At 69.1% G+C, this 57671-nt stretch carries 50 protein-coding genes and 2 pseudogenes (1 of these 52 cut by a window edge); 20 read left to right on the plus strand and 32 right to left on the minus strand.

All coding sequences use genetic code 11. From position 1 onward, the window contains the following. Positions 1-52: 52 nt before the first annotated feature. From GC106_RS23645 to GC106_RS23660, 5 genes and pseudogenes are all read right to left on the minus strand, one after another. Complete coding sequence (locus GC106_RS23645) at positions 53-1612, minus strand: long-chain-fatty-acid--CoA ligase (RefSeq protein ID WP_173134658.1); 1560 nt, start codon at positions 1610-1612, stop codon at positions 53-55. Between the two features lie 111 nt (positions 1613-1723). Beyond that, positions 1724-3715, minus strand: a complete 1992-nt coding sequence (gene ligA, locus GC106_RS23650; protein WP_173134661.1) for an NAD-dependent DNA ligase LigA — start codon at positions 3713-3715, stop codon at positions 1724-1726. Between the two features lie 65 nt (positions 3716-3780). Further along, positions 3781-4156: pseudogene (locus GC106_RS49405) on the minus strand (MmyB family transcriptional regulator). Further along, complete coding sequence (locus GC106_RS48025) at positions 4060-4512, minus strand: MmyB family transcriptional regulator (RefSeq protein ID WP_312872805.1); 453 nt, start codon at positions 4510-4512, stop codon at positions 4060-4062. Before GC106_RS48025 ends, GC106_RS49405 begins: the two are co-directional and overlap by 97 nt. 176 nt (positions 4513-4688) lie before the next feature. Beyond that, complete coding sequence (locus GC106_RS23660; protein ID WP_173134664.1) at positions 4689-5696, minus strand: helix-turn-helix domain-containing protein; 1008 nt, start codon at positions 5694-5696, stop codon at positions 4689-4691. A gap of 281 nt (positions 5697-5977) precedes the next feature. On the opposite strand from GC106_RS23660, the gene GC106_RS23665 reads away from it, so the two are divergent. Beyond that, positions 5978-6457, plus strand: a complete 480-nt coding sequence (locus GC106_RS23665) for a hypothetical protein (RefSeq protein ID WP_173134667.1) — start codon at positions 5978-5980, stop codon at positions 6455-6457. 20 nt (positions 6458-6477) lie between these two features. Here the strand turns inward: GC106_RS23665 and rox are convergent, their stop codons facing one another. Together rox and GC106_RS23675 are read right to left on the minus strand one after the other, a co-directional pair. Further along, positions 6478-7932, minus strand: coding sequence for a rifampin monooxygenase (gene rox, locus GC106_RS23670; protein WP_217280888.1), 1455 nt, complete (start codon positions 7930-7932; stop codon positions 6478-6480). 278 nt (positions 7933-8210) lie between these two features. Then, positions 8211-9335 carry an RNA ligase RtcB family protein gene (locus tag GC106_RS23675; protein ID WP_173134672.1) on the minus strand — a complete coding sequence of 375 codons (1125 nt, stop codon included), beginning with the start codon at positions 9333-9335 and terminating at the stop codon, positions 8211-8213. A 191-nt stretch (positions 9336-9526) separates the two neighbouring features. Here GC106_RS23675 and GC106_RS23680 point away from each other — a divergent pair, with 191 nt between their 5' ends. Together GC106_RS23680 and GC106_RS23685 are read left to right on the plus strand one after the other, a co-directional pair. After that, positions 9527-11275, plus strand: coding sequence for an ABC transporter ATP-binding protein (locus GC106_RS23680; RefSeq protein ID WP_246366635.1), 1749 nt, complete (start codon positions 9527-9529; stop codon positions 11273-11275). Next, complete coding sequence (locus GC106_RS23685; RefSeq protein WP_173134678.1) at positions 11275-12987, plus strand: ABC transporter ATP-binding protein; 1713 nt, start codon at positions 11275-11277, stop codon at positions 12985-12987. Before GC106_RS23680 ends, GC106_RS23685 begins: the two co-directional genes overlap by 1 nt. Here GC106_RS23685 and GC106_RS23690 read toward each other — a convergent pair. The 5 genes from GC106_RS23690 to GC106_RS23710 all read right to left on the minus strand — a co-directional run bounded on the left by GC106_RS23690 (position 12942) and on the right by GC106_RS23710 (position 18905). Continuing rightward, on the minus strand, positions 12942-14291 hold the full coding sequence (locus GC106_RS23690) for a mannitol dehydrogenase family protein (RefSeq protein ID WP_173134681.1): 1350 nt from the start codon (positions 14289-14291) through the stop codon (positions 12942-12944). The two genes, GC106_RS23685 and GC106_RS23690, sit on opposite strands and share 46 nt — an antisense overlap. Next, complete coding sequence (locus tag GC106_RS23695) at positions 14288-15607, minus strand: MFS transporter (RefSeq protein ID WP_173134683.1); 1320 nt, start codon at positions 15605-15607, stop codon at positions 14288-14290. The genes GC106_RS23690 and GC106_RS23695 overlap by 4 nt, the downstream gene beginning before the upstream one ends. A 1-nt stretch (position 15608) precedes the next feature. Continuing rightward, positions 15609-16613, minus strand: coding sequence for an Ldh family oxidoreductase (locus GC106_RS23700; RefSeq protein WP_173134686.1), 1005 nt, complete (start codon positions 16611-16613; stop codon positions 15609-15611). Between the two features lie 84 nt (positions 16614-16697). After that, positions 16698-17444, minus strand: coding sequence for an IclR family transcriptional regulator (locus tag GC106_RS23705; RefSeq protein ID WP_173134689.1), 747 nt, complete (start codon positions 17442-17444; stop codon positions 16698-16700). A gap of 27 nt (positions 17445-17471) precedes the next feature. Beyond that, complete coding sequence (locus GC106_RS23710) at positions 17472-18905, minus strand: Nramp family divalent metal transporter (RefSeq protein WP_173134691.1); 1434 nt, start codon at positions 18903-18905, stop codon at positions 17472-17474. Between the two features lie 83 nt (positions 18906-18988). Between GC106_RS23710 and GC106_RS23715 the strand changes: the two genes are divergently transcribed. Continuing rightward, positions 18989-20290, plus strand: a complete 1302-nt coding sequence (locus tag GC106_RS23715; protein ID WP_173134701.1) for a cytochrome P450 — start codon at positions 18989-18991, stop codon at positions 20288-20290. Positions 20291-20293: 3 nt separating this feature from the next. On the opposite strand, the gene GC106_RS23720 is transcribed toward GC106_RS23715, so the two are convergent. Together GC106_RS23720 and GC106_RS23725 are read right to left on the minus strand one after the other, a co-directional pair. After that, the gene (locus GC106_RS23720; protein ID WP_173134706.1) at positions 20294-20773 is read right to left on the minus strand and encodes a hypothetical protein; all 480 of its coding nucleotides are present in this window, start codon (positions 20771-20773) and stop codon (positions 20294-20296) included. A gap of 135 nt (positions 20774-20908) precedes the next feature. Next, a complete protein-coding gene (locus GC106_RS23725) occupies positions 20909-21628 on the minus strand; it encodes an SDR family oxidoreductase (RefSeq protein WP_173134709.1) in 720 nt (239 codons plus the stop codon). A gap of 70 nt (positions 21629-21698) precedes the next feature. On the opposite strand from GC106_RS23725, the gene GC106_RS23730 reads away from it, so the two are divergent. Beyond that, positions 21699-22562: a LysR family transcriptional regulator gene (locus GC106_RS23730; RefSeq protein WP_173134712.1), complete on the plus strand. Its 864-nt coding sequence runs from the start codon at positions 21699-21701 to the stop codon at positions 22560-22562. Between the two features lie 18 nt (positions 22563-22580). On the opposite strand, the gene GC106_RS23735 is transcribed toward GC106_RS23730, so the two are convergent. Beyond that, complete coding sequence (locus GC106_RS23735) at positions 22581-22775, minus strand: hypothetical protein (protein ID WP_173134715.1); 195 nt, start codon at positions 22773-22775, stop codon at positions 22581-22583. A gap of 166 nt (positions 22776-22941) precedes the next feature. Here GC106_RS23735 and GC106_RS23740 point away from each other — a divergent pair, with 166 nt between their 5' ends. Genes GC106_RS23740 through GC106_RS23750 form a run of 3 tightly spaced genes read left to right on the plus strand, consistent with a single transcriptional unit; the run spans position 22942 to position 25457 of the window. Beyond that, on the plus strand, positions 22942-23562 hold the full coding sequence (locus tag GC106_RS23740; protein WP_173134717.1) for a response regulator transcription factor: 621 nt from the start codon (positions 22942-22944) through the stop codon (positions 23560-23562). A 9-nt stretch (positions 23563-23571) separates the two neighbouring features. Beyond that, the gene (locus GC106_RS23745; protein WP_173134720.1) at positions 23572-24810 is read left to right on the plus strand and encodes a sensor histidine kinase; all 1239 of its coding nucleotides are present in this window, start codon (positions 23572-23574) and stop codon (positions 24808-24810) included. Next, a complete protein-coding gene (locus tag GC106_RS23750) occupies positions 24798-25457 on the plus strand; it encodes a response regulator transcription factor (RefSeq protein ID WP_173134723.1) in 660 nt (219 codons plus the stop codon). The genes GC106_RS23745 and GC106_RS23750 overlap by 13 nt, the downstream gene beginning before the upstream one ends. Here the strand turns inward: GC106_RS23750 and GC106_RS23755 are convergent, their stop codons facing one another. Then, on the minus strand, positions 25458-26318 hold the full coding sequence (locus tag GC106_RS23755) for a LysR family transcriptional regulator (protein WP_173134726.1): 861 nt from the start codon (positions 26316-26318) through the stop codon (positions 25458-25460). Positions 26319-26388: 70 nt separating this feature from the next. On the opposite strand from GC106_RS23755, the gene GC106_RS23760 reads away from it, so the two are divergent. From GC106_RS23760 to GC106_RS23780, 5 genes are all read left to right on the plus strand, one after another. Next, the gene (locus GC106_RS23760) at positions 26389-27261 is read left to right on the plus strand and encodes an NAD(P)H-binding protein (RefSeq protein WP_173134729.1); all 873 of its coding nucleotides are present in this window, start codon (positions 26389-26391) and stop codon (positions 27259-27261) included. 69 nt (positions 27262-27330) lie between these two features. Beyond that, entirely contained in the window at positions 27331-28098 is a 768-nt protein-coding gene (locus GC106_RS23765; RefSeq protein ID WP_173134732.1) for an ABC transporter ATP-binding protein, read from the plus strand. Between the two features lie 4 nt (positions 28099-28102). Next, the gene (locus GC106_RS23770; RefSeq protein WP_173134735.1) at positions 28103-30571 is read left to right on the plus strand and encodes an FtsX-like permease family protein; all 2469 of its coding nucleotides are present in this window, start codon (positions 28103-28105) and stop codon (positions 30569-30571) included. Positions 30572-30828: 257 nt separating this feature from the next. Next, on the plus strand, positions 30829-31257 hold the full coding sequence (locus GC106_RS23775; RefSeq protein ID WP_173134737.1) for an RICIN domain-containing protein: 429 nt from the start codon (positions 30829-30831) through the stop codon (positions 31255-31257). 21 nt (positions 31258-31278) lie between these two features. After that, the gene (locus tag GC106_RS23780) at positions 31279-31731 is read left to right on the plus strand and encodes an RICIN domain-containing protein (RefSeq protein WP_173134740.1); all 453 of its coding nucleotides are present in this window, start codon (positions 31279-31281) and stop codon (positions 31729-31731) included. Between the two features lie 84 nt (positions 31732-31815). On the opposite strand, the pseudogene GC106_RS23785 reads toward GC106_RS23780, so the two are convergent. Both GC106_RS23785 and GC106_RS23790 read right to left on the minus strand, forming a co-directional pair. After that, positions 31816-32058, minus strand: a pseudogene (locus GC106_RS23785) (IS256 family transposase); the annotation flags it as partial. Between the two features lie 62 nt (positions 32059-32120). Further along, complete coding sequence (locus GC106_RS23790; RefSeq protein WP_173134743.1) at positions 32121-32870, minus strand: helix-turn-helix transcriptional regulator; 750 nt, start codon at positions 32868-32870, stop codon at positions 32121-32123. A gap of 23 nt (positions 32871-32893) precedes the next feature. On the opposite strand from GC106_RS23790, the gene GC106_RS23795 reads away from it, so the two are divergent. Further along, the gene (locus tag GC106_RS23795) at positions 32894-33895 is read left to right on the plus strand and encodes a pyridoxamine 5'-phosphate oxidase family protein (RefSeq protein ID WP_173134746.1); all 1002 of its coding nucleotides are present in this window, start codon (positions 32894-32896) and stop codon (positions 33893-33895) included. Here the strand turns inward: GC106_RS23795 and GC106_RS23800 are convergent. From GC106_RS23800 to GC106_RS23850, 11 genes are read right to left on the minus strand one after another with little or no spacing between them, the layout of a single operon-like run. Continuing rightward, a complete protein-coding gene (locus tag GC106_RS23800) occupies positions 33889-34698 on the minus strand; it encodes an MBL fold metallo-hydrolase (RefSeq protein ID WP_173134749.1) in 810 nt (269 codons plus the stop codon). The genes GC106_RS23795 and GC106_RS23800 overlap by 7 nt on opposite strands. A gap of 6 nt (positions 34699-34704) precedes the next feature. Then, positions 34705-35508 carry a siderophore-interacting protein gene (locus tag GC106_RS23805; RefSeq protein WP_173134752.1) on the minus strand — a complete coding sequence of 268 codons (804 nt, stop codon included), beginning with the start codon at positions 35506-35508 and terminating at the stop codon, positions 34705-34707. Between the two features lie 9 nt (positions 35509-35517). Beyond that, positions 35518-37131 (minus strand): PucR family transcriptional regulator, encoded by a 1614-nt coding sequence (locus GC106_RS23810; RefSeq protein WP_173134754.1) that lies wholly within the window; start codon positions 37129-37131, stop codon positions 35518-35520. Between the two features lie 13 nt (positions 37132-37144). Further along, a complete protein-coding gene (menC, locus tag GC106_RS23815) occupies positions 37145-38251 on the minus strand; it encodes an o-succinylbenzoate synthase (RefSeq protein WP_173134756.1) in 1107 nt (368 codons plus the stop codon). Continuing rightward, on the minus strand, positions 38248-39081 hold the full coding sequence (locus GC106_RS23820) for a GNAT family N-acetyltransferase (RefSeq protein ID WP_173134873.1): 834 nt from the start codon (positions 39079-39081) through the stop codon (positions 38248-38250). Before GC106_RS23820 ends, menC begins: the two co-directional genes overlap by 4 nt. Positions 39082-39104: 23 nt before the next feature. Continuing rightward, positions 39105-40235, minus strand: a complete 1131-nt coding sequence (locus GC106_RS23825) for a M20 family metallopeptidase (RefSeq protein ID WP_173134757.1) — start codon at positions 40233-40235, stop codon at positions 39105-39107. Position 40236: 1 nt separating this feature from the next. Next, a complete protein-coding gene (locus GC106_RS23830) occupies positions 40237-43554 on the minus strand; it encodes a serine hydrolase (RefSeq protein WP_173134759.1) in 3318 nt (1105 codons plus the stop codon). Beyond that, positions 43529-44305 (minus strand): ABC transporter ATP-binding protein, encoded by a 777-nt coding sequence (locus GC106_RS23835; RefSeq protein WP_173134761.1) that lies wholly within the window; start codon positions 44303-44305, stop codon positions 43529-43531. Before GC106_RS23835 ends, GC106_RS23830 begins: the two co-directional genes overlap by 26 nt. Beyond that, positions 44298-46139 (minus strand): dipeptide/oligopeptide/nickel ABC transporter permease/ATP-binding protein, encoded by a 1842-nt coding sequence (locus tag GC106_RS23840; protein WP_312872806.1) that lies wholly within the window; start codon positions 46137-46139, stop codon positions 44298-44300. The genes GC106_RS23835 and GC106_RS23840 overlap by 8 nt, the downstream gene beginning before the upstream one ends. A gap of 3 nt (positions 46140-46142) precedes the next feature. Then, positions 46143-47120 (minus strand): ABC transporter permease, encoded by a 978-nt coding sequence (locus GC106_RS23845; RefSeq protein WP_173134763.1) that lies wholly within the window; start codon positions 47118-47120, stop codon positions 46143-46145. Beyond that, positions 47117-48706, minus strand: coding sequence for an ABC transporter substrate-binding protein (locus GC106_RS23850; protein WP_173134766.1), 1590 nt, complete (start codon positions 48704-48706; stop codon positions 47117-47119). Before GC106_RS23850 ends, GC106_RS23845 begins: the two co-directional genes overlap by 4 nt. A gap of 160 nt (positions 48707-48866) precedes the next feature. Between GC106_RS23850 and GC106_RS23855 the strand changes: the two genes are divergently transcribed. From GC106_RS23855 to GC106_RS23865, 3 genes are all read left to right on the plus strand, one after another. Next, on the plus strand, positions 48867-49436 hold the full coding sequence (locus tag GC106_RS23855; RefSeq protein ID WP_217280862.1) for a lipoprotein: 570 nt from the start codon (positions 48867-48869) through the stop codon (positions 49434-49436). Between the two features lie 72 nt (positions 49437-49508). Then, positions 49509-50054, plus strand: a complete 546-nt coding sequence (locus GC106_RS23860; RefSeq protein WP_173134769.1) for a GNAT family N-acetyltransferase — start codon at positions 49509-49511, stop codon at positions 50052-50054. 76 nt (positions 50055-50130) lie between these two features. Beyond that, on the plus strand, positions 50131-50958 hold the full coding sequence (locus GC106_RS23865; RefSeq protein WP_173134772.1) for an SAM-dependent methyltransferase: 828 nt from the start codon (positions 50131-50133) through the stop codon (positions 50956-50958). A gap of 116 nt (positions 50959-51074) precedes the next feature. On the opposite strand, the gene GC106_RS23870 is transcribed toward GC106_RS23865, so the two are convergent. Then, entirely contained in the window at positions 51075-54731 is a 3657-nt protein-coding gene (locus tag GC106_RS23870) for a WD40 repeat domain-containing protein (protein ID WP_173134775.1), read from the minus strand. Between the two features lie 197 nt (positions 54732-54928). Between GC106_RS23870 and GC106_RS48905 the strand changes: the two genes are divergently transcribed. After that, a complete protein-coding gene (locus GC106_RS48905; protein WP_281368589.1) occupies positions 54929-55063 on the plus strand; it encodes a hypothetical protein in 135 nt (44 codons plus the stop codon). A 16-nt stretch (positions 55064-55079) separates the two neighbouring features. After that, the gene (locus GC106_RS23875) at positions 55080-55478 is read left to right on the plus strand and encodes a hypothetical protein (RefSeq protein ID WP_173134777.1); all 399 of its coding nucleotides are present in this window, start codon (positions 55080-55082) and stop codon (positions 55476-55478) included. A 125-nt stretch (positions 55479-55603) separates the two neighbouring features. Here the strand turns inward: GC106_RS23875 and GC106_RS23880 are convergent, their stop codons facing one another. After that, the gene (locus tag GC106_RS23880; protein ID WP_173134780.1) at positions 55604-55864 is read right to left on the minus strand and encodes a hypothetical protein; all 261 of its coding nucleotides are present in this window, start codon (positions 55862-55864) and stop codon (positions 55604-55606) included. A 188-nt stretch (positions 55865-56052) separates the two neighbouring features. Continuing rightward, on the minus strand, positions 56053-56598 hold the full coding sequence (locus GC106_RS23885; RefSeq protein WP_173134783.1) for a hypothetical protein: 546 nt from the start codon (positions 56596-56598) through the stop codon (positions 56053-56055). Between the two features lie 92 nt (positions 56599-56690). On the opposite strand from GC106_RS23885, the gene GC106_RS49410 reads away from it, so the two are divergent. Further along, positions 56691-57671: the 5' portion of a sensor histidine kinase gene (locus GC106_RS49410; protein ID WP_312872807.1), read on the plus strand. The gene runs 270 nt beyond the window's last position; 981 of the gene's 1251 nt are visible here — the first part of the coding sequence; the start codon lies at positions 56691-56693; its stop codon lies beyond the right edge, outside the window.

Genomic DNA, 57671 nt, shown 5'->3' on the forward strand with positions numbered 1-57671 from the left:
CCGGAGCGACACCCGTGGGTGCCGGTCCTTGTGCCGTCGGGGTCGTCCGTGTTCAGTGCCCGCGTCCGGCGGTGTAGCCGAGGTCCCGCCCGCACCGCGTCCAGATCACGTCCGGGCAGTCCAGGCCTTCGGCCGCGAGCTGCCGCTTGATGACCTTGAAGGTCGACGTCCGCGGCAGTTCGCGGACCGTGCGCACGTACTTCGGCACCTGTTTGGGCCCGAGGTCCGGCTGGGCGGCGAGAAACCGGCCGAATTCGGCGGGGTCCAGCGGTGTGCCGTCGGTGACGATGGCGGCCATCACCTGGTCTCCGGTCACCGGGTCGGGCACCGCGTAGACGGCGGTGTCGGTGATCGCGGGGTGCCGCAACAGGATTCGTTCGATCGGTGCGGTGCCGAGGTTCTCCCCGTCGACGCGAAGCCAGTCACCGAGCCGTCCGGCGAAGTAGACGAACCCGTCGGCGTCGGCGTAGGCGAGGTCACCGGTGTGGTACCGGCCGCCGCGCAACCGGTCCGCGTCGGCTTCGGGGTCGCGGTAGTACCCGGCGAACCAGCCCGCGCCCGAGGTGTTGACGAGCTCGCCGACGGCCTCCTCGGCGTTGGTCAGCCGGCCGGCCGCGTCGAACTCGGCAGGCGGGCAGGGGCGGCCGGTGTCCGGGTGCACGATGGCCACGTCCCCGGTGGGCCTGCCGAGCGATGCCGGCGGGGTGTCGTCCGTGCGGGAGAAGCCCACTCCGCCCTCGGTCGAGCCGAACGCGTCGATCACCTTGCAGCCGAAGCGTTCCGCGAACGCGGTCAGGTCGGCGCCGGCGCCTTCGTTGCCGTAGACGAGCCGTAACGGGTTGTCCGCGTCGTCCGGGCGCGGCGCGGTGGCGACCACATAGGACAGAGGCTTGCCGACGTAGTTGGCGTAGGTCACGCCGAACTTGCGTACGTCGGGCAGGAACCCGGATGCCGAGAACTTCCGGCGCAGGGCGATGCCCGCCCCTGCCGCGAGCCCGACAGCCCATCCGGCCATGATGGCGTTGGAGTGGAACATCGGCATGGAGACGTACACGGTGTCCTGATTCGACAGCCCGAAGCGGTCGGCGAGCATCCGGCCAGGGAACGCGATCTTGCCGTGCGTGCAGCGCACGGCCTTCGGGTCGCCGCTGGTGCCGGACGTGAAGATGAGCATGAGCAGGTCGTCCGCTGACGCGGGAACGGGATCGAGTGGCGCGTCCTGCGGTGTCGTCCAGGATTCGAGGTCTCGCACGTCCACGTCGAGCCCGTCCAGCAGCGGCTGGTACTTCCGCTCGGCGAGCACGAACTGGCAGTCCGTCAGCCGGGCGTCGCGCGCGAGCGCCTCGCCCCGCCTGGTGGGATTGAGCCCGACCAGCACCGCCCCGGAGAACGCGCAGGCGCCCAGCAGGAACGAGAAGACCGGCACGTTGTCGGCCAGAATGCCGACGTGGGGCGGTATGTCCCACCGCAGGGCCGCCCGGAGCGCGGCCGCATGCCGGGCCGACGCCCTGACGTGCTCGGCCCAGGAATACGTCTCATCCTCGAACCGCAGACCACGCAGTTCGTCCCCAGCCCGGGCCAGCAGCAGGTCGGTGACCGACGGGACGTCCATCCCACCACCTCCACGCGGACTAGAACGTGTTCTATTCCTACCATCGTGGCGGCAAGGCCGGAAGACGACGGCGTTGGAGTACAGTGGTACGTCACCCCTGCCGAGGCGGGCTTACGTGACTCCTGCCGCGATCAGCTGCTGCCAGACATCGCCCTGGTCGACGACCTCGACACCCAGCTTCTCGGCTTTGGTCAGTTTGCTGGCGCCGACGTCGGCGCCGGTGATGAGCATGTCGGTGTTCGCCGAGACGGAGGACGCGATCGTCGCGCCTGCCTTCTCGCACAGCCGCTGAAAGGTGGGGCGGGGGACCTTCTCGCCGGAGCGGGGGTCGTTGATCGCGCCGGTGATGACCACTGTCTTGCCCGCGAGCGGGGCGTCGGACGCGACGGCGGGCGGGAGGTCCTCGTCACGCACGTCCAAGGAGACACCGCGTTCGCGCAGCCGTTCGAGCTCGGGCCGCAGCCGGGTGAGGTGCATGGTCAGCGAGGCGGCGACCTTCGGGCCGATGTCCTCCACGGCCACGAGCCGGTCCTCACCGGCGTCGGCGACCTGTTCGAGGGACGTGAACCCCGCGCGGCACAGCCGGGCCGCGGTGCCCTCGGAGGCCATCGGGATCGCCAGGCCGATCAGCGCCCGGCGCAGGCCGACCTGGCGGCCTGCGTCGATCGACTCGATCATGCGGGTGGCCGAGACGTCGCCGATCCGGTCGAACTCGAGCAACTGCTGTTTGGTCAGCCGGTAGAAGTCCGACGGGTGCTCGAGCAGCCCGGCCTCGGCCAGCCGCTCGATCCACATCGGACCGACGGCCTCGATGTCGGCCGCGGCGCGCGACGCCCAGTGCACCAGCCGCCGGACGGTCTGCGCGGGGCAGGCGACGTTGGTGCAGAACAGTTCCCGGCTGTTTCCCTGTTCGGTCACCGGTTGCCCGCAGGACGGGCACGCGGTGGGCGGCACGATGTCCCGTTCGGCTCCCGTGCGTTTCGAGGCGTCGAGCACGCCCGCGACGAACGGGATCACGTCGCCCGCGCGCCGGACCAGCACCGTGTCACCGATCTTGATGTCGCGGGCGCGGATGACCTCCTGGTTGGCCAGCGTCGCCCGCATGACCGTCGTTCCGCCGACGAACACCGGCTCCAGCTGGGCGACCGGGGCGATCTTCCCGGTCTTGCCGACATCCCAGAGCACATCCGACAGCACCGTCGTCTTCTCTTCGGCGGCGAACTTGTACGCCAGCGCTCCGCGCGGCGAGCTCGACCGCGTCCCGGCGGCCGCGTAGGCGTCCCGGTTGGCCAGCCGCAGCACGGCGCCGTCCAGGTCGTAGTCCAGCTCGTTGCGCTGCTGCTCGATTTCGGCGATCACCGCCTGCGCCGCCTGCGCGTCGTCGCAGTGCCGCATGTCGGCGGCGTCGAATCCGAGCGCACGCAGCCCCTCGTGCAGGTCGGTCGCGGCGCTGTCGGTGGAGGTGTCCAGGTCGAAGGCGAAGAACCGCAGCCGCCGTTCGGCCACGGTGGCCGGGTCCTTCGCGCGCAGCGTGCCGGCCGCGGCGCCCCGCGGGTTGATCAGCGGCCGGTCCGGATGCGCGGTGTTGTACGCGGTGAACGTGGAACGCAGCATCACGGCCTCACCGCGCACCTCGACCCGGCCGTCCGCGGGAATACGGTCCGGTACGCCGTCGACCAGCGCACGCACCAGGACAGTCACATCGTCGCCGGTCGTGCCGTCTCCTCGGGTGATCGCCCGCGACAGCCGCCCGTCCTGATAGACCAGGGCCAGCGACAACCCGTCCAGCTTCGGCATCACGACCACCGGCTGGCCACCGAAGCGGTCGAAGAACGCCACGACCTGCTCAGGCCGCGTCGCCTTCTCCAGCGACAGCATCGGGCGTGAGTGCCGGATCGGCGCGTGCAGCACCGCGGGCGCGCCCACCTGCTCCAGCGGGTTCGGATCGGGCGCCAACTCCGGGTTGGCCTCGATCAACGTCCGCAGCTCGTCCTCGATCGCGTCGTACTCGGCGTCCGCCACCAGCGGCGAGCCCCGGTAGTACGCGTCGCGCAGCACCATCACCCGGTCGGCGAGTTCCTGGATCCGTTCCCCAGCGTTCACAGCGCACAACGTACCCGTGCCCACCGACATTCAGCGTTGCCGGCGAGCCTCCCGACTCGGACCGGTCAGTCGACGGTGTCCGGCGAGGGCTGGTCCTGGTGGCCCATCGCCCACGAAGCGAGGAAGCGCAGTCCTTCGTACGATCGCGAGCCGGGTTCGGCGATCCAGATGACGAGCTCCTGCTCGGGGTCGGCGCTGCAGGTGAGGGCGTCCCAGTCGAGGGTGAGCTCGCCGGCGACCGGGTGGTTGATGACCTTGAGGCCGCCGGTGCGGGGGCGACGTAACGGTCTGCCACCATTGGCGGAACTGGTCGTCGTGGACGGACAGTTCACCGACGAGGGCGGTCAGTCTGGGGTCGTCGGGACGGGCCGCGGCCCGGCGGCGCAGCCCGGCGACGGTGTTGTGGGCCGAGGCCTCCCAGTCCGGGTACAGCGACCGCATGGCGGGTCGGTGAAGATGTGCCGGACGTAGTTGCGTTTCTTCTCGGGGATGGTCGAGAAGTCGGTGTTCAGCAGGGCGGCGGCCATCGGGTTCCACGCCAGGATGTCCAGGTAACGCCCGAGGATCATGCCGGGCGTCACGCTGAGCTCGGTCAGCACGGCGAGCAGCTGCCGCTGTACTTTTTGGACAGTCCGCCGTGGCCGGTTGACCTGGCGTCCGGCCAGCTCGTACAGGTAGTCGCGCTGGGCGTCGTTGAGGTGCAGGACGCGGACCAGAGCGGCCAGCACGGACGTCGACGGAGTGATGCGGTCCTGCTCAGGGCGCGTGTAGTAGTCGGTGCTGATGGCGGCGAGCACAGCCACCTCTTCCCGCCGCAGGCCGGTAACGCGCCGGCGCCGGTGGGTTCAGGCAGGCCGACGGCGCGGGGGCTGAGATCGGCCCGGCGGGCCTTGAGGAACTGATGAGCCGCGATCATGCACGCAGATGGTGGACCGCTGCTTCGCCGACCGATGTGGGCAGGGTGTTGCTGGCCTTACCGCGGTGCAGGTTCAGGGTGTGAACCATCGGCCCGCGCCTGATGTCGGTAGTCCTTGGGGGCGATGCCGTAGGCGGTGCGGAAGGCACGGCTGAACGCGGCGGGATGGGTGAATCCGTACTGGGCGGCGATGTGGCTGATGGAGGCGGTGGTCAGGGCGGGGTCGGTGAGGTCGCGGCGGGCGCGTTTGAGACGTTGCTCGCGGATCCATGCGGCGACCGTGGTGCCGTCGCGTTGGAAGAGCCGGTGCAGGTAACTGGTGGAGATGTGGTGCGCGGCGGCGACCATGCCCGGGGTCAGCCGCGGGTCGTGCAGGTGCTGCTGGATGAAGGTGCGGATGCGCAGGATCAGGGTGCGCTGGCGGCTGTCCGGCGCCAGGGTGCTGTCCGTTTCAAGGGTGTGTGCGAACAGTGCCGAGGTCAGGTCGGTCAGCACGGTGCCCAGTCGTGGGCCGTCGGAGGGCCGGTAGGCGCTGGTGTTCGTGGTCAGTTGGACGAGGAATCCGCCCAGCAGGGCAGCGATTCCCTGGCTGGGCAGCCGTTTTCCGACCAGGTGGTCGATCTCGGTGACAGGCAGCGAGAGCAGCTTCTTGGGTATCTCGACGCCTATGCACGTGACCAGTCCTTGGGTGCTGTGCGCTCGCAGTACGTAGGGCTGTGACGAGTCGTTGACGTGCAGATCATGGGGACCGTAGGTGGCTTCGTGCCGGCTCCAGGTGCGGCCGATCGTGCCGTGCTGGACCAGGACGAGGTTGTAGGTCTCGGGATCGGCCTGCCGGATCAGTCGTGCGGTGCGGCGCAGGGTGATCGGTTGCACGGCCATGGTCCACACCCAGATCAAGTCCAGGTTCAGTTTACGCTGGTGCAGCCGGAAACCGTCGATGTGGTCAGTGCTGGCGTCGTGGGGCGCCGGCAAGTCGGACATCGCCGCGCGTACGTAGTCGAACTGATCCGGCGCAGGCAGATCCTCGGTGGTGAACTCGAACTCGAGCACCTTGACCCCCATCAAGGTCTTTGTCCGGGCGGAACGCTGTGCTCGTTTCGAGCATTCACGTGGAGCTGTTCCCTGCCGCCAGCATACCGCCGGTTGCCGGCGAGCGTCTTCGGCGACCAGTCCACCGTCACCAGATCCACGTTCGGCTGCCGTGGTGGACTCTCCGTCAAGAAACTGTGGACTCTCCGCCAACAACTCTTCAGGGATGTCGCGGCATCGTGGAGGACATCCCCGCTCGATCCGAGAATGGGGTTCGCGTGAACTGGGGAGATCAAATGCGAAAGACACGATCAATGGTGCTCGCGGCAGCCGCGAGCGTGGCGACGATCGGGCTGACGCCGATGACGGCGTCAGCCGGCAACCATGTCGGCGCCGGGAGTGCCGAAGCGGGCTACTGCGCCGTCCACCTGGACAGTGGGCAGATCGCGTGTGCCGCCGACGCCGGGCAGGCCGCGGCGCAACTCCCGGCACAAGCGTTGCTCGTGGCCGAAGGTTTCGACAAGACCAACTTCGAGGGGGAGAACTATATCGGCTTCTACAAGGAAAAGGAGTGCACCCCGGCGTACGACAACGAGAGGGACGTCAACTACGAGAGCCTTGGCGCGATGAACAACCGGATCAGCTCCATTCGCACCGCTCACAGGTGTGATGTCAAGTTGTTCAATGGGGAGAACTTCACGGGGGCCTCCTCGGTGTGGATCGACGAGGCGCGCAATCTCGCCAATATCGGAGATGGGTGGAGCAACCGGGCGAGCTCGATCAGGATCTCCTGACCAAACCCCCTCGTGAGTGTTCAGCCGTGTTCTAACCCTGATAAACACTCACGAGGGGTGGGCTGGCCGAACCAGCGGGCGAGGTGATCGTCCAGGTCCTGCTGGTCGTCGCCGATCCAGGCGACGTGGCCGTCGGGGCGTAGCAGAATGGCCGGAACGTCCAGTGCCGCGGCGGGATCGGCGACGAGGTCGGCTCGGTCCCGCCAGCCCTCGACGGTCAGCCGTTCGGTGCGGTCGAGGACCAGGCCACGGCCCCGACGGAGATGGTCGTAGAGGCGGCCCTGTTTCAGGTCGATGTCGCGCAGGCGGCGGCCGAGCAGGTCCGGGCCTGTGCCGAAGTCGTAGCGGACATCGATCGCGGTGATCTTCCCGATCAGGTAGCGGTTCACCTCGTCGAAGTCCATCAGTTCGGTGAGCAGCCTGCGCACGGCCCGCGGGCCCGGTCCGCCGGACAACAGTTCCGTCTGGGCGCGGGTGTTGTCCAGCACGTCCTCGGCGACCGGACGACGTTCGGCCTGGTAGGTGTCCAGCAGTGGTTCCGGTGCCCAGCCGCGGATCTGTCCGGCCAGTTTCCAGCCGAGGTTGACCGCGTCCTGCACGCCCAGGTTCAGCCCCTGCCCACCGATGGGTGGATGGATGTGTGCCGCGTCCCCGGCCAGCAGCACCCGCCCGGCCCGATAACGCTCGGCCAGCCGGGTGGCGTCCCCGAAGCGGGACAACCAGCGCGGGGAGTGCACGCCGAAGTCGGTTCCGGCGATGGCACGCAACTGGTGCCGGAAGTCCTCAAGGGTAGGCGGTTCCGTGCGGTCGCTGACTTCCGCGGCGGGGACGACGACACTGTAGACACCTCTGCCGAAGGGCCTGAGCCAGAACTGCTTGTGGGTCGCGTGGATTTCGGTCACCTTGGCCGTGATCTCCTCCTGCGGCACACCCACTTCCATCTCGCCCATCAGCGTGTACGTCCGCGAAGGCTCGCCGGGGAAGCCGACGCCGAGCAGTTTGCGCACCGTGCTGCGCCCGCCGTCACAGCCGACGAGATAGCGCGCACGCAGCTGTTCGCCGTCGGCCAGCTCGACGGTCACGCCCTCGTCGTCCTGCTCGAAACCGGCCACCGCACAACCACGCCGGATCTGCGCGCCCAGTTCGATCGCGTGTTCTTCGAGCAGGCGTTCGATGACCGGCTGCGGGATGCCCACCAGATAGGCGTGCGCGGAATCCAGGCCCGGGGGCGCGGGTTTGGCGATGGCGGCGAAGAATCCGCCGGCCGGACGCCGTCTGCCGTGTTCGAGGACGCGATCCAGCAGCCCGCGCATCGCCATCAGCTCGATACTGCGAACATGCAGGCCGACTATGCGGACGAACGACTTGGGCTCGGTTTCCTGCTCCAGAACGAGTACCCGCACGTCGTGCAGCCGTAGTTCGGCGGCCAGCATCGCGCCGGTCGGCCCGCACCCGGCGATGATCACGTCGACCATGAGGGGCTGGACCGGATCGTTCGACGACGGCCCGGTGGTGAACTGCGGAGAGTGCATAGGTGGTGCCTTTCGGGAGTGCCTTGTCGAGGCGCTCCCGGCGACACCTACGTCAGTCGCCGGCCGTGACGGGAAGGGGGAGCACCCACGTCGATACAGCGTTCATGGGTCTCACCTCCTCGGGCGGTGTCACGGTCGACGGCAAGCTACAAGCCCGGGCATCGCCACGTCCAATCCTTTTTCCCAGCCACGTGATCACGCCGGTGGCGGACACCGCGTGCTTACGGCCGGCCTCGTTTGCCGCGCTTGGACCCGAGGTCCGCCGTCTTGTAGGTGACGAGCGGGACCGTGGTCGCCACCGGCGTCGCCAGGTCGTGGTCGACGAGGTCACCGATCACCTGCTCGATGCGCTTGTAGGCAGTGGGTGCCTCTTCGAACAGCAGCTGACGATCGCCGCACACCACCACCGATCCCACCGGTGTCCTGCGCAGCTGGTCCACTGTGTGCTTGACCTTGCCGCGGCGCAGGGCGTCGGCACGTGACATCTTGCGGCCCGCGCCGTGCGCCACCGAATGGTTCGCCTCTGGTCCGGCGTGCGCGGCCACGAGGTAGGAATGGGTTCCTCGCGTACCGGCGATGAGCACGTCGCGGCCGTCTCCTGGCGCCGCGCCCTTGCGGTGCAGGTACACCCCGTCACGGATTTCGACCAGGTTGTGGCACTGGTCCACGATGGGCTCGGTGAACTCGGCGCCCAGGGCATCGGCGACGCGGGCGGCCAGCAGCCTGCGGTTGAGTGCTCCCCAGCGGACGGCTTCGTCGTGCGCCGCCAGGTAGGCATCGGCGTCGGCAGCCGGTCCCGCACCGTGGACCTCGGTGTGCGCCCGCAGGATTCGCTCGCCCAGCCCGCGCGATCCCGTGTGGACGATCAGGACGAGGTCGTCGGCGGCGAACCCGAGCCGGGTCGCGTGGCCCGGCTCGAAGACGGTGCCGATCCGCGCCAGTTCGACGAAGTGGTTGCCGCGGCCGACCGTCCCGAGACCTTCGGTATGGCCGGCGGGAATGTCACTGTCCACAAGCGGATCGCCCGGGTCCAGCGGCTGGTCGAGATCCGGGAACCTGGCGGCCAGCTTCTCGGGCACGGCACGTTTGAGCTTGATGGGGAAAACGGCGATGCCGCACCCGATGTCGGACCCCACGAGGAACGGGTACAACACGGTCGACGCCATGGCGGCGCCGATCGGCGCGCCCTTGCCGGGATGCAGGTCCGGCATGGCGGCGACGTGGATCATGCCGTCGAAGGCCGCCACCTGGTGGCACTGCGCGACGGCGTCGGACTCGATCCAACTCGACGGGGACGCGAAGACTGTGACCGTGGCCGAACGCACGGCCGGGTTGTGCTGGGACAAGACGCTCTCTTCACTGGGAGTGGATGATGGCGCGGTGGTGTCCGTCAGAACGTCATGGGCCCACGGTCTCTCAACTCACCGCACGCGGCAAGCGACTTTTGATCGTCTGCGCCGTTCGGTGCGTGATCGGCCCGGGATGCGCGACGGCCGGCGGACGACGCCGGGCACCGCCCACCGGAAGGATGACCGGCATGGAACCCGTTGTGGAGCAGGGCATCTCCAGCCTGCTGCGGCCGTATCTGAGGAGTTTCGCCGCTGTTGTCGTCCTCCAGGTCATCGGCGCCGTCGCGGGGTTGGCGCCGCTGCTGGCGGTCGTCGAACTGGGCCGGACGCTGCTGTCTCCCGGGCCTGTCGATCACGACCATGTCTGGATGGTCGTGATCGCGGGCGCGGCCGGTCTGTTCGTACGGCTGCTGTTCACGGCCGCGTCCTCCGGAATCGGCCACGTGCTCGACAGCCGGGTGCAACTGGCGTTCCGGCGGCAACTGGCCGCGCACCTGGGGCGCGTACCGATCGGCTGGTTCTCCCGTCGCCGGACCGGTGAGCTGGCGAAGGTCGTGGGGGAGGACGTGAGTGCGGTGCACCCGTTCATCGCCCACACTCCCGGCGAACTGGTCGCCGCGTTCGTCGTGCCGCTGGTGTCGTTGCTCTACCTGGTCACCGTCGACTGGCGGCTCACGCTGATCACGGTGGTACCTGTGCTGCTGGCGGTGGCTGTGGTCCCGTTCATGATGACCTCGGCCCGGCTGCGGGAGCAGGAGGACCTCGACGCGGCCATGGGGCGGATCTCCAGTTCCGTGGTCGAGTTCGTCCAGGGCATCGCGGTGGTCAAGGCGTTCGGCGGAGGCGGCCGGGCCCACCGGAAGTTCCGCACGGCCGTTGACGACTTCGTCGAGAACTTCAACCGGTGGGTGCGCGGCATGTCCGTGCTCGCCGCGGCGATGCAGCTGGCGCTGTCGCCGCCGTTCGTGCTGCTGGTCGTGCTGATCGGTGGTGCTTGCCTGATCACGTCCGGTGGTATGGCGCCGGCCGACCTGCTGCCGTTCCTGTTGCTGGGACTGGGCTTGACCGCTCCGGTGGCGGCTCTGGGCCATGGCTTCGACGAAATGCAGGCCGCGCGCCGGGCGGTCGGCCGGATCCGGGACGTGCTCGCGGTTCCGCCGCTCCCCGAGCCCGCGAATCCCGTTGTGCCCAAGGGCCATCGGGTGGAGCTGCGGGACGTCCGGTTCGGTTACGAGGACGATCACGAGGTGCTGCACGGGATCGACCTGGTGCTGGAACCGGGGACGGTCACCGCGATCGTCGGACCGTCCGGCAGCGGGAAGTCCACAGTGGTCCAGCTGTTGCCCCGGTTCTTCGATCCGACCGCGGGTTCGGTCGTCCTCGGCGGCGCCGACCTGCGTGAGCTCGGCAGCCGTGCGCTCTACCGGACGGTCTCCTTCGTCTTCCAGGACGTCCGTCTGCTGCGGGCGCCGATCGTGGACAACATCGCACTGGCGGTGCCGCACGCCGACATCGAGGACGTGGTCCGGGTCGCCAAGCTGGCGAACATCCACGACCGGATCCTGGAGCTGCCACGCGGATACGCGTCGGTGATCGGGGATGACGTCACGTTGTCGGGCGGCGAGGCACAGCGGATCTCGATCGCCCGCGCCCTGCTCGCCGACACGCCCGTCCTGGTGCTCGACGAAGCGACCGCCTTCGCCGACCCGCCGACCGAACAGGCTGTGCGCCAAGCGCTGGCGACGCTGGCGGGCGATCGGACCATTCTGATCATCGCGCATCGCCTCGAAACGGTCGTCGACGCCGACACCGTCGTGATGCTGGAGAACGGGTCGATCGTCGAGCGCGGCAAACCAGCTGATCTGCTGGCCCGGAACGGGAAGTTCGCCGCGTTCTGGCGATCCCACGGTGGCACACGGCAAGGAGACGAGCCCTGATGATCCGAACACTGCTCCGCGTCCTGGGACACGAGTACGCCCAGCCGGTACGACGCACGGTGACCCTGATGACGATCACCGCGATAGCCGAGGGCCTGTCCTACGCCCTGCTTGTGCCAGTTCTCCAGACGCTGTTCGGAAGCACGCCAGGGGATTGCTTACCCTGGCTGGTCGCGTTCGGCGCGGCGGTCGCGGTCTACGCGGTGCTGCGTTACGGCAGCGACCTGTCCGGTTTCCGCGTCGGCACCACGATGTTGCGCGGCATGTACTACCGGCTGGGTGATCACCTGGCGCGCCTGCCGATCGGCTGGTACAGCGCCGGCCGTGTCGGGCAGGTCTCCGTCCTGGCCGGTCAAGGCGTTCTTCAGGCGATGGGTGTGATCGCTCACCTGTTGGCACCGTTCATCTCCGCGTGTGTGACGCCGCTGACGATCGTTGCCGTGATGCTTTCGTTCAACTGGCACATGGGACTGGCGGCGTTGATCGCGGTGCCTGTCGTGGCCGTGATCCAGGTCCGGACGGGACGCGCGCTGGCCGCCGCGGACGCGGAGAGCGCCGGACGCGGCCAGGAGGCCAGCGCACGAGTCATCGAATATCTTCAGGCCCAGCCGGTGCTGCGAGCCGGTGGCCGGACGGTCGAGCGCTTCCGGTTGCTCGACGACTCGCTGCGCGACGTCCAACGGGCGTCCCGCCGTACCCTGGTGTCGGTGCTGCCCGGCGTCGTGGGTTTGACGCTCGTGGTGCAGGCGATGTTCACCGTGTTGCTGGTACTCGGTGCCTCCCTCGCGCTCGGCGGGGACATCGGTGCGGCCGAGGTGTTGACGATCCTGGTGCTGGCCGCTCGCTGCGCCGATCCGTTGCTGTCGTTGTCGGACATCGGCGGCAAACTGCGCGGCGCCCGTTCGGAACTGGCGAGGCTCGAAGCGTTGTTGCGGACCGAGCCGCTGCCGCAGGCCGCCGAACCGGTCCAGCCGATCCGCCATGACCTGGAGTTCGACTCTGTCACGTTCCGGCACGGCAACCGCACGGTGATGGACGACGTGTCGTTGTCCGTGCCGCAGGGACAACGGCTTGCCGTTGTCGGGCCGTCAGGAGCGGGCAAGAGCACCCTGCTGCAGTTGCTCGCGCGGTTCTACGACGTGGACGCGGGCGCCGTGCGGGTAGGCGGAGTGGACGTGCGCATGATCGACGCCGAACTGTTGATGGCGCAGACAGCGTTCGTCTTCCAGGACGTCTACCTCTTCGACGGCACGATCGAGGAGAACGTGCGGCTCGGCCGTCCGGACGCCTCCGATGCCGAGGTGCGGGCGGCGGCGACCGCGGCGCGTTTGGACGAAGTCATCGAACGGCTTCCCGGCGGCTGGCAGGCGAATGTCGGCGAGGGCGGTGCGTCGCTGTCCGGTGGGGAACGCCAGCGCGTCTCGATCGCACGAGCACTGCTGAAGGACGCGCCCGTCGTGCTGCTCGATGAGGTGACCTCCGCGCTGGACCCGGTCAACGAGGCGGCGGTCCACGAAGGCATCGAGCGCCTGATGGCGGGCCGGACCGTGGTGATGGTGGCGCATCGGCTGCGGACGGTCCAACGTGCCGATCGCATCGTGTTCCTGGACGGCGGCAGGATCGTGGAGGAAGGCAGTCATGAGCAGTTGTTGCGGCGTGGCGGCCGCTACGCCGGCTTCTGGAACGTCGCCATGACACCGGGGACGCCGTGACGGGCGATCTGGGCATCGGCCTCGGCGATCATCCGGCGGAAATCGGGGAAGTCCCGTAACGCGGGCCGCGTGCCGAGCAACGATTCCACGGTCTGGCCCTGGCAGCGCAGAAAACCAGCGAGGGCAAGGCAGATCATCCGCGGTGCCGTGCCCTGCCCGAGCAGCTCGGCGGCGGGGTCGAGCAGGCGTTGCGGGAGTTTGCGCAGGCCGTCCGCGGCGATCTGCGGCAGCTGATGGGTGATCCGCGGATTGGCCAGGCGGTGCAGCAACGCTTCGATCTCGGCGTCGCCGACGGTCTGGCCGAAGCGGACCAGCGACGCGCCGGTTTCGTTCCGCAGCAGGCGTTCGGCGTACGCGACGAACTCCGGGCGGGCCGCCACCTCGGCGGTCGTCCGACAGCCCGCGAGCGTTCCGAGGTAGGCGAACGCCGAGTGGGTGCCGTTCACCAGTCGCAGTTTGGCGGCCTGATGGGCGGCGATGTCCGGGACCAGGCGGACACCCACCCGGTCCCAGGCCGGCCGTCCGGCGGCGAAGTCGTCCTCGATCACCCAGTTCCGGTACGTCTCGCCGACCACCGCGCCCCGGTCGAGCAGGCCGAGCCGGGACGTGACCCTGGCGATGTCGTCCTCGGTGGTGGCAGGCACGATCTGATCCACCACTGTGGACGGGAACCGCACGTTCCCGGCGATCCAGCCGGCCAGGCCGGATTCGCCGGACAACGCGCAGAAGTCCAGCACCAGCCTGGCCACCAGAGGACCGTTGTCGGGAAGGTTGTCGCACGACAGCACGGTCAGCCCCGCCACCCCGGCGGCCCGTCGAGTCCGCAGACCACGGATCAGCTGGCCCGCCAGGGTGTGCGGGGGACGACCGGCCAGATCCGCGGCGACCTCAGGATCGTCGGCACGCAGGTGCCCGGTGACCAAGTCGTGGCGGTAACCGGACTCGGTGACGGTGATCGTCACGACATGAGTGTCCGGACTGGCCAGAACAGTCGTCAGCCGATCAGGTTCCGCGGGGGCCAGCAGCACTTCGCGCACACTGTCCACCACTCGCACATGATCAGTGTCGGCGTCTCGCTCGGTCACAGTGAACAGGCAGTCCTGCGCGGCCAGTGCGTCTCGAACCGCCGGGCTGCGTTGGCTGACCGCGCAGATTCCCCAGTCCCCGGGCTCGGCACGCATCGCCTCCTGTGTGAACACCGCCTGATGCGCACGGTGGAACGCACCCAGTCCCAGGTGGACGATGCCGATCCCGCCAGCCGGGCCAGCTCCGGTCCACGCGGACCTGGACAGTCGCTGGGTCATCGCTGGGTCACGGGCATGGCGGCGGCGGTGATGTCGACGTCCTTGCTTTCCTTGGACAGCCAGAACGCCACGAACGAGATCACCGCCGTGAAGATCATCCACACGGCGACAAGCCAGCCCTTCCCGCCCGCCTGTGCCACCAGGGCGGCCGCGATGAGCGGGGAGAACCCGCCGAGCGCGGCGCCGATCTCCCTGGATGCCGCGAATCCGGTGTAACGGACCCGTGCGCCGAACAGTTCGGCGTAGAACGCCGGTTGCACCGCGATCATCGGTGCGAACCCGAGCGTGGTGGCCAGGACCAGCGCGATCCAGATCAGCACGGGCTCTCTGGTGTCGAGCAACAGGAAGAACGGGAACGCGAACGCCGCCGTGAAGACCACGCTGAACAGGTTCAGCGGCCGCCGGCCGATCCGGTCGGACAGCGCGCCGTACACCGGTTGCAGCGCGATGACGATGACGCTGAAGATGATCACGCCGGTCAGGCCGACCCAGCGCGGTAACGCCAACGTCTTGGTGATGTAGGTCAGGCTGTAGGTGGCGTAGATGTAGACGACCGCGGTGTCGCAGATGTGCGCGCCGATGCCGATCAGGAAGTTGCGCGGGTAGTGGCGGATCGCGTCCAGCACAGGCAACTTCACCGTGGTCTGGTCCGCGGACATCCGGCGGAACACCGGCGACTCGGCCACGCGCAGCCGGACGTACAGGGCGACCGCGATCAGCACGAAGCTGAACAGGAACGGGATCCGCCACGCCCAGGCGAGCACGGTCGCCCGGGAAAGCAGTTCCACCAGCAGGAACACCGCGGTGCCGGACAGGAGTCCGATTTGGACGCCGGTTTGCGCGAACGACGTGAAGAACCCGCGTCTCCCGGCGGGCGCGTGCTCGGCCAGCAACGTGGACGCGCCGCCGAATTCCGCCCCGGCGCCGAGCCCTTGGCACATCCGCAGCACGGTCAGGATGATGGGTGCCGCCACGCCGATGGTGTCGTACGTCGGCAGCAGGCCGATCAGTCCGGTGGACACGCCCATGACGAGCGTGGTGAGCACCAGAGTGGCCCGGCGGCCGATCCGGTCACCGAGGTGGCCGAAGAAGAACCCGCCGAGCGGCCGGACGGCGAAACCCACGCCGAACGTGGCGAAGCCGATGATGATGCCCATCGCGGGATCACCGGTCTTGAAGAACAACTCGTTGAACACCAGCGTCACAGCGAAGCCGTAGATGAAGAAGTCGTACCACTCCAACGCGGTTCCGACGACCGACGCGCTCACGACCCGGCGTAACTCGGCTGGCGTGGTTCCCCGGTCGGTACTGTGCATGTCAACTCCTCAGGAGAGCGTTGAGCTCATGCCAGGTGTTGTTGGTGACGGGAATGCCGTCATGCAGCCGTTCCGCCAGGATCCGCTGCTCCGGATCGCCCGGGACCAGCACTTCACGGAACCCCGCGGCGGGCGCGGTCTCGGTGAGCGAGACGCAGAACCGCTCGGTCTGCTCCCGGAATTCCCGCACCGGGAGGAACGCGGCGATGTCGAAGGCGACGAAGACCGTGCCCCAGCCCTCGCCGAAGCCGGGCATGCTGCCGATCCCCATGCCCGTCACCAGACCGGCGACGATCTCGATGAGCACGCTCAGGCCGTATCCCTTGTGCCCGCCGAACGGCAGCAACGCGCCGCCCTGGTAGAAGTCGGCGGGCTTCGTGGTGGACAGGCCGGCGGCGTCCAGGACCAGTCCTTCGGGCACGTGCTCGCCCTTGTCCCTGGCGACCCGGAGCTTGCCCTCGGCGATCCCGGACGTGGCCCAGTCCATCACGACCGGTGGCCGGTCCGCCGCCCTCGGCACGGCCCAGGCCAGCGGGTTCGTGCCCATCCGGCGTTCCCGCCCGCCGTACGGGGCGACCGTGGGATCGCCGTTGCCGAAGGCCAGGCCGACCAGGTCGCGCTCGGCCAGCATGCCGACGTACTCGCCGAGCCTGCCGATGTGGTTGCCCTCACGCAGGACCGCGACGCCGGACCCCTGGGCCGGCGCGAGGTCCTGGAGTTCACGCACCGCGCACAGGGCGGCGAGCTGGCCGAAGGCGCGACGGCTGTGCACCACAACGGTTCCCGGCCGGGTGTGCTCGGCTTCCGGCTCCGCCAGGGGATCGATCTGTCCAGTGCGGATTCTCCGGACGTAGTCGGTCAGCCGTCGTACCCCGTGGGAGTCGTGGCCGAGCAGGTCGGACCGCACCAGCGAACCGGCCACCGTCCGGGCGTCCGCGACGGACGCGCCGGCCTTGGCCAGGATTCGAGTGGCCAGCGCTTCCAGCTCTGCGGCTTGCACCCTCATCGTTCCGCCTCACGGAATGGCGTTCCATCTTGATTCGGGCATCATGCCACGGACAACCCGCTTTGTGAAGCGGGTCACAGCGTGTCAGTGTGCGCCGAGCGCCTTGGAAACGGCCTCCGCCGCCGCGCTGACCTGCGCGGGAAGGTCTTCGACCACGGGGGCCAGATGGACGAGTGCGGCCGTGGACAGACCACCGATCACCGCACCTGTGTGGTCGGCCACGGCGGCGCCGACCGCACGCACACCGGTCTCGTTCTCCTCGTGGTCCTCGGCGTATCCCCGGGCGCGGACGTCCGCGAGCTCGGCGAGCAGCGACGGCAGGTCGGTGATCGTGTTCTCGGTGCGGGCGGGCAGGCCCGTGCGGGCGACCAGGTCGCGGACTTCGCCGTCCGGCAGGGCCGCGAGGATCGCCTTGCCGATCGACGTGCAGTGCAGGCCGAGGCTCATCCCGATCCGGGAGGCGAGGTGGTACGGCTTGGTGCCTTCGAGCTTGGCCACGTACACGGCCTCGTCACCGGACCGCAGCGCGAGGTGGACGGTCCAGCCGGTGTGCTGCTGCAGGTCCTGGAGGATCGGACGGACCTGCTCGGCGATGTCGAGGCGCTGCAGGAACCGCCCGGCGAGGCTGAGCACCCGCGGGCCGCAGACGTAGGTGCCCTGGCCGTCGGACCGGGCGAAGTCGTGGCGCACCAAGGTCTGCAGGATTCGGTGCACGGTCGGCTTGGGAAGGCCCGCCGCGGCCGCGATGTCGGCGACACGAGCGTGCTCGGCGAGTGCCTGTAGCACGTTCAGTGTCTTGTCCGCGGCCGACTGCGGGCCTTCTCCAGCCATGCGACCACTGTAAACCGGGAGACCCGGTCAGCCGCCGAACAGGCGCTCGGCCTGGGTGACGATCGTCAGCACCGACAGCACGCCGAACAAGCCGGTCGACCAGCACAAGGCGATGATCCGGCCGGTGGAGATCCGGATCTCACCGGGCAGCACGCGACGGTTGAGCACGATCAGCAGCACCGAGTAGATGAACATCATCACGCCGCCGACACAGGCGGAGATCACCAGCAGCACCAGCGGCTGGGTGAACCCGGCGAGCAGCACGACGCAGCCGAGCAGCACCAGCACCCAGACGAGGACGAAGTAGAGGGTGCTCTCCTTGGCGTTGCGCGCGTACGCGGTCTTGATCACGTCGGCGGCGAGCCTGCTGGTGTAGTCCACGATGCCCAGTGCGGCGGCGAACAGCGCCAACGCCCCGACGATCCAGAAGAACACGCCGAACCAGCCGCCGACCGCCGTGTTCAGCGCCTCGCCCTCGGCCTTGAGGAACGCGATGCTGTTGGACAGGCCCGGCTGGCCGAACACCGTCGAGTACGCCAGCAGCGAGGTGAACAGGATCGAGACGAACGTGATCAGCACGAACGTGTAGAGCTGCTCCCGGTTCGCCAGCCGCCACCACGCGCGCCACCGGCGCATGTTGGCCTCGTCCGGTTCGAAGATGAAGCCGGTGCTCGGCGCGGCTTCCGGCTGGCCGGTCACCGGGCTGACGATGCGCGGGACGTACTTGCCCATGCCGAACTGCTTGTCCCGGATCCAGTTGCTCTGCACCAGGTTCTGCCCGCCGCCCGCGCCCGCGAACGCCAGCGCGCCCAGCAGCAGCGCGAATCCGAGTTCCTGGGCCGGAATGCTCGCGTCCGTGACGATGCGCGGCAGATCGCTCCACGCGTTGGCCGAGATCGCGAACAACGCGCCGACGACGACCAGCACGAGCACCGCGGCGACCTTGAGCATCTCGGCGCGCTCGAGGGCGACGTAGACGACCGGCGCGAGCGTCAGGATCAGCCCGATCGCGACGAGCATGCCGATCGCGATCCACGTGACGTTGCCGCCCCACAGGTACGTCACCAAAGTCGCCGAGCTGGTCACCCAGCCCGGCCAGATGTTGGCCAGGTAGGTCAGCAGGGCGAACACCAGGCCCCAGTGCCGCCAGAACCGGCTGAACCCGGTCAGCGCGGTCTCCCCGGTGGCCAGGGTGTACCGCTCGATCTCCATGTTGAGGAAGTACTGGGTCACCACCCCGACGAGCGCCGCCCAGACGAACACCAGCCCCACCTGTGAGGCGATGTACGGGAAGAGGATGAACTCGCCGGATGCCAGGCCGACGCCCGCCGCGATCACGCCGGGACCGATGATCTTCCACGTCGAGGCCGGAGGCTCCGGCAGCGGCCGGATCTCCGGAGGTCCTAAGTGCTTGGCCGGGAACCGGTCGACCACGGATGCCGGTTTGCCCTGAGTCGTCATTGACCCCACCCTTCACCGTCCTTGGGAACGGTTCCAGGGTCGCTTATCCGCGCCCGAAGGGCCAATGGTGGCAGCATCGGGGTATGAGTGCCGAGTGGTCGAGCATCCCGGGACCGGTGCCGTCCCCGCCGGACGGCAACGTCGCCGACATCGCGGCCGCGGGTGGGCTGCACACGTTCCAGCTGGAGCTTCATGAACGGCACGGGCCGGTCGCCCGGTTCGAGTTGCCCGGTACCCGGGTGGTCTCGGTGGCCGATCCGGAACTGCTGGCGGTCACGGCGCGGATCAACCGGCGGCCGGAGGAGTTGTTCGAGTTCCTCTCGCCGCTGTTCGAGGCCGGGAACCTGCAGACGATCGGCGAACGGGAGCATGTGCCGTGGCGGCGGTTGTTGTTGGCCGCGCTGGGCAATCACCGGTCGCACGAGGCGCACTTCGCGGCGTTCGCGCGGCTGACCACGCAGTTGGCCGACCGCTGGGCGGCCGCGGGCGGGGAAGTGGCGTTGCAGCAGGACCTCAGCGAGTTGTCGTTGCGGCTGATCTGCGAGTTCGCCCTGGGTGGCGAACTGGGATCGGCCCGCCGGACCAGTGCGGCGTTCCGTGACCTGATCGCCGAGTACCTGGGACGGCAGTACGGCCTGCCGTCCGTGATCGGCGAGGACGGAGCCGCCGAGGCGCTGGCCTACGTCCGGCAGACCATCACCGACGTCCTCGAAACCCCGCGGCAGGGCTCCGGACTGGTCGGCATGCTGGCCGAATCAGGATGGGAACCGGCACGGATCAGGGACACCGTGCTGGTCGTCGTGATGGCCGGCTACCACACGTCCGGCGTCGCGGTGTCGTGGGCATTGCACCTGCTGGCCACGCATCCGGACATCGCCGCGAGGCTCCGGGAGGAACTGGATTCCGTACTGGGCGGGCGGATGACGCCGACGTACGAGGAGTTGCGCTCGCTCGACTACCTCGAGCGGGTCGTGAAGGAGGCGATGCGGCGCTACCCGCCGGGCCCGTACGCGGCAAGGGAACTGGCCGAGGACCTGGTGCTCGGCGACTACCTGGTTCCGGCGGGGACGACGTTGATGTACCCGATCTGGGCGCTGCACCTGAACCCGGCGCACTGGCCGGAACCGGAACGGTTCGATCCCGACCGCTTCACCCCGGAGGCGGCGGAGGGACGGCCGAAGTTCGCGTACATCCCGTTCGGTTTCGGGCCCCGCAGCTGCGAAGGCGCCGCGCTGGCCATGGTCGAGATCAAACTGATGCTCGCGGTGCTGGTGAGGCGTTTCGAGTTCACGCCGGTACCCGGGCACGTCGTCACCCCGGTCGAGCGTTTCGTGTTGTGGGCCCGTGACGACATCAGAATGACCGTCACGCCAAGACAACCGTGAAGGTCAGACGTCGACCTGCATGACCGCCTGGGAGCCGGTGATCTCGGGGAACGCGAGAACGATCTTGTCACCCCGCATCAGCGCGCCGTTCTTGACGGGGTCGAAGAAGGTGTAGGTGCCGCGAGACCCGTCGGCCCGCTCCAGCTTGACCGACACCTCGGCCGGGCTGATCGCCGTGATCGCGATCGTGGTGGCTCCCAGCGCGCCGCCGAGCGCGATCCGGTCCCCGGGCCTGACGTGCACCCGGCAGTGACCGTCCTTGCAGGACGCGAAGTTCCGGCCCTCGTCGGGCAGGGCCGCGACCGTCGGTGAAGGCTTTGTGGTGGTAGGACTCGAAGTCGCGGCCGGTCGTGAGGTGGTGGTCTGCGTGGTCGCCGGAGTGGTTGTCGTCCCCGGCGGGGCGGCAGGTCCGGGCGGGGAACAAGCCGCGAGGGCACTGACCGCCAGTGTCGCCACCGCTGCCACCGTGCGCGAACTGGTCATGACGCGGAGCGTAGGTCCGGTGTGGTGGGACCGGTCCCGGACCTGCGATCGGCATGTTTCCCAGTGAGGGCAACGTTTCCCCGCGTCGGCGAAGGTCCACGGACCGGGTCACCGAGTCCCGCCGCCCCCGGCGGATCACCAGGGGATGACGTCCGACGGCGAGTTCGGCCCGCGGAAGACCCCGGTGGGGCCGTCGGCGGGGATCGTCGCCAGCGTGACCGGCACGACAGCGCCGTCGGCGGTGGTGCGGTCGCCGCGCGGGAACGGCGCCGCCGCGTTCTGGTCGGTCGGTACGAGTCCCGGGCTGACGGCGTTGACCTTGATGCCGTCGGCCTGAAGCGCCTTGGCGTAGACCAGGGTCAAGGCGTTGAGCGCGGCCTTGGACGAGCTGTACGCGAGGAAACCCTGGACCGGGCCGTCCAGCAGGGTCAGTGATCCCAGACCGCTGGACATGTTGACGATCCGCGGGTTGGCGGAGCGGCGAAGCAGCGGTAGGCACGCGGATGTCACCGTGACCACGCCGAAGACGTTGACCTCGTACACCTGGCGGAGGTGCGCGGCCGTCATGTCGGCGGTGCCGACACCCCACTCGACCATGATCCCGGCGTTGTTGACCAGGACGTCCAGCCGCCCGGCCGCGCTGTCGACCGTCCTGACGGCCGCCTGGACAGAGTCCGCGTCGGTCACGTCGAGCTGGACGGAACGTACGTCGCCGGTCAGGTTCGTCGCGGCGGCACGGCCACGTTCCGGATCACGGGCGCCGAGGTAGACGGTGAATCCCCGCGCGGCCAACTGGCGGACGATCTCGTGGCCGATGCCTTTGTTGCCGCCAGTGACAAGTGCTACGTCGTTCATGCCACCCACTCCAGCCGACGCGGCGCCGGAAGGGAAAGACCGATCGGGTGGCATGCCATACCTTGGCGGTATGCCGGAGATCCGCGAACTGCGCTACTTCTGCGCCGTCGCCGACGAGTTGAACATCACCCGCGCCGCCGAACGCCTGGGCATCGCTCAGCCGCCGCTGTCGCGCGCCATGCGTCAGCTGGAACGCCGGCTCGGCGTCGGCCTCTTCGACCGCACCGGAAACCGGCTTGTGCTGACCGAGGCCGGTGAGGTGTTCCGCAAGGAGGCGGCGGTCGTGCTCAGCGCGCTCGACTCCGCGGTACACCGGACACGACATGTCGGCCGCGCGCTCGTCGTCACCGCCAAACCGGGCGTCGCCACGCGGTTGCTGCTTCAGATCAGCGAACGATTCCGTGCCGATCCGGCCGCGCCGGAGATCCGGGTGGTGGTGAGCGGGTTCGGCGAACAGGCCGACATGGTCCGGGACGGGCGCGCGGACGTGGCCATCGCCGCCTGCGTCGACGGTCACGATCTCGACGTCGAACTGCTGGCGACCGAACCCCGCGTCGCCGCTCTCGCCGCCGGGCACAAGCTGGCCGGCCGCGAGGTGCTCAGCACCGCCGACCTGATCGACGAGCCCGCGCCCCGGTGGAACGACCCGAGGGTGGTCGACCGCGACTACTGGCTGGGCAACCCCCGTCGCCCGGCCGACGGCCCGATCGTGCGGGACAGCGCCCAACTGCTGGACGTCGTCGCCCTTGGCCAGGCCGTCGCCCTGGTTCCCGTCTCGCTGGCCACGGCGAACGTCCGGCCCGATGTGACCTATCGGCCCGTGTCCGACGCGCCGCCGTACCGCACCACGGCGCTCTGGCCCGCGGGCAGCCGATCGGCATCGATCGCCCGGTTCCTCCAGACAGCGCGCGTGACTCTGCTGGAACGCCCCTGACGTAGGCGCCGAGGCAACTCAGGTCCTGCGTCGGTTGCGGTAATGGTGGACGACCAACGTCACCCCGCACGTCAGAGTGATCACTCCGAACACGACACCGACGATGATGTCGAGGTTCGCGACCGAGGCGACGACGTTGCCGGACGCGCTGACGATGAGCACCAGCCACACCAGGGGACGGAACATTCCGGTGCGCTGCTCGGGAACGGTCATGACACCGACGTTAGGCCGCTACGGCGGCCGTTTCGATCCTGTGAACTGCACAGCACCGGTACAGCAGGCTGTACTCCGGCACTGCCGCTGGCGGGATCGCCCGATCATGCCCTGAAACGTAGGTTCGCTGGGACATTGACAAGCGACCTCACCAAGGGGGGAGCGGGTGCAGACCACGACCGTCGCCGTCGTCACGACGGACATGTTGTTGCGCACCGGGGCGAACGTCATGCTGAGCGGGCGCAAGGATGTGCGTGTCGTCCCGCAGGACGAGGCCCGGACGGCTGACGTCGTCGTGCTGATCGAAGCGAAGGTGACCAGAAACGGGCTGACGCAGCTCGATCTGGGCCACGACCGGGAGCGCGCGTGCGTGATCGTCACCGATCACTTCCGGGAGGACGATCTGCTGGCCGCGGTGTTCCGAGACGTCACGGCGATCCTGCCGCTGCGGGAGACCGACGCGGCCCAGCTGATCGCCGCCGTGCTGGGCGCCCGCGAAGGACTGGCGCGTTTCCCGCCCCTCCTGCAACGCAGGCTCCTGTCGTTCATCCGGGACATCGACCAGGACGTGCTGCGGCCGAACGGGCTGACGGTGGCCGGCCTGACCGAACGCGAATGCGACGTGCTCAGGCTGCTCACCGCCGGGCTGAGCACCGGGGAGATCGCGGCGAGACTGTCGTACTCCGAACGAACCGTCAAGAACGTGCTCTACCGGGTGATGAAGCGGCACGGGTTGCGAAACCGCGCCCATGTCGCGGCATACGCTGTGCGGGCGTGTGTCTGCTGAGGAGGTTGGATGCCGGCACGGCGATGGGACCTGAGGTCCCGTGTCCGCGACACCGTGGACGCGCTGGAACACATCGTGGGCGGGATGGCGACGGCCGTCATGGCGGTCGCGATGCTGCCGTGGCTGGCGATCACGGCGTTGTTGAGTGTCGTCGGTGTCGGCCTGTTCCTGGCTCCCACGGCACTGCGGATGGTGCGCGTGGTCGCGGACCGGGAGCGTGCGCGGCTGTCGCGTTGGGGCTACGACATCGTCGGTCCGGAGCCGGTATCCACGTCGCTGATCGCCGCGTTGCGCGATCCCGCGGTTCGCAAGGAACTCGGCTGGCTGCTCTGGCACGGGACCGCGGGACTGGTGCTGAGCCTGGCCGGGATGTCGCTTCCGCTCTGGGTGGTCACCGACCTCACTTTCGTGTTGTGGTGGCGTTTGCTGCCGGCAGGCGAAGCCGCGGACACCCTCGACATCGTCGCGGTGAACGACACGTCGGATGCCATCTGGGTGAGCGCCATGGGTGTGGGCTGGGGTGTTGCCGCCGTTTTTGTCCTGCCGCTGCTGGCCCGCCTGCAGGCGTGGCCCGGCCGTCAGCTGCTGTCCCCGGCTCCGGGCACTGACCTGGCTGTCCGCGTGGCACGACTGGCCGCCACTCGTGCCGCCGCACTGGAAGCGCACGCCACCGAGCTACGACGGATCGAGCGGGCACTGCACGACGGGACCCAGAACCGGCTGCTGGCCGTCAACGTCCTGCTGGGTGCCGCCCGGCGTGCCCTGGCGCGTGATCCGGCCACCGCCGACGAGATCCTGGCGCGGGCCCAGGATTCCGCCGAGCAGGCCTTGGCCGAGTTGCGGGACGTGGTCCGCAGCATTCTGCCGCCGGTGCTGACGAACCGGAGTCTGCCCGACGCGCTCACCGCACTGGCCGCGTCCTGTCCCGTGCCGTGCCGGATCGACGCCGACCTGCCCGACCGGTTCGCTGCTTCCGTTGAGGCCACAGCGTATTTCGCCGTGGCCGAGGCGTTGACGAACATAGCCAAGCACAGCGGGGCCGCCAACGCTGTTGTCAGCCTTGGTCGTCATGAGGACATGCTGGTGGTAGAGGTCGTTGACGACGGCCATGGCGGCGCCGACGAGCGTGGCGGATCCGGGCTCGCCGGCATCCGTCACCGGGTCGAAGCACACGACGGAACGTTCACGCTGACCAGCCCGGTCGGCGGTCCCACGAGAATGACGGTGAGCCTGCCATGCGGATTGTGATCGCCGAGGACGACCTGCTGCTGCGCGAAGGACTGGCGTTGCTGCTGCGCAGCGAGTCGCTCGACGTGGTCGCCACGGCGGGCGATCCGGGCGAGTTCCTCGCCGCGGTGGGCGAACACTCGCCCGACGTGGCCATTGTGGACGTCCGGATGCCGCCGACGCACACCGACGAGGGCATCGTCGCCGCGGTGGAGGCCCGGCGGCGCCAGCCCGATCTGGCCGTGCTGGTGTTGTCCGCCTACGTCGAGCAGGCGTTCGCGACGGAGTTGCTGGCGGGCGGCGGTTCCCGGCTCGGTTACCTGCTGAAGGAGCGGGTCGGCCGGGTCGAGGAGTTCCTGGACGCGCTGCACCGGGTGGCGAACGGCGGGATGGCCATCGACCCCGAGGTCGTGGCGCAGCTGTTGACCAAGTCCCGGCCGGACACCCGCCTGGAGCGGCTCAGCGCGCGGGAACGTGACGTGCTCGCGCTGATGGCGGAAGGCCTGGGCAACAGCACGATCGCCGAACGGTTGTCCGTCACGGACGGTGCCGTCCACAAACACATCCGCAACATCTTCGCCAAACTGGACCTCGCCCCGACCGACCGGGTGGATCGCCGGGTGACAGCGGTCCTGCGGTATCTGGAGAACGACCGGCGCCGCGGCTGATCAGGACACCGCCGCGGCCGCGACGGATGTCGTCGCACGGACGAAGGCGGCCACGGCGGGGGAGTGCGAGGTCTGTGGCCACGCGATGGTGAGTGTGGACGGTTCCAGGTCCTCGACCGGGCGGTAGGCGATGTCGGGCCGGGGGTGGCGGCGGGCGACCGAAGCGGGCGGGAACCACACGGCGCTGCCCAGTTCGACCAGGTTGAAGATCTGGGCGAGGTCCAGGTTCGTCCGTTTCCCGCGCGGCCCGGATGCCTCGTCGTCGGCGGGCGTGCCGTCGGGCAGTTCCCGTCCCGCCAGGTCCGCAAGGCACAGGCTGGGACGGGCGACGAGTGGGTCCGTGGCCGCCAACGCGACCAGGCGGGCCTCGGTCAGCAGCGGCTCGTGATCAAGGCCGCGATCGTCAAAAGGCGCCGGGAGAAGGGCGACGTCGGCGCGGCCGTCGTGCAGGGCGGGTACCTGTTCGCCTCGGCCGCCCATCAGGATCTCGACGGGCAGACTGGCCTCCTCGCGCTGGTACGTGGCCAGCACCCGCGGCAGCAATCCGGCGTCGTAGTCCGCCTTGAGGGCGACGCGGAGCGTCGGTTTCGGTTGTCCGGCGTGCCGGGCACGCCGGGCGGCCGCCGTGATCGCGTCGAGCGCGATCCGGGCGTCCCGCAGGAAAACCGTGCCCGCCGGGGTGAGCGAGACCTGGCGTGTGGTGCGTTCCAGCAGTGGGACGCCGAGCTGGCCTTCCAGTTCGCGGATCGCGCGGGACAGCGGTGGCTGCGCCATCCCGAGCCGCTCCGCCGCGCGCCCGAAATGCAGTTCCTCGGCGACCGCGACGAAGTAGCGAAGCTGCCGTGCCTCGGGGTCACTCATATCGCCAGGGTATCAATGGTGACCGGATCGGTCCTTCAGTTCCGCGGGCCCCGGGGGTTGGCTTGACCGCATGATCGTCGTCACCACACCCACTGGCGCCATCGGCAGCCAGGTTGTCACCATCCTGCTCGACAATGACGCGCCTGTCCGCGTCATCGTGCGCGACCCCGCGCGCCTGTCACCTCAAGTCCGGGAACGTGTGGAGGTCGTTCCCGGCTCACACGGCGACATCGACGTCGTCACCAAGGCGTTCGCCGGTGCGGACGCCGTGCTGTGGGTGGTACCGCCCAACTTCCGGACCGACAGCCTCGATGCCACGTATGTCGGTTTCACCAAACCGGCGTGCGCGGCGATGACGAGCCAGGGCGTAGAGCGGGTGGTCGGCGTCTCGGCGCTGGGCCGGGGCACGCCGATGGCCGGGGAAGCCGGGCTGGTGACGGCGTCGCTGGCGATGGACGACCTGATCGCGGGCACCGGCGTCGGCTACCGTTCGCTCGCCTTGCCGTCCTTTATGGACAACGTGCTGCGGCAGGCCGCCGTGATCAGGAACGAGGGTGTGTACGCCGAACCGATGCCCGGCGACCACAGGGCGCCGACGTGCGCCACCCGCGACATCGCCGCGGTGGCCGCGAAGTGGCTGCTCGACTCCTCATGGAGCGGACAGGACAGTGTCGCGGTGCTCGGTCCGGAGGACCTGTCGTACAACGACATGGCGCGGATCATGAGCGAGGTGCTCCAGCGTCCGGTTCGCTACGAACAGATCCCGATCGATCGGTTCAAGGAAGGACTGCTCGCCAACGGTGCCTCCGCGGTGATGGCGCAGGGCTACGTCGACATGGTGGTGGCCAAGCAGAACGGCCTGGACAACGCCGAGCCGCGCACACCGGAGTCCAGTTCGCCCACGACCTTCCGTCAGTGGTGCGAGGACGTGTTCAAGGTATAGCAGCCTGTACCCGGAACTGGGATGGCAGGGGTATCGTCCTGACCGCCGTCCCGCTGTTGGATTTCCGGTATGACCAGGCCTCATCACGCCCTCCGAACCGGTCCGTTCGAGACGGTGCCGACCGCAGCGGTGACGCTGGCGGAAGTCAGCAAGATCTACCCCGGTGGTGTACGCGCGCTGGACGGCGTGTCGCTGACGGTGGATCGTGGACGGTTCGTGGCGGTGATGGGGCCGTCCGGATCGGGCAAGAGCACGCTCATGCACTGCGCGTCCGGACTCGACACCCCGACGTCGGGCAAGGTGTTCATCGACGGCACGGAGATCAGCTCGCTCACCGAGAACCGCCGCACCGAACTGCGGCGGCGGAACGTGGGATTCGTCTTCCAGTCCTACAACCTCGTGCCGTCGCTGACCATCGCCGACAACATCACGTTGCCGCTGCGGCTGGCCGGTGCGGCAGCCGACCAGGAGTGGATGCGGACACTGGCCGGGCGGGTCGGGCTCACCGACCGGCTGTCCCACCGCCCTGCCGAGCTGTCGGGCGGTCAGCAGCAGCGGGCGGCGATCGCCCGGGCACTGATAGCGCGTCCGGCGGTGTTGTTCGCCGACGAACCGACAGGCGCGCTCGACCTGCGCACCGGCCGGAACGTGCTGGACCTGTTGCGGGAGCTGGTGAACGAGCTGGGGCAGACCGTGGTGATGGTCACCCACGACCCGGCGGCCGCCGCCCACGCCGACCTCGTCCTGATCATGGCCGACGGTCACATCGTGGACACCCTCACCGGGGCGAGTCCCACGACACTGGCCCACCGGATCGCGACAGTAGAGGCGGAGTAGGGAAATGCTGCGTCTCGCACTGCAGACCGCACGCCGCCGGGTGGCGGCGTTGGTGGCTGTCGCCTGTGCCATGTTCGGGGGAGCCGCGCTGGTGACCGGCATCGGCGTGATCGCCGAGTCCGGCCTGCGCTCCCAGATGCCGGTCGAGCGGCTGGCCCGGGCGGACGTCGTCGTGTCGGCGCCGCAAAGCCACCAGCCGCCCGAGGACCTGCCGATCGGGTTGCCGGAACGCAACCGGCTGCCGGTGGAACTGACCGAACGGCTGGCCGGGGTGCCGGACGTGACCGCCGTCATCGGAGACGTGAGCTTCCCCGCCGCGGTGCTGTCCGCTCAGGGCACGCCGGTGACCGCGAGCGGACACGGCTGGTCGGCCACCAGACTGGCGGACGAGCCAGGGGTGACGGGCCAGCCGCCGACCAGGCCGGACGAGCTCGCCGTGGACGCCGGCACCGCCGCGGCCGCTGGTGTCCAGGCGGGTGATCGGGTCAACGCGGTCGTCGCGGGCCGGACCGCGCAGTTCCGGGTCACGGCCGTGGTCACGTCACCCGAGCCGGGGCTGTACTTCGCTGACGACACAGCGATCCAGTTCACCGAACGGCGCGTGGACTTCATCGCGATCCAGGCAGCTCCCGGCAGGACGGACAATGTGGCCACTGCGGTCCGCGAAGCGCTGGGCGACAACGATCTCGTCGTGTCGACCGGCGCCGACCGCGGTGACGTCGAGTCGCCCGGTGCGGCGGCAGCCCGGTCGTTCCTGCCCGCGTTGGCCGGTTCGATGGCCGGGGTCACGTTGCTGATCATCGGTTTCATCGTCGCGGGTGCGTTGAGCGTGTCGATCGCGGGCCAGCGGCGGGATCTCGCCCTGCTCCGGGCAGTCGGCGCCTCGCCGAAGCAGATTCGCGGGCTCGCCGCGGGCCAGGCCACCCTGATGGCCGCGCCTGCCCTGGTCCTCGGTGCCGGTGCCGGGTATCTGCTGGCGGATCTGTTCCGGGGGATGCTGGTCGGCCTCGGCTTCCTGCCCGCCGGGTTGCCGTTGACCGTCAGCCCGTTCCCGGCTGTCGCGGCGCTTCTGCTGCTCCTGCTGGTGGTGCAGGCGGCCGCGCGTGGCTCTGCCTGGCGCACATCCCGGCTGCCCGCCACCGAAGCGGTCTCGGAGTCCCGTGTGGAACCGCGGACGCCGTCGAAGACCCGTACGTACGCCGGTGTGCTCCTGATCGTGGCGGCGAACGTGATCGCTGTCATTCCGCTGGTGAGCCAGACCAGTTTGGGAGCCAACACGACCGCGATCGCCGGAATCCTCGCCACGGTCGGGCTCGGGTTGTGCGGCCCCGCCATGGTCCGCTGGGTGAGTAGCGTGCTGGCCGCGAAACTGCCTGCGCGGGTGTCGGCCCCGACATGGCTGGCCGTCGCCAACACCAACGGGTACGCCATGCGCGTCGCCGGTGCCGTGACGACCTTGGCGATGGCCGTGGTGTTCACCCTGACTTACACACTGACCCAGACGACGCTGATCACTGCGATCGACCGGGACGTCGAGGCGACCGGCAAGGCGGAGCTGCACGTGACCGCACCGGCCACCGGCGGACTGCCCCAGGACGCCCTCGACGCGATCACCACCACGCCGGGAGTCAAGGCCGCGGCGCCGGTCTCCACGACCACAGTGCTCTGGCCGGGCAGCGTGTTCGGCCAGATCCAGGTCGAAAGCAGCTCCGCGCTGATCCTGACGCCCGCCGCCGCGAACGTGCTCGACCTCGACGTGCGGTCCGGCGACCTGAACGACCTCACCGGTGCCACGGTCGCCGTGTCGGGTGATGCGGACCTGGGCAGCGAGGTCGGTTTCCACCTCGGCGACGGCACGTTCGTCAAGGCCAAGGTTGTCGCCACCTACGGCCGTGGCCTGGGGATCGGCGAGGTGGTGGTGTCCCGTGACCTGGCGATCGGCCACACCACCAGCGGGCTCGACCAGCGCATCCTGATCCGTACCGACGACCCCGGGACGGTTCGCGCGAGCCTCGCGTCGAACCCGGTCCTGGTGGTGGGGGAGGGCTCCGGCCTCGCGACCGGCACCGGAATCCCGCCGGAGCTGTGGATCAACATCGTCGTGCTGGGTGTGCTGCTCGGCTACCTCCTGCTGGGCATCGCGAACAAGCTGGTCGCGTCGACCGCGCAGCGTCGCGCCGAACTGGCGAACCTGCGGCTGATCGGGGCCACTGCCCGGCAACTGCGCAGGATGATGCGGCGCGAGGCCTCCGTGATCTGCGGAATAGCGCTGGTCACTGGGCTCGTGCTGGCGGCGGTGCCCATCGTGTTGCTGTCACTGGGTTTGCTCGGCCAGCCGTGGCCCGCGGGCCCGGTGTGGTTGCTGCCGCTGGTGATGGGCGTGGTCGTGGTCATCGCGTTCGCCGCGATCGAACTGCCCACTTGGCAGGCGTTGCGGCCGCCGCCGGTCGACGCGCGAAACCACCAGTCCTAGACGCCGGCGCTCTACTCGCTGGATGCCGTGGTTCCATCAGGTAGCGCCTCCAGCTCGGCCAGGTCTGGGCGGAGCTGCCTGATCCCTACGCGGTCTGAGCGGCGAGGTCGGCGAGATGGTCTGGCGCTAGAAGTTCATCTTGCTGTCGGTCGTTCGCCTGACAGCAGGTGGTTCCTCCCCTTCGTAATCTTCGAACCGAAGGGAAGGAAATGACAATCAAACTAAAACTTTCGAGGACTGCGGCAAGGCTGACCGCAATGGTCCTGGTAGTCCTGGGTGCGTTGGCCATGGTCACCACGTCCGCTCAGGCGGCCACCGAGCGCCGGATCTATCACCATCAAAGCGAGCTCTGCCTCGATGGCAGCGTTTCCCAGGGGATTCGGCTCAACAAATGCAACACCAACGGCTATCAGGACTGGGAAGTCATCAACAACCACACCGGCGGTGACGGCACGGTGTTCAGGCACGTCGAGAGCAGGCTGTGCCTCGATGCGAGCGTCGACAAGGGCGTTCGGCTCAACAAGTGCAACTACACCACCTACCAGCAGTGGTACCGCTCCACCAGCGGAGCCAAGGACCTCTTCCACTCCCAGAGCCACTTCTGCCTGGACGGCAGTGTCTCGCAGGGAGTTCGGCTCAACACGTGCACAGACAACAACACCTACCAGATGTGGACGTTGTTCTGACTTTCATGCGGTGAGGGGAAAATGACAATCAGGCAAACACTGTCGAGAACCGCGGCGGGGCTGGCCGCGATGGCCATGGCAATGCTGGGTGCGGCAACCATTGGCGTCGCACCCGCGGCTGCCGCCACGCACGAGCCGATCATCCACGACCAGAGCGGACTTTGTCTGGACGGCAGCGTTTCCCAGGGCGTTCGGCTCAACAAATGCAACGGGTCCAGTTACCAGGGGTGGACCGTTTCCGGCTACTACCTCAAGCACAACCAGAGTGGGCTGTGCCTCGACGGCAGCGTTTCCCAAGGAGTTCGGCTCAACACCTGCAAGTGGAACAGCTACCAGCGGTGGTCGACCTTCGACGGCTACAAGCTCGAACACGAGCAGAGCGGACTCTGCCTCGACGGCAGCGTTTCCCAGGGCGTTCGGCTCAACACGTGCAACTACTCCACCTACCAGGACTGGGCTGTGCTTGACACATAGCCGTTAGCACGGTCCGACGACCGGGTGCCCTGCGGCACCCGGTCGTGGTGCGCGACGGGTACCGACGACCGATTGCTACCTGGTACGCGAGTCCAGCCCTCGGGTTATCGTCCAGAGCAGGCAGAGTTTGTGTTCCTCCAGGCGGGTGTTGACGTGGATGCCGTCCGTCCACAGGTACACGTAGTCCAGTTCGGACAGGTCGCGTTGGGCGAAGGTGCGTTGCCCGGCCTTCCGCTGTTCGGTCAGCTTCGTGATCACCGCCGCGGACAAGGCCTTCGCGCTGCCGGGGAACTGACCCAGCGCGGGCACGAACTCCCCGCTGGAGAGGTTGAGATGACGGAGTAGGAAACAACCCCGTCATCTCCTCCCAACTTGGAAAGACCCGGGTGTCAGAGGTACACGCTCGGGTGCTGGCCGGTGACGCGCCGGAACGCCTCGGCGAACGCACCTGGCTTGTGGTAGCCGACGGCACGGGCGGTCGCACCGACCGAGGCGCCCTGTGCGAGGTGGATGAGCGCGGCCCGGACACGCGCGTGGGTCCGCCATTGCGCGAACGTCATGCCGGTCTCCTGGGCGAACAGGCGGGTGATCGTCCGGACGCTGGAATGGGTGTGCACGGCCCACATGGCGAGGTCCCGGTGGTCGGCCGGGTCGGCGATCAGGGCCTCGGCGATCTCCCGGGTCCGGGGGTCCTCGGGCAGTGGCACGTGGAAGGTGGTGTCGGGCACCGGTTCCAGCAGGCTCAGCAGCAGTGACACGGCCGTCGCCCGGGTGTCGTCCTGTTCCGGGTGCTGGTCGAGATGGACGATCAGCTCACGGACCAGCGGCGTGATCAGCACGCCTGTGGGTTCGGTCCAGGTGATGGGGCAGTTCTTGGCGTTGAGCACCACCGCGTACCCGCGTCCTGGGCGGAACACCTCGACGGCGTGCGGACATCCGGCGGGCATCCAGAGACCGTGGGTCGGCGGGATCAGCCAGTCGCGGGTCGCTGTGCGCAGGGACACCATGGCTGTGGCCGACCACGAGATGAGGTGCTCCGCGTGCTCGTGCAAGCCCATGGTGCCGCCTCGGTGCATGTCGCCGCCGACGGCGATCACACTCTTGGCCAGTTCGGGGTCAAGCTTGGCCACATGCCGCATGTCGGCCATCCTACGGTCGGACCATGCGCAAACTGGCGACAACCGCCGAAGTCGAAGCCACGATCGGCAAGCCCTCATCCATGGTGATGCTGAAGACCACGGACACCCTCGATGACGGATGCCGGAGTGTCCTGGCCCATGCTCGCCTTGCCGGGTTCGGCTTCCGTGACGGCGACGGGATCTCCCGCACCACGTTCGTCGGCGACGTGCGGGTGGATTCACCCACGCGGCTTTCCTTTGACGCTCCCGCGTCGCCGTCACCGCCGGCCGGCAGTGGGGCCTCGATGGTGTTCCTCCTACCCGGCGTCGGGGAGACGTTGCGCCTCAACGGTTTCGTCGGGAACGCCGAAGGCGGCCGGGTCGCCGTCGACGTGGCGGAGAGCTGGGTGCACTGCGCGAGATGCGTCCTGCGGTCGAAGCTGTGGAGCGAAACGCCGCGCGCCGTTGCGGCGCCGCGCTCGATGCGTGCGTTCCTGTCGTCGGCGACCTTCGCTGTCGTGTCCACTTGGGACGCCGATGGTCACGGTGACACGAGCCCCAAAGGCGATCCGCCCGGGTTCATCCGGGTCCTGGACGACGACACAGTGGCCATACCGGACCGTCGAGGCAACAAGCGGGCCGACACGTTCCGCAATCTGGTGTCGTGCGACGACATCTCCCTCGCGGCATTGATCCCGGGCGTCGACGAAGTCCTGCACCTCAGCGGCGCCGCATACGCGACTGACGACGCGGCGCTCCTGTCCACGATGGCCGTCAAGGACAAGCCGCCCCACGCGGCTCTCGTGATACGCGTCGAACGAGCTGAGATCAACCGGAACCACGCGGTGAGCGAGTCGGGAATGTGGGACCGGTCGGCTGACCCGTCCGACGCTCCCGACCTGATGAAGGTCGCCGCGGCCCACCTGGCCCGCAACAGCGGCACAGCCACCCGGATGCTCGCCAAAGGCTTTGCCGCGTCCCCGAAACTGGCGCGGCGGGCGATCGACGCGAGCTACCGCAAGGAACTCAGGGACGAGGGTTACTGAAACCAGCGGCGGCCCTGCCCGGCCAGCACACGGCCGAACTGGAGTTCGGGGAAGTGCGCCCCGGCGCCCAGCGTGACGCCGTCCTCCAACTCACGGAACAGCCGTTCGCGCACCTGCTGCGCCAGCTTGGGGTCGACGTCGCTCATGGCGTGCCACGAGGGCTCGTCGAGTTGCACAGGGCACGTGATCGCGTCGCCGAGCAGCAGTGCGCGGCTGCCTTGGGACGCGACGATCACACTCAGATGACCGGGAGTGTGGCCCGGCGTCATGATCAGCGTGACGCCGGGCGCGATCGTGGTGTCCTGGCCGACGAGCCGCAGGCGGGTCCCGCGTTCGGCCGAGTCCAGGAAGCCCTGCCGGATGTGCACGGCCATCGCCCTGGCGGGATCCGCGACGAAGTGGCTCCAGTCGTGCGCGCCGAACCAGATGGTGGCGTTGGGGAAGACCGGCACGGCCTCCCGGTCGAACAACCAGCCGCAGTGGTCGGAGTGCAGGTGCGTGCAGACGACATCGGTGATATCGGCCGGAGCGACACCGACGGCACGTAACCCGAGCAGGAGTTGCCCGCCGAGGAGCAGCATGCGTGGTGTGGCGTCGTACATCGCGGGCCCGATCCCCGTGTCGACGAGGATGGTCCGGTCCTTGGTCCGGACGAGGAAACAGCCGATCGGCAGCCAGGCCATGCCGTCCCGGCTGAAGAGGTCCTCGTGGCCCTCGGCGCGGACGTGCTCACCGAAGTACTCGGGCGACGCCCGGAACGTGCCGTCGGACAGGGGATGGATGTCGATGTCACCGATGAGCATCTGGCGTCAGCCGTCCTGTTCTGCCGTGACCTGTTCGTTCCACTCGCGCTTGCTGGCCTGCCAGCCGTCCTCGTTCAGGCCGAGCCGCCAGTAGCCGGAGATCGAGAGCCGGGACAGCGGGATTTCGCGTTCGACACGCAGGTAGCGGCGCAGTTCCTTGACGAACGTCGCCTCGCCGTGCACGAACGCCTGCATCTGGCCGCGCGGGAACTTCAGCTCACGCACCGCCGTCACCAGCGACTGCCCGAAGGGCTGGTCGCCGCGGGTCAGCCAGGCGATCTCGGCATCGGCGGGCGAGTCCAGTTTCTGCACCTCGTCGGTGTCGGCGACCTCGATGAACGCCTTCACCGTCGCCCCCTCGGGCATGCCCTCCAGCGCCGCCGCGATGGCGGGCAGGGCGCTCTCGTCGCCCACCAGCAGGTGCCAGTCCGCCTCGGGGTCCGGGGCGTAGCCGCCGCCCGGGCCCATGAACCGGACCAGGTCACCGGGCTTGGCCTGGGCCGCCCACGGCCCGGCGATCCCCGCGTCGCCGTGGACCACGAAGTCCACCCACATCTCCGGGACCTCCGGTACCCAGCGGCGCACGGTGTACGTGCGGATCACCGGCCGGGCGTCACCCAGCTCGAACGGCTCGGGGAAGGTCTCGCCCGGCGGCGGGAAGAGGATCTTGATGTAGTGGTCGGTGTACTCACCGATGGTCAGCTCGCTCAGGCCGTCGCCGCCGAGAACGACACGAACCATGTGCGGACTGATCTGCTCCACCCGCGAGACCACGGCCGTGGTCACCCTGCGGGCACGTCGTTCTGCCATGACACGACACTAGGGGAGGAGCGGGAACACGCGCAGTTGGAGCATCGCGGCGAACCGGGCATCGGGGTCGGACAGGTCGATCCCGCCGATCTCGGTCAGGCGGCGCAGCCGGTACCGGAACGTGTTGGGGTGCACGTGAACGGCCGCGGCGGCGGCGATGACGTCGCCGAAAGCGTCCAGCCACGCCCGCAACGTCTCGACGAGGTTCGTGCTGTGCTTCTCGTCATACTCGGCGAGCCGGGCGACGGGGCCGGTGACCTGGCCGCCCCGGGCGGCGACGAGGTCACGCAGTTCCAGCACGAGCGCTTCCACGTACACGTCCGCGAGCCGCGCGACCCGGCTGCCGGAGGCCGTGCCCGCGCGCAGGACCTGGACCGCGCGGTCGGCGCTGGCGCGGGCCGCGGCCAGGCCGGCGACGTCCGTGGCGACCGGGCTCACGCCGATGAAGGCGGGGACCCGGTTGCCCACCCGGTCGAGGAAGTCGGTGGCGATCCGGATGCCCTGTGCCTCGCCGTCACGCGTGACGGGCAGCAGGCCGTAGGAGACGTCGCCGATCAGGGCGACCGCGCACCGCGGATGGATCGCGCTCAGGTGCATGGCCAGGCCGTCGGTCAACCGCTGCCGCTCGCTCACCACCGCGGCGTCCGCCGAATGTCCTGAGTGGACTGTGGTGAGCGCGAGCACGACGACGGGGAGATCGGCCAGACCCAGCCGGGACAACGCGTCACGGGCACCGGCGCCGCCTTCCAGCGCGGTGGCCAGCAGGTCGCCGCGCAGGCGGCGTTCGACGTCGGCACCCGCCCGGATGCGCAGCATGTGCAACGCGACGAGCTTGGCGCCGTCCCGCAGCGCCTGCGACCGTTCCGGGCTGAGCTTGCCGGGCACGGCGGCCCAGATCGACCCGAGGAACTCGTCGCCCGCGCGGACCCGCACGGCCACCCGCGGCACCAGGAAGTCCTCGAAATCCTCGGACGGCGGATCGATGTAGACCGGATCGTCACTGGTGTACAGCTCGCGGAACACGCCCTGTTCGGTCAGCAGCCTGGTGAACCGCTCGGGCACCTGACGGCCGAGGATCGTCTCCACCCTGGACGGATCGGCCTCGTCCTGGCGGCCGGAGAACGCCAGCACCCGGGAGCTCCGGTCCTCAATGGTCAGTGGCGCGTCGATCAGCGCGGCGACCGCGTTGGCCACGGCGAACAGGTCACCGGACGGCAGCCCGCCCAAGGTCTCCGGCTCCGCGTCGCCGACATCGCCCTCGGCGAGCAGCGAGCGCAGCAACGCCGCCAGCTGGGTCCAGGTAGCGCCCCTGGCCAGCGCCAGCACGGCCACGCCCGACTCGTCGGCCGCCGCGGCCAGCTCAGCGGACCGCCGCACGGGTGCGCGCAGCACGAGCGCCGCGGCGCCGGAGCGGCCCAGCGAACGCAGCAGGTGCACGGGCTCGCTGACCCCGACGCCGAGGACGATCGCGTGCGGGGCCAGGACCGGCTCCTCCAGCGGGTCGTGGATGGCGACCCCGCCGATGTCCCCCGGCCTGGCCGGATCGCCGTACACCAGATCCAGCAGCGTGCTGCCCAGGTCGCCGAGGATCCGGCCGAGGCTGGCGTGCGGTCGTGACGTCATCTGTCCGAGTGTCCTACAGCGGCAGCCAGTCCACCTTGACCGTCACGGCCGCGAGTTCGTCCGGGATCGGTGTGACCCCGATGCCGGGCCCGGACGGCACCGTCAGGTGACCGCCGTCGAGCACGAACGGCTCGGTGATGTCCGTGCGGTAGTACCGGTCCGACGCGGACGTGTCGCCGGGCACGGTGAACCCGGGCAACGCGGCCAGTGCGACGTTGGCCGCCCGGCCGATGCCGGTCTCCAGCATCCCGCCGGCCCAGACCGGCACGCCGTTGGCCGCGCACACGTCGTGGATCCGGCGGGCCTCCAGGTAGCCGCCGACCCGGCCGGGCTTGATGTTGACGATCTGGCACGCGCCCAGCCGGATCGCGTCCGCGGCGGCCCGCGCCGAGGTGATCGACTCGTCCAGGCACACCGGCGTCGTGATCACGCGCGCCAGTTCGGCGTGCGCGTGCACGTCCTCCTCGTCGAACGGCTGCTCGATCAGCAGCAGGCCGAACGGGTCGAGCCCGGCCAGGTGCCGCGCGTCGGCCAGGGTGTACGCCGTGTTGGCGTCGACCTGCAGCAGCACGTCGTCACCGAACCGTTCGCGCACCGCGCGCACCGGCTCGATGTCCCACCCGGGTTCGATCTTGAGCTTGATCCGCAGGTACCCGGCGTCCAGGTAGCCGCCGACCGCGTCGAGCAGCTCGCCGATCGAGTTCATGATCCCGACCGACACCCCGCACGGAACGCGGTCACGCACCGCGCCCAGTTCCCGCGCCATCGACCGTCCCTGCGTGCGGAGTTCGGCGTCGAGAACGGCCGTCTCCAACGCGGCCTTGGCCATTCGGTGGCCCTTGAACCTCGCCAGTGCCGGGGCCACCGCGTTGCCGTCCAGTGCGGGCACTTCGGCCAGGGCCGGGATGAGGAACCGCGTCAGCACGTCGGCGGCCGCGTGGACGTACTCCGAGGAGTACAGCGGGTCGGCCATCGCGACGCACTCGCCCCACCCCTCGGCCTCGTCGGTGACCACCCGCAGCAGCAGGATCTCGCGGGTGGTCTCGATCCCGAAGGACGTCCGGAACGGTGCCACCAGCGGCATGCTGATCAGCCGCAGTTCGACGCCTGACAGCCTCATCGGCCCGCCTCCCTGGTCACCCGGTACCACCCGGCTCGGTCGAACCCGGTGACCCGGGCTCCTTCGGCGACCAACGTGCCCAGCACCTCCCGCATGGCGAGCCGCCATTGCCTGGCGCCACCGGGATCGGCCGTCCGCAGCGACTCGATGTCGTGCGGCGTGGCCACCAGCAGCTCCGGTCCGTCCACTGTGCCCATGACGGGCAGCCCGGCGGGCGACCGGTCGAGCGCGATCACGGCCTGGCGGTCGTCACGGGCAGTCGTGCCGGTGGAGCGCAGGTCCCACAGCACGAGCAGGCGGTCGCTCTCGTCCTCGCCGTTGATCCGGTCGCGCATGCCGCCGTAGAAGTTCGGCAGGTACTCCACCGGGGCCGCGCCGAGCTTGCTGAGGTTGAAGTACGCGTTCCGGCTGACCAGCGGGTCGAACGTCCACTCGATCGCGGTGATCCCCCGGCTGATCGCCCACGCCCGCTGGTGCAGCTTCAGGGCGAACCCGACACTGCGGCCCATCGCCGGGGCCGAGACACCGGCGACATGGCTGTGCAGCCGGACGTCCGGTGGCGTACCGAAAAAACCGACACAGGCCCCGACCAGCCGGTCGCCCTCGAACGCCCCGGAGACGTAGTTGCCCGCCTTGGTCATCGCCCGCAGCAGTTCCGTCGTCACCGGCGGGTTGGCCGGGTCCGGCCGCCAGATCTCGTCGTACAGACGGTAGACGCCGTCCAAGTCGGACAGTTCGCTGAGCTCGCGGACGACGACTCCGGCCGCCAGCGCGGCGGCGTCGGCGACGCGGATCGCGTTGTCCTCAATCAGGTCGGTCACGTCTACCATGCTGAGGGTTCGGCCGGTCTTGGTCATGGTCGCCGCCGACCAGATACCGCGGCCGGATTCGTCCGGCCCGCCAGCAGGTCGCCGACGAGCGCGCGGACCAGCGCCGTCCGCCCGGCCAGCTCCGAGATGATCACGTGCTCGTCGTCCGCGTGCGCGCCGCCGCCCACCGCGCCGAGGCCGTCCAGCGTCGCAACGCCCATGCCCGCGGTGAAGTTGCCGTCCGAACCGCCGCCGACGGACGCGCTTGTCAACGCGGGCAAGCCGAGTTCGGCGGCCAACGTGGACGCGTGAGCGAACAACGAGGCCGACGACGCGGCCTCCAGCGGCGGGCGGTTCGCGCCGCCGGTGACCTCCAGCCGTGCGCCTTCCAGCCTCGGCACCAGAGCGTGCATCGCCTTGTCCACCCGCTCCTGTTCGGCCACCGTCCGGGCGCGCACGTCCACCGCGAACTCACCGGCCGCGGGAACGGTGTTCGTGGACGTTCCCGCGGACAACAGGGTCGGGGTGACGGTCGTGCCCAGCGCGGGGTCGCCGATCTCGTTGACCACCAGGATCTGGTGGGCCAGTTCGACAGCCGCGTTGATGCCACGTTCCGGCTCCAGCCCCGCGTGCGCGGCCAGACCGTGAGCCCGTACTCGATACAGCGACACGCCCTTGCGTTCGGTTTTCAGCGCGCCCCCGTCCGCGGACGCCTCGAGCACCAGAGCCGCGACGCAGCCGACGGCCTCGGCCTGGATGAGCTCGCGCGAGCTGGGGGAGCCGATCTCCTCGTCCCCGGTGATCAAGAGCGTGATCCCGGCGCGGTCGGGGAGCGTGGCGACGGCGTGGAAGGCCATCGCCACCCCGGCCTTCATGTCGAAACAGCCAGGCCCGCGCAGCACTCCGCCTGCCACCCCGAACGGATGCGTGACCAGCGAACCCAGCGGCCACACCGTGTCGTGGTGGCCGAGCAGGAGCACACGGGCGAGGCCGTCACCGAAGCGCCAGCGCAGGTGCGTCCGCCCGTCGAGCACGATGCGCTCCGGCGCGACGCCCAGCCGCCGCGCGCCGACCCTGGCCACCACGTCCGCGCTGGCCGCGACCGCCGCCAGATCCGTGGACGGTGACTCACACGTCACCAGCTCCTGGATGTCCGCGAGGAGCTCTCCGAGCATCTCAGCCCACTTTCGGGGTCGCGCGCACACCGAAGTGCAGGTACCGCTCGCCGGTGGCCAGTTCGTAGAACGTCACCGGCACCCAGGCGCCCAGTTCCGGGTACAGGATCAGGAACAGGTCCTCGGACACCGGCACCATGGGGTACTCGTGGGCCGGCTCCTGCGTCATCTCGGCGAGCGGACCAGTCATCGTCGTGCGCAGGTTCAGGCCGTCCTCTCCCCGGAACACGTCCAGCCGCACACTCGCGCGCTCGTACGTGCCCACATGCCGGTCGAGGTCCACGGTAACCGGCTCGGCGGGCGGTTGCAGCGGTTCCGGCATCGCCACCCCGGCCAGCTCGGCGAAGATCTCCCGGTACAGGTCCTCGTACAGCGCGTGTGAGGTGCCGCCGTTGGTGAGCAACGTGACCGCGAGGCCCTCGGACGGCAGAATCCGCAGGTACGCGGCCTGCCCGATGGTGTTGCCGTCGTGGCCGATCAGCCGGTGGCCGTCCCAGTCGCACCGGAACCAGCCCAGGCCCCACGAGTCGCCGAGCATGTGCTTGTCCGGCAGGTCGACCTGCCACGACGCCATCGCCTCGGTGCTCTGTTCGCTGAGCACCCGCGTCCCGTCCGGCGCGACGCCGCCCGTCAGGTGCATCCGGGCGAACGCCAGCACGTCCGCGGCCGTGGCCGTGATCAGCCCGGCCGGGCCGGCCGATCGTTGCAGCACCCACACCGGTGCCTTGACCGGGTCGCCGTCACCCTGCGAGACGTGTCCCATGGCGGCGCGGTACAGCAGTGCCTCCTCCGGCAGCGTCACCGTGTGCTCGAGGCCCAACCGCACGAACAGCCGCTCCTTCATCGCGGCGTCCCACGTGGTGCCGGTCAGCTTCTCGATCACGCGACCGGCCAGCGAGAAACCCGAGTTGCAGTACGACCAGGTCGCGCCGAGCGGGTGGTTCTGCGCCTCGTCGGCCAACGCCGCCACGTACTTCTCCAGGCAGTCGTCGCCACGGCCGGTGTCGGTGAACACGTCGCCGTCGATGCCGCTGGTGTGCGTGAGCAGATGCCGCATGGTGACCTTGCTCGTGGTGACCGGATCGGCCAGCTTCAGCTCGGGCAGCAGATCGACGATCGGCGCGTCCAGGTCGATCAGGCCCTCGTCGACCAGCTGCATGACCACGGTCGCGGTCCAGACCTTCGAGATCGAGCCGATCTGGAACAGCGAGTCGGTGGTGGCCGGCACGCCGGTGTCCACGTTGAGCACGCCGGTCGCCGCCTCGACGAGTTCGTCCTGCTGGCCCGGCCGCATCCGCAGGATGCCGAGCGTCGCGCCGGGGACCTTGTGCCGCTTGGCCAGGACGTCCAGCCTGCGCTGCCAGTGCGCGGCGTCGATCCGCGGCCGGCGCGGCCCGGCGGCGTCCCCGGCGTACTGCTCGAGCCAGTCCACGATCCGGCGGTTGTAGTCGATCCGGTGTGACGGCTTGCCGGTGAGGATGAACACGTGCGAGGCGTCCGGGTAGAGCACGAGTTGCGTCGGCACACCGAGTTCCCGCAAGGCCGTGTGCCATTGCTGGGCCTGGGTCACCGGGCAGGTCATGTCCGCCGTCCCGTGCAGGATCAACGTGGGCGTACGCACGTTCTCCACCTGCGACAGCGGGGACATGCCGTCGTACCGTCGTCCGGTCCACGGCTGGCCGCCGAGTTCGTACTCGCTGAGGTAGCGCGCGCTCTCGCAGCTGCCCGCCATGCTGACCAGGTCCGCGACCACGCCACCGGCGACCGCGGCGGCGAACCGGTTGTCCCGGCTGGTGAGGTAGCAGGTCATGTAGCCGCCGTAGCTGTATCCGGCGACGGCGAGCCGCTGGGGATCGGCGATGCCCTGGGCGACAAGGTCGTCGATCGGCTCGAGGAAGTCCTTGGCGTCCGCTTCACCCCAGCAACCCATGGCGGCGTTGAAGAACTGCTCGCCGTAGCCGTCGCTGGCGCGTGGGTTCAGCAGCAGGACCGCCCAGCCGCGGGCGGCGAGTTCCTGGTGGTACAGGTGAATCTCGTCGGCCGCGCCGTTCCACGCGTTGTGTGGTCCACCGTGGATGTCCAGCAGCAACGGCTGCGGCCCCGCAACGGCGGGATCACGGACCAGCCAGCCGTGCACCACCGTGCCGTCGGAGATCGTGAACTCACGCTCCGCACGCGGGAACAGCTCGACATCGGCGAAACCGTAACTCGTGTGCACGGTCTCGTTGCCGGACTTGAGGTCCACCGAGACGATGTCGCCAAGGGAGTCCGGCGTCGCCAGCACGACGGCCGCGGTGCCGCCCGCGACGGACAGCCCGCCGACCACACGACCGGCGCCGGTGACGACCGGGCTGGGTGCGCCTCCGTCGACAGGCACCGAGTACAGGTGGGTGCATCCACGATCCCGGACGCAGAAGTACACCGTTCGGCCGTCCTCCGAAAGCTGCGGCGTGGCACCGGGATATCCCGGACCGCCGGGCATCACGTTGCGGTCCAGGGATTCCGCGAGGTTCACGGCATCTCCGCCGTCCAGCGGGACGCGCCACAGTCCCGCGTGCCCGGCCGGACCGGTGGGGGAACCGGCGACCAGCAACGCCGAACCGTCCGCTGTCCACACGGACGGGCCACCGAAGCCTTCCGACAGGCCGATGACCTCAGGCTCCGCGAAGTCCTTGCTGACGTCCAGGACGTGCACCGGGAACTGGAGGGTGAGATCGGCGTCGGGACCGGTCGCCGCGGTGAAGGCCAGCCTCGTGGAGTCGGGCGACCACGACGGGCCACTGGCGTGCCAGTCGCCGCTGGTCACCTGGCGGCATTCCCTGCCGGCCACGTCGAGCACGTGCAGGTGCTTGCGTACGGTCCGCAGCAGTCCGGCGCCGTCGGCCTGGTAGTCCAGCCGTTCGATCACGATCGGCCTGGTGTCGCCGGGCGTCTCGTCGGTCGCGGCCGAGAACGCGATCTTCGTGCCGTCCGGGCTCCAGACCGGCTCGCCGGCGCCCAGCGGCAGCGTGGTCAGCCGTTCGGGCTCGCCGCCGTCGATCGGCAGCAGCCAGAGCTGGGGCGGGCCGTCCTGGGCACGCAGGAACGCCACCTTCGTGCCGTCGGGCGACCAGGCCGGCGCCGTGTCGGCGCTGCCTCTGGTGAGCTGCCGCGGCCGGCTGGACGTGGTGCCGACCAGCCAGATCGCGTGGTTGTCACGGTCGGCCCCGGCGTCGGTCGTGCGCAGGACGTAGAGGCACTGGCCGCCGTCCGGGGACACGGCCGGCTGCCCCGGCACAGCGAACGTGGTCAGATCATCGATGCGCTGGCGTCGTGTCACTGGTCTCTCCTAGGTCGAGCTGTCCGGCGGGGTCGGCCGCGGCAGCGAGCAGTTCGCGGGTATAGGGGTCTTGCGGATCGGCCAGCACCTGGTCCGCGGGGCCGTGTTCGACGATCCGGCCGTGGTACATCACGGCGATGAAGTCGCTGACGTACCGGACGACAGCGAGGTTGTGCGAGATGAAGAGCATCGACAACCGCATCCGGCGCTGCAGGTCGCGCACGAGGTTGAGCACGGTGCCCTGGATGGAGACGTCGAGTGCCGAGGTGATCTCGTCGGCGATGATCACGTCCGGCTCACCGGCCAGCGCCCTGGCCAGTCCGACACGTTGCCGTTGCCCGCCGGACAGTTGGGCCGGGTACTGCCGTGCGCATTCCGCGGGCAGGCCGACCAGATCCAGCAGTGCGGCGACCCGGTCCCGGCGGTCGCGTGCCCGGCGGGGGAGGGCCTCGGCGATCGACTCCCCGATGGTCATCCGCGGGTCCAGTGCCGAGTGCGGGTCCTGGAACACCATCTGCAGGCGGCGTGCCCGATGGTCGATCGGCTGCCCGTCGAGCAGGATGCGTCCGCCGCTGACCGGCACCAGCCCGACCGCCGCCCGCGCCAATGTGGACTTGCCGGAGCCGGATTCGCCCACCAGGCCGACGATCGAGCCATGCGGGACCGTCAGGTGGACGCCGTCGGCCGCGGTCGTCGCGTGCCCGCGGGTGCCGAACCGGACGGTCACGTCTTCGAAAGTGAGCTCACTCACCACGATCACCCACCTGGACAGGGACATCGGCGTGCCAGCACGCCACCCGCCGCCCGTTGTCGGTTTCCAGCGGGGGATGGGCGGTGACGCACCGCTCAGTGGCGAGTGGACACCTTGGTGCGTAAGCACATCCGGTCGGTACTTGGGCTGCGTCGACGGGACGGCCGGGTATCACGGCCAGCGGGAGATCGCGGTCGGTCGTCATGTCGGGAACAGCGGCGAGCAGGGCACGCGTGTACGGATGGCGTGCCGCGGTGTGCAACTCGTCGGCGGGCAGGTCCTCGACGACGCGTCCCGCGTACATCACCAGAACCCGGTCACAGACCTGCGAGACGACCGTGATGTCGTGGCTGATCAGCAGCAGGGCGGCGCCGTCAGCAGCCCGGATGGTGCGCAGCAGCCGTAACACCTGCCGCTGCACGGTCACGTCCAGCGCGGTCGTCGGTTCGTCGGCGATGATCAGCGCCGGCTTGCCCATCAGGCCCATGCCGATCATCGCGCGCTGCCGCATCCCGCCGGAGAACTCGTGCGGGTATTGGCGTGCCCGCCGCTCCGGGTCGGGAATCCGCACCGCACGCAGCCGGTCGACGGCCCGTTGCCACGCCTGTTTGCGGCTCGCGCCTTGGTGCTGTTCGGCGACCTCGGCCAGTTGCCGCCCGATGCGCATCGCCGGATTGAGCGACGTCATGGGGTCCTGGAACACCATCGCCAACGACGTGCCCAGCAGGCGCCGATGCACGCGGTCGTCGCCGTTGCGCAGATCCCGGCCCTGGAAGGTCAACCGCTGCGCGTCGACCTGTCCTGGATGCTCGATCAGCCGCGCGACGGCCAGCGCGGTCAAACTCTTGCCGGACCCGGACTCGCCGACGATCCCGACCGCTTCACCTTGTCCCACCGTGAAACTGACACCGCGCACGGGCGTCACGCCCGGGAAGGCGACCCGCAGGTCCTCCACCACCAGAACGGCGTCGTCGTCCGTCGGCACAGCAGAAGCCGCCTCGGTCCGGCGGAGTTTGACCGGCGCCGTGTGCCGGGTGAATCCCTTCGACAGGGCTTCGCCGAAGAGGTGGAACGCCAGACCGGCGACGACCACGGCGACGCCCGGGGCGATGGCCGCGGCGGGCCGCAGGTAGATGCCTTGCAGCCCTTCGCCGAGCAGCCTGCCCCAGTCGTACTCCGGTGGCTGCACACCGAGACCGAGGAACGACAGGCCCGCGAAGGCGAGCAACGCGGCGCCCGCGGCCATGGTCGCGTTGATCACCAGCGGCTCGGCGACGTTCGGCAGGATGTGCCGCACCAGCAACCGGATCCGGCCGGCACCCGCGACCCGCGCCGCGGCCACGTAGTCCAGCCCGGCGACCTTGGCGACGAGCGTCTGCACCAGCCGGGCGAACCCCGGCGCGGTGGCGAAGCCGATGGCCAGCAACGAACCGGTCGTGCCCGGGCCGATGACCACCGCGAAGAACAGGGCCAGCAGCAGAGCGGGGAACGCCACCGCGATGTTGACCACCGCGGTGACGACCCGGCCCGCCCGGCGGCCGAGGACAACCGGCACCGCACCCAGCACCAGCCCGGCCAGCACTCCGATCGCGGTCGCCAGCAACGCCAGCCGCACCGAAAGCCCTGTCGCGACAAGGACTCTGAGGAACACGTCCCGGCCGAGGTTGTCCGTGCCCATCCAGTGCTCGGCGGTCGAACCCCGCGAGATCTGTGCCGTGTCCACGGCGTTGGCCTGGTCGGTCCACACAAGCGGCGCGATCACGGCGAGCACCAGCACGGCGAGCAGCAGGACTGCCGCGCTCAGGCCCAGTGGCGTGCGCAGAATCCGTTTCACCGGTCAGCTCTCCCTGATCGTCGAACGCGGATCCAGCACGGCGAGCAGGACGTCGACCGCCAGGTTGATCAGCAGCACGCCGAGGCCGTAGACGAGTACGACGCCCTGCACCACCGGGTAGTCCTTGGCCAGGATCGACTGGACGATCGTGCTGCCCAGGCCCGGCCAGGCGAACACGTTCTCCACCAGCACCGTCCCGGCGACCAGGGCGCCGAGCAGCAGCCCGCCGACGGTGACGGTGGCCGTCAACGCGTTGGGCAGCACGTGCCGCAAGGTGATCAGCCACTGCGGCAGTCGTTTCGCCCTGGCCGTGCGGACGTGGTCGGCCTCGAACACGGCGAGCATCTCCACGCGCATGATGCGGGCCAGCACCGCGCCCGGCGCGATCATGAGGGCCAGCACCGGCAGGATGTACGAGTCGAAACCGTCCCGGCCCGCGACCGGCAGCCAGGCCAGCCGCACACCGAACACGTAGATCAGGCCGACCGCGAGCAGGAACTCCGGGACGACGGCCAGCACGGCGCTGGTCGCGGTGAACCCGAGCTCGGCGGGGCGGCGGCGCCCACCCCGCGTGAGCACCGCCATCCCCGCGCCGAGCGGGATCGCCACGGCGAACGCCAGCGCGGCCGCGTAGCCGGCCAGCTCCAGCGTCGCCGGCAACCGGTCGCCGATCACCTGTGCCACCGGCAATCCGGACACCATCGAACTGCGCATGTCCAAGGTGAGCAGATCGCCGAGATAGTTCAGGTACTGCAACCACAACGGGTCGTTGAGCCCCAGCGCGGCCCGTCGTGCCTCGACCAGCTGCACCGAGGCCGACGGCCCGAGCGCCGCCCGGACGGGATCACCCGGGATCACGTGGATCATCAGGAACGCGGCCGTGATCAGGACCCACAGGGAGACCAGCAGCCGGCCGGCCCGGCGGACCGCGAACCCGAGCCAGGGACTGTCCCAGTGTGTTCGGCTGATGGCCGCCGTCATGCGCCGAGCATCCGGATCGTGCCGGGTGCGAGGCTGCCTTCGGTGAGCTCGAAGGTCGCGCCCTTGCCGAAGATGGGACGGTTGGCGTTGGCGAACGGCACGACGTCGACGTTCTCGGCGAGCGCCCGCTCGGCCTCGGCCCACTTGCCGCAGCCCGCCGTGCCCGCGATCACGGACGCCTCCTGCACCAACGCGGCGTACTTCGAGTTCTGGATACCGGCGAAGTTGGTGCCGTTCGGCGGCGTCGGCCCGGAGACGAACGGGACGATCGCACCGGGACTCGAGACGTTCAACGGGACGATGCCCGCGTCCCACGAGCCCTGGCCCGCGACGATCACCTGGCTGAGCTCGGCGTGCGTGCCGCCCTTCATCGACACCTCGACACCGGCCTCCTGCCAGAACTTCTGCATCAGCTCGGCTGTGGCCTGCATGGTCGTGCCCAGTTCGGTGGTGTAGAAGAGGGTGATCGCCAGCCGTTTGCCGTCCTTGACGCGAATGCCGTCCGATCCGGCTCGCCAGCCGGCCGTGTCGAGCGTGGTCTTCGCGGCCGCCAGGTCGTGCGCGGGCAGCCTGCCGCTGATGGTGTCCGGATCGCACGGCGTCATGCCCGGTGCGACAAGGCCTTTGGCGAGCTGGCCGGTCCCGCTGGTCAGCACCTGCGTGAGCTGGCCGAGGTCGAGCGCCTGTGTCAGTCCTCGGCGGACCGCGGCGTCCGCGCCCGGCAGACCGGGTTTCTGGTTGAACCACAGTTCGCCGAACATCGCCATCACGTCCCGCTGCACCGCTTTCTGCGCCTGCAGGCGTTGCTGGTCCGGCCCGATCACCCCGGCGGCGTTGGCCTCGCCGGACACCAGCAGGTTCACCGCGGTGCTCTCGTTGGCGACGATGCGCAGGGTCACCTTGTCCGGCAGGCCCTGTTGGTCGGCCTTCCAGTCGCCGGGACCCCACGCGTAGTCCTTGCGCCGTTCGAGCGTGTAGTGGTCAGCGGGGACGACCTCGGTCACGGTGAACATGCCGGTGCCGCTGGCACCCTGTTTGAGCAGGTCGCGGTCCTTCATTCCCTTGTCGCACACGATGTGCAGCGCGCCGACCGCGCGGTCGAGGAACGAGTTCGGCACCGGCGAGGTGACCGTCACCGTCCCGGCGGCGTCATCGGCGGTGGCGGTCGCGCCGGGCGGGACGTAGACGCCGATCCGGCTGGACGAGTTCTTCGGATCGCCGACGAAGTTGATGTTCGCGGCCACCGTGGCCGCGGTCAGCGGGCTGCCGTCGGAGCACGTGATTCCCTTGCGCAGGGTGAACTTCGCCGTGGTGGTGGTCGCCTCCCACTTCTCGGCGAGGTTGGGAACGCTGGTGCCGTCCTTGTCGAAGGCGACCAGTGAGTCGTACAGGAACCGGTCGACCTGCATGGTCACCGAGAGAGAGGTGAAGTGCGGGTCGAGGTTGCCCGGGTCACCGGGCAGGACCATGGTGAACGTCTTGCCGTTGACCAGGTTCTGGCTCCCGGCGTCGCCGCCGGTGCCGCCGCAGGCCGCGAGGCTCAGCGCCGCCGTGCCCGCCACCGCGATTCTCAGGACCGATCTCATCTGGCCTCCAAGGGCGTTTCCCCTCGTGGGGAGCCTGCCCCTGCCGGTCCCGGCTGTCTTCGTGCGCGCGAACCAGATATCGCCTTCGCTCTCGTCGGACGGCCCGAACGCGGTCTGTTACCGTGCTGTCCGGATCGTCGCTGACGGGGGAAACATGCGCATGATCAGGTTGTGGGGGACGGCGCTGCTGACCGCCGCGTTGCTGGCCGGTTGCGACAGCACGGAGACGAAGCCGGACCCTGAAGTGAGTGCCGGTGACGGCTCGATCGGCGCGGACGGCTCGGCGTGCCCGTTGCCGGTCACGTTCGACCTGCCGAAGGGCTGGCAGGCGGAGGCCGTGCCCGGCGACGACTTCCGGATGGGGGAAGTGACACTGGCCTGTGAGATCGACGCCAAACCCGCGGGCATGATCGGCTTCATCCGGGTGTTCACCGGTGAGACGAAGGGCACCGCTGAGTCGGCGTTGAAGGCCTTCGTGCAGGACTACAAAGGCAAGGGCGAAGGGGACGCGCAGGAGGCGTACACGGCCATCAAGGTCGGCGGAGTGGACGGCGTGGAGGTCGAGTACGTCAACAGGCCGACCAGCGGCACGAGCAAGCGGGAACGTGCGTTCGCGTTGCGGCCCGGCACCACGGCAGTCGTAGTGCATCTCGGCGGCATCGACGACGCCGAGCACGACAGCATGCTGTCGAGCTACCAGCTCGTGCGGAAGACCGTCGCACTTCGCTGACGACCGCCTTGGGGGTTGGCCGGCGGCGGAAAATCAGGTGGCCTCGGCGTACTGCCTGGGTAGGGTCGGGCGGTGCCCGAGCTGAAGCGGCTGCATGCCGGTCATGCCCCGGCGGTCCTCGCCTTCGAGCTGGCGAACCGCGCCTACTTCGCCGCGTCCGTCCCCGATCGCGGCGATGACTTCTTCGAACAGTTCACCGACCGGTTCACCGCGTTGCTGGCCGAGCAGGATGCCGGCATCTGCGCTTTCCACGTGCTCGTCGCCGAAGACGGCTCGGTACTCGGCAGGTTCAACCTGGTCGACATCGAAGACCACACCGCACAACTCGGCTACCGGGTCGCGCAGCACGTTACCGGCCGTGGCGTGGCCACCGCGACCGTTCGGGAACTGTGCCGGTTGGCGTCCGCCCAGTACGGACTGCGCGTACTGCGGGCGGCCGCCGCCCGCCAGAACGTCGCATCCCAGAAGGTGCTGATGAAAGCCGGGTTCGTCGCCGTCGGCGCGGCCGACCCGTCCCACCTCGGCGGCAAGCCAGGCACGTGGTACCAGCGCAACCTAGGCGCCACAAACCCCACCCCTCCCCCTCGTGAGTGTTTATCAGGGTTAGAACACGGATAAACACTCACGAGGGGGCGTTGGTGCTCGATCGCACGTGGGATGTTTGGGGGTTGGCGCCCATGAGATCATCCTCGGCGTGACCGAGCAGTCCGGATGGGTCCCTGAAAGTGTTGACGACCGACTGCCGAGTGCGGCACGGGTTTATGACTTCCTGTTGGGCGGCGGGCACAACTTCGCCGTCGACCGGATGGTCGGCGAGAAGGTGCTCGCCGTGCAGCCCGACGGCAGGCTGATCGCCGCGTCGAACCGGGCGTTCATGGGACGCGCGGTGCGCTACATGATCGGCCAGGGCATCACGCAGTTCCTCGACCTGGGCTCCGGCATCCCGACGGTGGGCAACGTCCATGAGGTCGCGCAGAAGGTCAACCCGGACGCTCGTGTGGTGTACGTCGACTACGACGAGGTCGCCGTGTCGCACAGCGAGCTCATGCTGGGCGCCAACGACAACGCCACCATCGTGCGCGCTGATCTGTGTGTCCCGGACGAGGTTCTTGCCGCTCCTGAGCTGCGCCGGCTGCTGGACTTCGACCGGCCGCTCGGCTTGCTGATGGTGGCGGTGTTCCACTTCGTGGCCGACGAACGCAACCCGTCCGCGATCATCGCGCGCTACCGCGAGCACTTGGCGCCGGGCAGCCTGTTCGCGTTGTCCCACCTCACCGCGGATCACGCGCCGGACCAGATGGCGGGAGTCGTCGAGGCGATGAAGAACAGCCGGGACCCGATGTACTTCCGCCCGTACGACGAGGTCGCCGCCCTGTTCGACGGGTTCGACCTGGTGGAGCCGGGCGTGGTCAGTGCGCCGAAGTGGCATCCGGAGATAGGCGTGCAGATCGACCCGGTCGAGGGCGTCTATGCCGGCGTGGGCCGCAAGCCTGCCCAGGTCCAAAAGTCCACAATGGAATAGTCGGTATCCCGGATTTCCGGTCGCTCAAACGGATCGGCGCCTGTCGGCGTTGAGTGGCTCGCTCGATCGAGGTAGCCGGCAGTGGCCAGGCGCACGGAGACGTTGTCCTCGGCCGGTCATTTCGTGGCGCAGATCGCCGGTTTCGGCCACGTGGGCACGTATCTCTGCCATTCCTGGTCGGACAGGTCGGCGCCGATGGCCGCACACACCTGGTCGGCTACCCGCGCCGGGTCGGTGGTCCACAGCAGGACGTTTCCGGTGACCCCGCCGGTCATCAGGCCGTTCGGGGTATAGGCGACGCCTGCGAGGCCGGTGCCCGCGCTGAGGATCGTCGTCGTCGATCGGGTGGCCGTGTTCCACAGCCGGACCGTTTTGTCCAACGATGTGCTGGCCAGTTCGTGTCCGTCCGGGGAGAAGGCCAGTTTGAGGACTTCGCCCGTGTGGCCTGTCAGCGTGGCGATCAGTTTGCGGCCGGCGACGTCCCACAGGCGGATGGTCTTGTCGTCGCCCGCGCTGGCCAGCAGTGTTCCGTCAGGGCTGAACACGACGTCGCGCACCACGCTGGTGTGGCCTGCCAACGGTTCCCCGATCGGGGCCCGAGTCGTTACGTCCCATAGGCGGACCGTCTTGTCGTTGGCGCCGGTGGCGAGGGTGCGGCCGTCGGGGCTGAACGCTATCCCGGTCACGGAATTCGTATGCCCGGTGAGCGGCGCCCCGGAGGGCAAGCGAGTGGCTACGTCCCACAACCGGACGGTCATGTCCATGCCCGCGGTGGCCACCAGGCGTCCGTCGGGGCTGAACGTCAGGCCGCGGACCCAGTCGACATGCCCGGTGAGCGGCGTCCCAATCGGTGCGTGGCTCACGGTGTCCCACAGCCGCAGTGTTCCGTCCCAGCTGCCCGTCGCCAGTATCCCGCCCTGCGGGCTGAACGCCATCGCACGGACTTCGGCGGTGTGTCCGCTGAGGGGCGCTTCGAGTGGTTCCCGTGTGGTGGTCGCCCACAACCGCGCCGTCCGGTCATCGGCGGCGGTGCCCAGGAGACGGCCGTCAGGACTCACCGTCATGGCGTAGACAGCGTCGGTGTGCGCGGGCATGAGGGTTCCCCGCAGTGACCAGATCAGTGTCGTACCGTCCGAGTCGCCGCCTGCGAGCGCGGAGCCGTCGGGGCTGAACGTGATGTTGAGGACGCTGCTCGTCGATCCGGTGAGTGCGGAGCCTTGCTGCCGTCCGCTGGTGATGTCCCAGATCCGCACCGTCTTGTCCCAGCTGCTGGAGGCCAGCGTGCGGCCGTCCGCGCTGAACGCCACGCCGTAGGTGACGTTGGTGTGCCCGGTCAACGGGGCTCCCACTGGCGTTCGGGTCGCCACGTCCCATAGGCGCACTGTCTTGTCCGCGCTGGTTGAGGCGAGGAGTCTCCCGTCCCGGCTGAACGCGACACCGTTGGTGACGTTGGTATGGCCGGTCAACGGGGCTCCGGCCGGGGCTCGGGTCGCCAGGTTCCATAGGCGCACTGTCTTGTCGTTGCTCGATGTGGCCGCTGTGACGCCGTCGATGCTGAGGGCTATCCCGGTGATCGGACCGGTGTGACCGACCATCGGCTCGCCGGCCGCGGTCCGGGTGACGGCGTCCCAGGTCCGCACGGTGCCGTCGGCGCCACCGGTGACGAGCAGGCGTCCGTTGGTGCTGAACGCGATGCCGGTGACGGTGCTCGTGTGCCCGGTCATGGGCTCACCGATCGGTTGGCGGCGCGCGACGTCCCACAGCCGTACGGTCCGGTCGTAGGACGCGGTCGCCAGGATTGTCCCATTAGGACTGAACGCCAGACCGTTCACTATCCCGGTGTGCCCGGTCAAGGGGGCGCCGATCGGGGTCCGGGTCGCCACGTCCCACAGGCGCACGGTCGCGTCTCCTGCCGAGGTGGCCAGGATGCGGCCGTCCTGGCTGTACGCCACGTCGCGCACCTCGCCCGTGTGACCGCGCAGCCGGGTGGGCAGCGGGTATGCCTGGGTGCTGATCAGGCTGTCACGACTGGCCGGAACCTCCGGCGCTATCCGCCACGCGGCGAGGCTGAACTGGGCGGCACGCAAGGGATCGGTCTCGCGTAGCGCGGTGGCCTCAGCGACAAGTTGACGCGCGACCGCCACCCGGTGTTGGTCACGCGCGTCAGAGCGCTGCTGCAAAGTGATCACGGAGGCGGTGGCAAGCAGCGCCACTACCGCCGCGGTGGCCACCCGCAGGCGAAGCGTGCGCCGTTTGCGTAATCGGGCCTGCTTGTCCCGCAACTGGATCGCGGCGTCGAGGAACTCACGTTCGTCGGCGTTGAGACTGGCCGCTCGATGCGTCGGGCCGGCCCACGCAATCACCTGGTCGAGCTGGGTTGCCCGGTAGAGCAACTCGGGGTCGCGTCCGGAGGACTGCCAGACCTGGGTCGCGTCGGTGATCCTGCGATGAAGCAGCACACTTTCGCGGTCGTCGGTGAGCCAGCGACTCAGCCGGGGCCAGGCGCGGATCAGCGCCTCGTGTGCGACCTCGACGCTGTCGGTGCCGATGACGACGAGCCGGGCGGCGGCGAGCTTGTCCAGCACCCGGCTCACGATGGCCGGGTCGCCGACAGTGGCCAGTTCGCCGTGGCGCACACGGCGCCGGGTGTCGCCGATGCCGTCGCCGAGCGCGATCAGTCGCACGAAAACCTGACGGGCCACTTCCTGTTCCGCGGCATCGAAGTCGGCGTACAGGCACTCGGCAGTCTGGGCGAGAGCGCCGTGCACGCCGCCACACACCTGGTAGCCCGCACGGGTCATGGTGTTGTTGCGCCGGTGACGCCAGGTTTCCAGCAGCGCGTGCGACAACAGCGGCAGCCCGCCGGGTTCGTCGGTGATGTCGGCGATCATGGTCGCGACGAGTTCCCGCTCGACGGTCAGCCCGGCCATCGCCGCCGGCTGGGTGATCGCGGACCGCAGCTCGTCCCGGGTCATCGGGCCGACGAGCACCTGGGCACCCTGCCGGAGCACCTCCAGCAGGCCGGGATGGGTCGCACAGTGCCCGTAGAAGTCGGCGCGGACACCCAGGACGACCTGGGCCACCCGGCCCGGGCCTTGGGCGGCGTCCAGCAGGACGTCGACGAACTCGGCCCGTTCCGCCGCGTCCGGGCACAGCGTGAACAACTCCTCGAACTGGTCGACCAGCAGCAGGACCCGGGTGCCGCCGGTGGGGTCGGCGTGGCGCAGCGCCCGGTCGAGCCAGCCGGGTTCGCCGCGGTCTGGTTCACCGCCGCACAGCTCCGCGACGGCTCGGGCGAGCTCCCGCAGCGGCTGACCAGTGGGCGTCACCAGAACGCAGGACCATTGGTGTCCGGAAAACGCGGGGTGCGAGCGGGTCGCGGGAATGAGCCCCGCGCGGATCAACGAGGATTTCCCGCTACCTGAGGCTCCGAACACCGTGACGACCGGCGTGCGGGTGACCTGGTGGACAAGGTGCTCGACCAGACTGTCGCGACCGAAGTAGCGATCGGCGTCGTCGGGCTGAAACGCGGCCAATCCGAGGTAAGGCGAGGGGCCGTCCGAAGCCGGGCGGTCCGGCGTCAACTCCTCGGCAAGCGCCCGATAACGCGTCTCCCATACCTGGGGGTCGCCGCCGCACGCCTGCACGTACGCCAACGTGACGGTCAACGACGGCAACGTCTGCCCGCCCGCCGCCTCGGCCAACGCCGTCGCCGAATAGTGCGCGCGTCTGGACAACTCCCGATAGCCGGGCTGTCCCGCCCTTAACCGCAACTGTCGCAGCTCGAACGCGAAACGCTGTAACGAACCCGCATCTGGATCAAGTGGACGCTCACGCCTGCCCATCCCTGCCCCCAGTGGCCCGGATCTTTGTTTGTTCAGCAGCGCGAACGGTACTGAACAAACGTCGCGATGCTATATCTCGAATCGGCAGGACCCAGTTACACGAATGTCCGGGGCGGACCTGTCACGTGAAAGCTCGCCGGGCGGTGAAGATCAAGGGATTCCAGGACGGGCCGCACAACACTGCCTGGAGCGCGCGATACATGGAGATCACTGACCAGGCGCCGGGCAAAGCCGGGAACGTGCAGCGGCCCGGACTCTGACTGTTTCGGAGGGGAAATGATCACAGTATTCAAACGCAGGCTGGCGAGGTTCGCGGCCGTCGTCGCGGTCGCTGTTCCCGCGACCGTCGGCGCGTCCCCGACGCAGGCATCGGCGGCACCGGCGACGGACACCGTGCAGCCACTGGGAACGTGCACGTTGGTGTTCTGCGGCAGAATCAAGAACTCGGGCTCGTCCGACGGTGATTTATGGATCATCGACAACTGGCCCCCGGAGAACGCTTCCGGTGCGTTCCTGCGGCCCGGTGAAACGTCGACGAAGTATTTCAAGGACACCGACGGCGTGTACATCCCCACCGGGTGCAAGGGCGTCCGCGACTGGGCGCCGGACTGGTCGGGCGGCGCCTGGTACAAATTCTCCAACCTGTTCGACGAAACCGTCCGCCTTGACTGCTGAACACTGACCGGCGACGCCATGACAGAGGGCTCCGCGCCCGTGGCGCGGAGCCCCGCGAAGTCTGCTCTGGCGCTCGGGTACTCATCGCTGGACTGACCCAGGCGGGCCTGGTGACGCCCCGTAGGTCAGGTGATCAGCGCCGGACGCCGTCGCCCGGTTGTCTTGCGTCCGAGCCGCCAGACCCAGCGCCATCCGGTCAGGACGGCGACCATCGTGCCACTGAGCGCCAGCGGGATCGCGATCGCGGTGGGCCCGTCGAAGTGGGCGGTGGTCAGCACGATGGCCATCGCCCAGATCTGCATCAACGTGAACGGGACGGCCACACACGCGGCGAGGTAGCCGCGCCGCCATCCTCGCGGGTCCGGTGCGGGAGCGTACGGGTCCATGATGTACACCTCCTCGTGAAGTCATCACTGATCATGAGACCGCACGCGGAGGATTTGATCTGCGTCATGTGACACACAGATCCACATCGCGGGTTCAGCCCAGGTGGTGCCGGCCGTGGCGTCCGCACAGTGCCCAAGCAGGCCGGCGTCGGCCGAAGACGCAGGCCTGCTTGGGCACGAGATGGTGCTCAGCCGGAGGCGGGACGGGACTTCTTGAACGTCTGGGACAGCGGCCAGAGCAGCCACACAGCGGCCACAATGGACATTGTCGGGATGGTTTCCCGCCAGAGCGCCACGGTGTGCTCCGGGGTGCTGACCACGAAGATCAGGAAGGCCATCACGCCGCAGGCGATCGCGTGCGCCAGCATGAACTTGCCCCACTCACGCCACTCGTAACGAACCCGGACCGAACCTGCCTTCGGTGGCTTCACCGGCGGTGGCCCGTCGGCGAACCTGTGCGCGAACCGCTGGTCCGCCCAGCGCATCATGCTGTGTCCAAACGCGACACTGACGCCAAGGTACACAGCGGCCAGCCCGTGCACGGTCGACGCCGATCCGCCTTGCCTGAGGTCGACGACCGTCGCCGCGAGCAGAACCACGTCCACCAGTGGTACGCAGATCAGCAGCACCGTGCTGGTTCGCCGCCAACGCAACAGATATCTGGCGACCAGGCCGGCGCCGAGCACCACCCAGAACCCGATCTCACACGCGAGGATCACCGTCACCATAAGCATGTTCCCAGTTTGTGCGAGCACGGCCGGAAAATCGTCATCCCTTCGTACGACGGTGCGACGACGGCAACCATGCTTTGATCGGTGTTGTGTTCGTGAGTGAGGCGGTCACGCGCTACCGGCGAAGTGGTTGGTGGGACGTGGTCATCGCCCTCGTCTTCTTCGCTGTCGCGCTTGTTCTCTACGCCACAGATCTGTATGCCTTGGTGCCGCAGGAACAACTGCCGCTGGGGTTGCTGATCACGCAGTCGGCGGTGCTCTGTGTCGCGCAGATGCTCCGGCGCAGGGCACCGTTGGTGATGCTGGCCATCGCGACCGGCATCCTGCTCGGCAACCTCAGCTACGGCCTCCCCATACCAGTGATCATCGTGTTCGTTTACCTGTTGGTCAACGCGACGTTGAGCACAACGCGGCGGGGGAGCCGGTTCATTCTGGCAGGCGCGATCGTCACGGTCCTCACCGTCGGCGTGGCGGACGTCGGTGTGACGGGGGACTGGCGGCACGGGTTCTTCACCGTGCTCAACGTCTTCAGCCTGTTGATCGTGCCGGTCTGGTGGTCGTTCAACATCCGCCAGCACGACGAGATCCTCGAGGCCGAACGGGCGAGTTCTCGTCAGCTGCACCGGATCGCGGAACTGGACCGGCGCACCGCGGTCGCCGACGAGCGTGCCTGGATGGCGCGCGACCTGCACGACGTGGTCGCCGGGCACCTTTCGGCGATCGCGATCCAGGCCGAGGCACTGCTGTCAGTGGCCGACCGTGATCCCCAGCTGGTCCGGACAGTGCTGAAGTCCGTGCGTGAGAACAGCATCCAGTCGCTCGCGGAGATGCGGGCGATGATCGACGTGCTGCAGGCGGACAACGGCGAGAAGAGCCCCCGCACAGCTCCGGCCACGCTGGCCGAACTGGACAGGCTGGTCGACTCGGCGCGGGCGGGCGGGCTGGTTCTGGAGATCCGGCGCGCGTTCGGTGATCTTCCGGTGGCCGTGGACCTTGCCGCGTACCGGATCGTCCAGGAGGCACTGACCAACGCGTTGAAGCACGCGTCCGGCGGCAGCGCCGCGGTCGAGGTGCGT

The sequence above is a fragment of the Kibdelosporangium persicum genome, from assembly GCF_013280595.1.
Classification (GTDB): domain Bacteria; phylum Actinomycetota; class Actinomycetes; order Mycobacteriales; family Pseudonocardiaceae; genus Kibdelosporangium; species Kibdelosporangium persicum.

Coding starts and splice junctions, on each gene's coding strand:
- GC106_RS23855 (WP_217280862.1), top strand. CDS start 48,867: ATGATCAGGTTGTGGGGGACGGCGCTGCTGACCGCCGCGTTGCTGGCC.
- GC106_RS23875 (WP_173134777.1), top strand. CDS start 55,080: ATGATCACAGTATTCAAACGCAGGCTGGCGAGGTTCGCGGCCGTCGTC.
- GC106_RS23685 (WP_173134678.1), top strand. CDS start 11,275: ATGATCCGAACACTGCTCCGCGTCCTGGGACACGAGTACGCCCAGCCG.
- GC106_RS23645 (WP_173134658.1), bottom strand. CDS start 1,612: ATGGACGTCCCGTCGGTCACCGACCTGCTGCTGGCCCGGGCTGGGGAC.
- GC106_RS23760 (WP_173134729.1), top strand. CDS start 26,389: ATGATCGTCGTCACCACACCCACTGGCGCCATCGGCAGCCAGGTTGTC.
- GC106_RS23820 (WP_173134873.1), bottom strand. CDS start 39,081: ATGGTAGACGTGACCGACCTGATTGAGGACAACGCGATCCGCGTCGCC.
- GC106_RS23720 (WP_173134706.1), bottom strand. CDS start 20,773: ATGACCAGTTCGCGCACGGTGGCAGCGGTGGCGACACTGGCGGTCAGT.
- GC106_RS23805 (WP_173134752.1), bottom strand. CDS start 35,508: ATGGCAGAACGACGTGCCCGCAGGGTGACCACGGCCGTGGTCTCGCGG.
- GC106_RS23810 (WP_173134754.1), bottom strand. CDS start 37,131: ATGACGTCACGACCGCACGCCAGCCTCGGCCGGATCCTCGGCGACCTG.
- GC106_RS23825 (WP_173134757.1), bottom strand. CDS start 40,235: ATGCTCGGAGAGCTCCTCGCGGACATCCAGGAGCTGGTGACGTGTGAG.
- GC106_RS23665 (WP_173134667.1), top strand. CDS start 5,978: ATGGTGCTCGCGGCAGCCGCGAGCGTGGCGACGATCGGGCTGACGCCG.
- GC106_RS23705 (WP_173134689.1), bottom strand. CDS start 17,444: ATGGCTGGAGAAGGCCCGCAGTCGGCCGCGGACAAGACACTGAACGTG.
- GC106_RS23765 (WP_173134732.1), top strand. CDS start 27,331: ATGACCAGGCCTCATCACGCCCTCCGAACCGGTCCGTTCGAGACGGTG.
- GC106_RS23795 (WP_173134746.1), top strand. CDS start 32,894: ATGCGCAAACTGGCGACAACCGCCGAAGTCGAAGCCACGATCGGCAAG.
- GC106_RS23800 (WP_173134749.1), bottom strand. CDS start 34,698: ATGCTCATCGGTGACATCGACATCCATCCCCTGTCCGACGGCACGTTC.
- GC106_RS23715 (WP_173134701.1), top strand. CDS start 18,989: ATGAGTGCCGAGTGGTCGAGCATCCCGGGACCGGTGCCGTCCCCGCCG.
- GC106_RS23755 (WP_173134726.1), bottom strand. CDS start 26,318: ATGAGTGACCCCGAGGCACGGCAGCTTCGCTACTTCGTCGCGGTCGCC.
- GC106_RS23695 (WP_173134683.1), bottom strand. CDS start 15,607: ATGCACAGTACCGACCGGGGAACCACGCCAGCCGAGTTACGCCGGGTC.
- GC106_RS23700 (WP_173134686.1), bottom strand. CDS start 16,613: ATGAGGGTGCAAGCCGCAGAGCTGGAAGCGCTGGCCACTCGAATCCTG.
- GC106_RS23730 (WP_173134712.1), top strand. CDS start 21,699: ATGCCGGAGATCCGCGAACTGCGCTACTTCTGCGCCGTCGCCGACGAG.
- GC106_RS23680 (WP_246366635.1), top strand. CDS start 9,527: ATGGAACCCGTTGTGGAGCAGGGCATCTCCAGCCTGCTGCGGCCGTAT.
- GC106_RS23770 (WP_173134735.1), top strand. CDS start 28,103: ATGCTGCGTCTCGCACTGCAGACCGCACGCCGCCGGGTGGCGGCGTTG.
- GC106_RS23885 (WP_173134783.1), bottom strand. CDS start 56,598: ATGCTTATGGTGACGGTGATCCTCGCGTGTGAGATCGGGTTCTGGGTG.
- GC106_RS23775 (WP_173134737.1), top strand. CDS start 30,829: ATGGTCCTGGTAGTCCTGGGTGCGTTGGCCATGGTCACCACGTCCGCT.
- GC106_RS23845 (WP_173134763.1), bottom strand. CDS start 47,120: ATGACGGCGGCCATCAGCCGAACACACTGGGACAGTCCCTGGCTCGGG.
- GC106_RS23745 (WP_173134720.1), top strand. CDS start 23,572: ATGCCGGCACGGCGATGGGACCTGAGGTCCCGTGTCCGCGACACCGTG.
- GC106_RS23850 (WP_173134766.1), bottom strand. CDS start 48,706: ATGAGATCGGTCCTGAGAATCGCGGTGGCGGGCACGGCGGCGCTGAGC.
- GC106_RS23790 (WP_173134743.1), bottom strand. CDS start 32,870: ATGCGGCATGTGGCCAAGCTTGACCCCGAACTGGCCAAGAGTGTGATC.
- GC106_RS23750 (WP_173134723.1), top strand. CDS start 24,798: ATGCGGATTGTGATCGCCGAGGACGACCTGCTGCTGCGCGAAGGACTG.
- GC106_RS23690 (WP_173134681.1), bottom strand. CDS start 14,291: ATGACCCAGCGACTGTCCAGGTCCGCGTGGACCGGAGCTGGCCCGGCT.
- GC106_RS23660 (WP_173134664.1), bottom strand. CDS start 5,696: ATGGGGGTCAAGGTGCTCGAGTTCGAGTTCACCACCGAGGATCTGCCT.
- menC (WP_173134756.1), bottom strand. CDS start 38,251: ATGAGGCTGTCAGGCGTCGAACTGCGGCTGATCAGCATGCCGCTGGTG.
- GC106_RS23735 (WP_173134715.1), bottom strand. CDS start 22,775: ATGACCGTTCCCGAGCAGCGCACCGGAATGTTCCGTCCCCTGGTGTGG.
- GC106_RS23780 (WP_173134740.1), top strand. CDS start 31,279: ATGACAATCAGGCAAACACTGTCGAGAACCGCGGCGGGGCTGGCCGCG.
- GC106_RS23710 (WP_173134691.1), bottom strand. CDS start 18,905: ATGACGACTCAGGGCAAACCGGCATCCGTGGTCGACCGGTTCCCGGCC.
- rox (WP_217280888.1), bottom strand. CDS start 7,932: ATGGTCGACGTGATCATCGCCGGGTGCGGGCCGACCGGCGCGATGCTG.
- GC106_RS23880 (WP_173134780.1), bottom strand. CDS start 55,864: ATGGACCCGTACGCTCCCGCACCGGACCCGCGAGGATGGCGGCGCGGC.
- GC106_RS23725 (WP_173134709.1), bottom strand. CDS start 21,628: ATGAACGACGTAGCACTTGTCACTGGCGGCAACAAAGGCATCGGCCAC.